General features: G+C 70.6%; 47 protein-coding genes (1 of these 47 running past the window's edge). 14 read left to right on the top strand and 33 right to left on the bottom strand.

What is annotated here, in order from left to right; translation table 11 throughout:
- A protein-coding gene (locus AAW14_RS30255) for a CobW family GTP-binding protein (protein WP_265567476.1) crosses the window boundary here: on the bottom strand, nucleotides 1–197 show its beginning. 997 nt of this gene lie to the left of the window's left edge; 197 of the gene's 1,194 nt are visible here — the first part of the coding sequence; the start codon lies at nucleotides 195–197; its stop codon lies off the left edge, out of view.
- A 370-nt stretch (nucleotides 198–567) separates the two neighbouring features.
- On the opposite strand from AAW14_RS30255, the gene AAW14_RS30250 reads away from it, so the two are divergent.
- Nucleotides 568–1,128 carry a DUF6082 family protein gene (locus AAW14_RS30250; RefSeq protein WP_265567474.1) on the top strand — a complete coding sequence of 187 codons (561 nt, stop codon included), beginning with the start codon at nucleotides 568–570 and terminating at the stop codon, nucleotides 1,126–1,128.
- A gap of 129 nt (nucleotides 1,129–1,257) precedes the next feature.
- Nucleotides 1,258–1,494 (top strand): hypothetical protein, encoded by a 237-nt coding sequence (locus tag AAW14_RS30245; protein ID WP_265567472.1) that lies wholly within the window; start codon nucleotides 1,258–1,260, stop codon nucleotides 1,492–1,494.
- A gap of 178 nt (nucleotides 1,495–1,672) precedes the next feature.
- Here AAW14_RS30245 and AAW14_RS30240 read toward each other — a convergent pair whose 3' ends face one another.
- Complete coding sequence (locus AAW14_RS30240) at nucleotides 1,673–2,839, bottom strand: citrate synthase (protein ID WP_265567471.1); 1,167 nt, start codon at nucleotides 2,837–2,839, stop codon at nucleotides 1,673–1,675.
- A gap of 96 nt (nucleotides 2,840–2,935) precedes the next feature.
- On the opposite strand from AAW14_RS30240, the gene AAW14_RS30235 reads away from it, so the two are divergent.
- From AAW14_RS30235 to AAW14_RS30220, 4 genes are all read left to right on the top strand, one after another.
- Entirely contained in the window at nucleotides 2,936–4,189 is a 1,254-nt protein-coding gene (locus AAW14_RS30235; RefSeq protein ID WP_265567470.1) for a citrate synthase, read from the top strand.
- A 128-nt stretch (nucleotides 4,190–4,317) separates the two neighbouring features.
- The gene (locus AAW14_RS30230) at nucleotides 4,318–5,268 is read left to right on the top strand and encodes a sucrase ferredoxin (RefSeq protein ID WP_265567468.1); all 951 of its coding nucleotides are present in this window, start codon (nucleotides 4,318–4,320) and stop codon (nucleotides 5,266–5,268) included.
- A gap of 111 nt (nucleotides 5,269–5,379) precedes the next feature.
- Entirely contained in the window at nucleotides 5,380–7,113 is a 1,734-nt protein-coding gene (locus tag AAW14_RS30225; protein WP_265567466.1) for an ATP-binding protein, read from the top strand.
- Complete coding sequence (locus AAW14_RS30220) at nucleotides 7,110–7,799, top strand: response regulator (protein ID WP_265567464.1); 690 nt, start codon at nucleotides 7,110–7,112, stop codon at nucleotides 7,797–7,799. Before AAW14_RS30225 ends, AAW14_RS30220 begins: the two co-directional genes overlap by 4 nt.
- Nucleotides 7,800–7,815: 16 nt before the next feature.
- Here the strand turns inward: AAW14_RS30220 and AAW14_RS30215 are convergent, their stop codons facing one another.
- The 3 genes from AAW14_RS30215 to AAW14_RS30205 form a co-directional block, all read right to left on the bottom strand.
- A complete protein-coding gene (locus AAW14_RS30215) occupies nucleotides 7,816–8,877 on the bottom strand; it encodes an ABC transporter substrate-binding protein (RefSeq protein WP_265567463.1) in 1,062 nt (353 codons plus the stop codon).
- 99 nt (nucleotides 8,878–8,976) lie between these two features.
- The gene (locus AAW14_RS30210) at nucleotides 8,977–9,840 is read right to left on the bottom strand and encodes an ABC transporter permease (RefSeq protein ID WP_265567461.1); all 864 of its coding nucleotides are present in this window, start codon (nucleotides 9,838–9,840) and stop codon (nucleotides 8,977–8,979) included.
- A complete protein-coding gene (locus tag AAW14_RS30205) occupies nucleotides 9,830–10,645 on the bottom strand; it encodes an ABC transporter ATP-binding protein (RefSeq protein WP_265567459.1) in 816 nt (271 codons plus the stop codon). Before AAW14_RS30205 ends, AAW14_RS30210 begins: the two co-directional genes overlap by 11 nt.
- A 161-nt stretch (nucleotides 10,646–10,806) precedes the next feature.
- On the opposite strand from AAW14_RS30205, the gene AAW14_RS30200 reads away from it, so the two are divergent.
- Nucleotides 10,807–11,499: a response regulator gene (locus AAW14_RS30200; protein WP_265567458.1), complete on the top strand. Its 693-nt coding sequence runs from the start codon at nucleotides 10,807–10,809 to the stop codon at nucleotides 11,497–11,499.
- Between the two features lie 86 nt (nucleotides 11,500–11,585).
- On the opposite strand, the gene AAW14_RS30195 is transcribed toward AAW14_RS30200, so the two are convergent.
- The 6 genes from AAW14_RS30195 to AAW14_RS30170 form a co-directional block, all read right to left on the bottom strand.
- Nucleotides 11,586–13,178 carry a cation acetate symporter gene (locus AAW14_RS30195; RefSeq protein WP_265567456.1) on the bottom strand — a complete coding sequence of 531 codons (1,593 nt, stop codon included), beginning with the start codon at nucleotides 13,176–13,178 and terminating at the stop codon, nucleotides 11,586–11,588.
- On the bottom strand, nucleotides 13,175–13,738 hold the full coding sequence (locus tag AAW14_RS30190; RefSeq protein WP_265567454.1) for a DUF485 domain-containing protein: 564 nt from the start codon (nucleotides 13,736–13,738) through the stop codon (nucleotides 13,175–13,177). The genes AAW14_RS30195 and AAW14_RS30190 overlap by 4 nt, the downstream gene beginning before the upstream one ends.
- Nucleotides 13,739–13,807: 69 nt before the next feature.
- Nucleotides 13,808–14,485, bottom strand: a complete 678-nt coding sequence (locus tag AAW14_RS30185; protein ID WP_265567452.1) for a response regulator transcription factor — start codon at nucleotides 14,483–14,485, stop codon at nucleotides 13,808–13,810.
- Nucleotides 14,482–15,633: a sensor histidine kinase gene (locus AAW14_RS30180; protein WP_265567450.1), complete on the bottom strand. Its 1,152-nt coding sequence runs from the start codon at nucleotides 15,631–15,633 to the stop codon at nucleotides 14,482–14,484. The genes AAW14_RS30185 and AAW14_RS30180 overlap by 4 nt, the downstream gene beginning before the upstream one ends.
- Complete coding sequence (locus AAW14_RS30175; RefSeq protein WP_265567448.1) at nucleotides 15,630–16,154, bottom strand: DUF1453 domain-containing protein; 525 nt, start codon at nucleotides 16,152–16,154, stop codon at nucleotides 15,630–15,632. Before AAW14_RS30175 ends, AAW14_RS30180 begins: the two co-directional genes overlap by 4 nt.
- Nucleotides 16,155–16,458: 304 nt before the next feature.
- Entirely contained in the window at nucleotides 16,459–18,582 is a 2,124-nt protein-coding gene (locus AAW14_RS30170) for a DNA gyrase/topoisomerase IV subunit B (RefSeq protein WP_265567446.1), read from the bottom strand.
- Nucleotides 18,583–19,024: 442 nt separating this feature from the next.
- Here AAW14_RS30170 and AAW14_RS30165 point away from each other — a divergent pair, with 442 nt between their 5' ends.
- Nucleotides 19,025–19,255 carry a hypothetical protein gene (locus AAW14_RS30165; protein ID WP_265567445.1) on the top strand — a complete coding sequence of 77 codons (231 nt, stop codon included), beginning with the start codon at nucleotides 19,025–19,027 and terminating at the stop codon, nucleotides 19,253–19,255.
- A 292-nt stretch (nucleotides 19,256–19,547) separates the two neighbouring features.
- On the opposite strand, the gene AAW14_RS30160 is transcribed toward AAW14_RS30165, so the two are convergent.
- The 7 genes from AAW14_RS30160 to AAW14_RS30130 form a co-directional block, all read right to left on the bottom strand.
- Nucleotides 19,548–20,366, bottom strand: coding sequence for a S1 family serine peptidase (locus tag AAW14_RS30160; RefSeq protein WP_265567444.1), 819 nt, complete (start codon nucleotides 20,364–20,366; stop codon nucleotides 19,548–19,550).
- 122 nt (nucleotides 20,367–20,488) lie between these two features.
- On the bottom strand, nucleotides 20,489–22,021 hold the full coding sequence (locus AAW14_RS30155; RefSeq protein WP_265567442.1) for an RNA polymerase sigma factor: 1,533 nt from the start codon (nucleotides 22,019–22,021) through the stop codon (nucleotides 20,489–20,491).
- A gap of 643 nt (nucleotides 22,022–22,664) precedes the next feature.
- Entirely contained in the window at nucleotides 22,665–23,555 is an 891-nt protein-coding gene (locus tag AAW14_RS30150; RefSeq protein ID WP_265567439.1) for a FadR/GntR family transcriptional regulator, read from the bottom strand.
- Nucleotides 23,556–23,717: 162 nt separating this feature from the next.
- The gene (locus AAW14_RS30145; protein WP_265567438.1) at nucleotides 23,718–25,457 is read right to left on the bottom strand and encodes an ATP-binding cassette domain-containing protein; all 1,740 of its coding nucleotides are present in this window, start codon (nucleotides 25,455–25,457) and stop codon (nucleotides 23,718–23,720) included.
- Nucleotides 25,458–25,581: 124 nt separating this feature from the next.
- Nucleotides 25,582–26,340, bottom strand: coding sequence for an NUDIX hydrolase (locus tag AAW14_RS30140; RefSeq protein WP_265567436.1), 759 nt, complete (start codon nucleotides 26,338–26,340; stop codon nucleotides 25,582–25,584).
- 405 nt (nucleotides 26,341–26,745) lie between these two features.
- Nucleotides 26,746–27,411 (bottom strand): glycogen debranching N-terminal domain-containing protein, encoded by a 666-nt coding sequence (locus tag AAW14_RS39880; RefSeq protein ID WP_416223397.1) that lies wholly within the window; start codon nucleotides 27,409–27,411, stop codon nucleotides 26,746–26,748.
- A 145-nt stretch (nucleotides 27,412–27,556) separates the two neighbouring features.
- Nucleotides 27,557–29,101: a DUF4192 domain-containing protein gene (locus AAW14_RS30130; protein WP_265567435.1), complete on the bottom strand. Its 1,545-nt coding sequence runs from the start codon at nucleotides 29,099–29,101 to the stop codon at nucleotides 27,557–27,559.
- A 133-nt stretch (nucleotides 29,102–29,234) separates the two neighbouring features.
- On the opposite strand from AAW14_RS30130, the gene AAW14_RS30125 reads away from it, so the two are divergent.
- Both AAW14_RS30125 and AAW14_RS30120 read left to right on the top strand, forming a co-directional pair.
- Nucleotides 29,235–31,487: a RecQ family ATP-dependent DNA helicase gene (locus AAW14_RS30125; RefSeq protein ID WP_265567433.1), complete on the top strand. Its 2,253-nt coding sequence runs from the start codon at nucleotides 29,235–29,237 to the stop codon at nucleotides 31,485–31,487.
- 235 nt (nucleotides 31,488–31,722) lie between these two features.
- Nucleotides 31,723–32,358, top strand: coding sequence for a hypothetical protein (locus tag AAW14_RS30120; protein ID WP_265567431.1), 636 nt, complete (start codon nucleotides 31,723–31,725; stop codon nucleotides 32,356–32,358).
- A 551-nt stretch (nucleotides 32,359–32,909) separates the two neighbouring features.
- On the opposite strand, the gene AAW14_RS30115 is transcribed toward AAW14_RS30120, so the two are convergent.
- The 3 genes from AAW14_RS30115 to AAW14_RS30105 form a co-directional block, all read right to left on the bottom strand.
- Nucleotides 32,910–33,521 (bottom strand): hypothetical protein, encoded by a 612-nt coding sequence (locus AAW14_RS30115; RefSeq protein WP_265567429.1) that lies wholly within the window; start codon nucleotides 33,519–33,521, stop codon nucleotides 32,910–32,912.
- Nucleotides 33,522–33,590: 69 nt separating this feature from the next.
- Nucleotides 33,591–34,292, bottom strand: coding sequence for a ribonuclease HII (locus AAW14_RS30110; RefSeq protein ID WP_265567426.1), 702 nt, complete (start codon nucleotides 34,290–34,292; stop codon nucleotides 33,591–33,593).
- A 138-nt stretch (nucleotides 34,293–34,430) separates the two neighbouring features.
- The gene (locus tag AAW14_RS30105; RefSeq protein ID WP_265567482.1) at nucleotides 34,431–35,054 is read right to left on the bottom strand and encodes a TetR/AcrR family transcriptional regulator; all 624 of its coding nucleotides are present in this window, start codon (nucleotides 35,052–35,054) and stop codon (nucleotides 34,431–34,433) included.
- A 175-nt stretch (nucleotides 35,055–35,229) separates the two neighbouring features.
- Here AAW14_RS30105 and AAW14_RS30100 point away from each other — a divergent pair, with 175 nt between their 5' ends.
- Nucleotides 35,230–36,777, top strand: coding sequence for an MFS transporter (locus AAW14_RS30100; protein WP_265567423.1), 1,548 nt, complete (start codon nucleotides 35,230–35,232; stop codon nucleotides 36,775–36,777).
- A gap of 211 nt (nucleotides 36,778–36,988) precedes the next feature.
- Here the strand turns inward: AAW14_RS30100 and AAW14_RS30095 are convergent, their stop codons facing one another.
- From AAW14_RS30095 to AAW14_RS30085, 3 genes are all read right to left on the bottom strand, one after another.
- Entirely contained in the window at nucleotides 36,989–37,894 is a 906-nt protein-coding gene (locus tag AAW14_RS30095) for an ADP-ribosylglycohydrolase family protein (protein ID WP_265567422.1), read from the bottom strand.
- A 12-nt stretch (nucleotides 37,895–37,906) separates the two neighbouring features.
- Nucleotides 37,907–38,566 carry a histidine phosphatase family protein gene (locus tag AAW14_RS30090; protein WP_265567420.1) on the bottom strand — a complete coding sequence of 220 codons (660 nt, stop codon included), beginning with the start codon at nucleotides 38,564–38,566 and terminating at the stop codon, nucleotides 37,907–37,909.
- A gap of 270 nt (nucleotides 38,567–38,836) precedes the next feature.
- Nucleotides 38,837–39,442: a YdbC family protein gene (locus AAW14_RS30085; RefSeq protein ID WP_265567418.1), complete on the bottom strand. Its 606-nt coding sequence runs from the start codon at nucleotides 39,440–39,442 to the stop codon at nucleotides 38,837–38,839.
- 152 nt (nucleotides 39,443–39,594) lie between these two features.
- Here AAW14_RS30085 and AAW14_RS30080 point away from each other — a divergent pair, with 152 nt between their 5' ends.
- On the top strand, nucleotides 39,595–40,128 hold the full coding sequence (locus tag AAW14_RS30080) for a TerD family protein (RefSeq protein WP_265567416.1): 534 nt from the start codon (nucleotides 39,595–39,597) through the stop codon (nucleotides 40,126–40,128).
- Between the two features lie 70 nt (nucleotides 40,129–40,198).
- On the opposite strand, the gene AAW14_RS30075 is transcribed toward AAW14_RS30080, so the two are convergent.
- Both AAW14_RS30075 and nrdR read right to left on the bottom strand, forming a co-directional pair.
- Nucleotides 40,199–43,090, bottom strand: a complete 2,892-nt coding sequence (locus AAW14_RS30075) for a vitamin B12-dependent ribonucleotide reductase (protein WP_265567413.1) — start codon at nucleotides 43,088–43,090, stop codon at nucleotides 40,199–40,201.
- A 148-nt stretch (nucleotides 43,091–43,238) separates the two neighbouring features.
- A complete protein-coding gene (nrdR, locus tag AAW14_RS30070; protein ID WP_265567411.1) occupies nucleotides 43,239–43,796 on the bottom strand; it encodes a transcriptional regulator NrdR in 558 nt (185 codons plus the stop codon).
- Nucleotides 43,797–44,316: 520 nt separating this feature from the next.
- On the opposite strand from nrdR, the gene lexA reads away from it, so the two are divergent.
- Nucleotides 44,317–45,096: a transcriptional repressor LexA gene (gene lexA / locus AAW14_RS30065; RefSeq protein WP_265567410.1), complete on the top strand. Its 780-nt coding sequence runs from the start codon at nucleotides 44,317–44,319 to the stop codon at nucleotides 45,094–45,096.
- 178 nt (nucleotides 45,097–45,274) lie between these two features.
- Here the strand turns inward: lexA and AAW14_RS30060 are convergent, their stop codons facing one another.
- The 4 genes from AAW14_RS30060 to AAW14_RS30045 form a co-directional block, all read right to left on the bottom strand.
- Nucleotides 45,275–47,248 (bottom strand): ATP-dependent DNA helicase, encoded by a 1,974-nt coding sequence (locus tag AAW14_RS30060; RefSeq protein WP_265567408.1) that lies wholly within the window; start codon nucleotides 47,246–47,248, stop codon nucleotides 45,275–45,277.
- A gap of 241 nt (nucleotides 47,249–47,489) precedes the next feature.
- Nucleotides 47,490–48,344, bottom strand: coding sequence for a GNAT family N-acetyltransferase (locus AAW14_RS30055; protein WP_265567406.1), 855 nt, complete (start codon nucleotides 48,342–48,344; stop codon nucleotides 47,490–47,492).
- Between the two features lie 42 nt (nucleotides 48,345–48,386).
- Nucleotides 48,387–50,426 (bottom strand): IucA/IucC family protein, encoded by a 2,040-nt coding sequence (locus AAW14_RS30050; protein ID WP_265567404.1) that lies wholly within the window; start codon nucleotides 50,424–50,426, stop codon nucleotides 48,387–48,389.
- 253 nt (nucleotides 50,427–50,679) lie between these two features.
- Complete coding sequence (locus AAW14_RS30045) at nucleotides 50,680–51,987, bottom strand: diaminobutyrate--2-oxoglutarate transaminase family protein (RefSeq protein WP_416223398.1); 1,308 nt, start codon at nucleotides 51,985–51,987, stop codon at nucleotides 50,680–50,682.
- Nucleotides 51,988–52,424: 437 nt separating this feature from the next.
- Between AAW14_RS30045 and AAW14_RS30040 the strand changes: the two genes are divergently transcribed.
- Nucleotides 52,425–53,657 (top strand): trypsin-like serine peptidase, encoded by a 1,233-nt coding sequence (locus AAW14_RS30040; protein ID WP_265567400.1) that lies wholly within the window; start codon nucleotides 52,425–52,427, stop codon nucleotides 53,655–53,657.
- A gap of 186 nt (nucleotides 53,658–53,843) precedes the next feature.
- On the opposite strand, the gene hflX is transcribed toward AAW14_RS30040, so the two are convergent.
- The 3 genes from hflX to AAW14_RS30025 form a co-directional block, all read right to left on the bottom strand.
- Nucleotides 53,844–55,334: a GTPase HflX gene (gene hflX / locus AAW14_RS30035; protein WP_265567399.1), complete on the bottom strand. Its 1,491-nt coding sequence runs from the start codon at nucleotides 55,332–55,334 to the stop codon at nucleotides 53,844–53,846.
- Between the two features lie 196 nt (nucleotides 55,335–55,530).
- Complete coding sequence (locus AAW14_RS30030) at nucleotides 55,531–57,021, bottom strand: M1 family metallopeptidase (protein WP_265567397.1); 1,491 nt, start codon at nucleotides 57,019–57,021, stop codon at nucleotides 55,531–55,533.
- A 119-nt stretch (nucleotides 57,022–57,140) separates the two neighbouring features.
- Nucleotides 57,141–57,671 (bottom strand): ACT domain-containing protein (locus AAW14_RS30025; RefSeq protein WP_322741137.1); only part of this gene is annotated, 531 nt, incomplete at its 5' end.

Genomic DNA, 57,671 nt, shown 5'->3' with positions numbered 1-57,671 from the left:
GAGACGGTGGAGTCCCCGAACGCCCCGGCCACGGCCATGGCGTCGATCTCGATGGCCCCGAAATCGTTGACGACGGCACCGATGCGGCTGCCGCCGCTGTGGTGGAGGAGATGGTTGAGCAGGGTGGTCTTGCCCGACCCCAGGAATCCCGCGAGTACGACGACGGGGATCTGCTGCGGACTCGACGACCGGCTCACCGTGCGCCCCTTCTCACACCGATGCGTACGCCGGATCACGTTCCGGCGGACGTACGAGGGCGGCTCATGTACCGGCTCTCGCCGGTACGGTGCGGCTCTCGTACGAAGATGGAATGACGACCCAGGATACGAGTGGGAGCAAACCCCGCGGAGTGAACGATTGTTAGCGGCGCTCGCGGGGCACACGTTGGGCATGGCGCCGGGAAACGCGGCCCGCACTTCCCTCCGTGCGCCTCCTCTCCGCCTCCCCGCCGATCAGAGCCGCTCGGCACCCTGGGAGACGGCAAGCGCGCCGCCCATCGCTCGCCGGTCCCCACCAGTCGACCCGCACCCGACGACCGGCGGACGGTCGCCTGATTCGGGGGTTGACATGGTCACACAGAGGTTTGGGATACGGGGGCTGGGCTCCGCCGCCGTGGCGGGGCTCGCGTTCGCGGCGGGAGCCCTGGCAGCGCTGGCCGCACAGCACCGACGGCAGACGGACCTCCTTCGCCAGGTCACGGACGCCAACGGGGCCGACAGCCTCCGGGCCTACCACCGCCTTCAGCTGTGCCTTCTGGGCAAGGCCATGGAAGACCCCGACCTCGCCGCAGTCGTGAGCACCGTCGACGCGGATTCCCCCACACGGAGGCGCCAGTACCTCTATGCCAACGCGTTGTACTCCAACGCCTTGTTCGGTTACCGGTCGGGCGTCGCGAATCTGGAGGAACTGCACGGCCACCTTCGCGTGCTGGTCCGGAACGCCATCTTCCGCGAATACTGGGAGGTCACACGGCACCATCGCGCCAGCCTCAAGGCGGAATCGGTGGAGGCCCGGGTCGGCACGATGGTGGACACGCTGATGCACGATCTGGATGAGTCAGACACCGAGGAGTGGTGGGTCGTGGGTGAACCTCCCGCCGAGGAGTACCCGCCCCACGACCAGCGCTGAGGCGGCGCTCTCTCGTCAACGTGCCGCGAACAGCCGCCACTTGGCGTAAAGTCGGAGGTCTGCGCTAGCGTGACGTTGGGCTACCCTGTCCCCGATTTCAACACATGAAACAACAGGATCGGGGTTGCCTTGAAAATCGTGCGTCGCATCGGTGCCTCTCCACGCGAGCGTGGAAGCATGACCGGTGAAACCTGCCCGGACATCTTCGAACTCAGTGACGGCAATTTCGCCGTCATCGGCACTGAGGCCACCGCGACGCTCGACAGCGAACTTCCCCCCGACGCAGCACGCGCGCACTACGAACGCATCGTCATCGTCAGCCGGGAGACCCTGGTCAGAGCGAAGGCCGACATCCCGGACAAGTAGCGGCGCGCTGCCTCGTCCAACCGCCGCTGAACCTCCCCCCGCCAGAGGTCCATCCCTCCAGGCCACCCCGTTGAGGACCACCTCCGGACGGCGAGCCGAGCCCCTGCAACCCCAGGTCGTCGCTCGCACCGAACTCACGAGGTCCGACACCAGACCGGTGCCGGACCTCACGCATGTCTCAGGCCACCGCCGGCACCGCCACCGGCGGTACCGGACCCACGTACCGGGCCGCCGGACGGATGATCTTCGGGTCCCGGGCCTGCTCGAGGATGTTGGCGCTCCACCCGACCACCCTGGCCGCGGCGAAGGTCGGGGTGAACATCTCACGCGGCAGGCCGCACAGTTCCATGACCACGCCCGCGTAGAATTCCACGTTCGTGTGGAGTTCGCGGCCGGGCTTCAGCTCGGCCAGGATGGCCTCGACCTGGCGCTCGACCTCGATCGCGAAGTCGACCAGCGGACCGCCGAAGCGCTCCGCGACACCCCGCAGCATCCGCGAGCGCGGATCCTCCGTGCGGTAGACGGGGTGCCCGAAGCCCATGATGCGGTCACCCGCGAGGACGCGTGCACGGATCCAGGAGTCGATACGGTCGGGCGTACCGATCGCGTCGAGGGTGTCCAGGGCGCGGCTGGGCGCGCCACCGTGCAGCGGGCCGGACAGAGCACCGACAGCACCCACCAGGGCCGCCGCCACATCGGCTCCGGTCGACGTGATCACCCGTGCCGTGAAGGTTGACGCATTGAATCCATGGTCAATGGTCGAGATCAAGTACTGCTCGATCGCCCGTGCGCGCATCTCGTCGGGTTCCGAACCCGTCAGCATGTACAGGTAGTTCGCGGCGTACGGCAGGTCCTCCCGCGGCTCGACGGGCTCAAGCCCCCGGCCCAGCCGGTACAGCGCCGTCAACAGTGTGGGTACGGCCGCCGCCGCCGCGAGCGTGTCCGCACGATGCCGGTCCGCGTCGATGTCGTACACCGGGCGGAAACCCTGTGAGGCGCCGAGCAGGGAGAGCGCCGTACGCAGGCCCGACAGCGGGCCGGACGGGCCGCTCGCCGCCGCCACCCCGGGCAGCGCGGCCCGTACGTCGTCGGGCAGCCGGCGCAGCCGCGCGGCACGGGCGGCGAAGGCCGACAGCTGCGCCGCGTCCGGCAGTTCGCCGTGGACCATCAGGTGCCAGACGTCCTCGAAACCGCGGGTCTGCGCGAGTTCGACGGCCGAGTACTGACGGTAGTGGTAGAAGCCCTCCAGCCCCCTGACGTCACCCAGCGCGGTGTCGGTGACGACGACGCCCGCGAGCCCCCGCGGCACATCGACGGAGGCGGGCGCGGCCCTGTTGATCGGCATGTTTCCTCCTTGGAATTGATTCGACTGTCCATGCTTGACTCAATTCCTGTCAATATTGATTGAATCAATACATTGCCGATGGGTACGGTGTCTGCCATGAAGGATCAAGAGGCGGCTCCCGGTGAGGACGCCCGGCTCACCACCAAGGAGGCGGCCGAGCTGCTCGGCGTGAAGCCCGAGACCGTCTACGCGTATGTGAGCCGCGGCCAGCTCAGCAGCCGGCGCGAGCCCGGCGGCCGTGGCAGCACCTTCGACGCCAAGGAGGTGGCGGCGCTGGCCCGGCGCAACAGACGTGAGCCCAGCGGGATGTCGTCCGGCGGCGGCGAGCTCTCGGTGCGCACCGGCATCACCCTGATCGACACGGATCGGTACTACTTCCGCGGCGTGGACGCGACCGAGCTCGCCGCGCGCCACTCCTACGAGGAGATCGCCGAGTGGCTGTGGACCGGACGGCTGCGGCCCGGCATCACCTTCAGCGCACCGGACGCCTCCGTCACCGTCGCCCGCCGCGCGGTGGACGCCCTGCCCGAGCACTGCGGCCCCACCGACCGGCTGCGGGTGGCGACGATCGCGGCCGCCACCGCGGACCCGCTCCGCTTCGACCTGTCGCCGGACGCGGTACTCGGTACCGCCCGTACCCTCATCCCCACCCTCGTCGCCGCCCTTCCACGGCTGCGGCACGACCACGGCGACGAGGGCCCGCTGGCCCGGCGCCTGTGGGGACGGCTCTCCGGCCGCACTCCCGACGAGGCGTCACTTCGTGTGCTGGACACGGCTCTCGGACTGCTCGTCGACCATGACCTGGCCGCCTCGACCCTCGCGGTCCGCGTCGCCGCCTCCGCCCGCGCGCATCCGTACGCCGCCGTCTCGGCCGGACTCGGCGTGCTGGAAGGCCCTCTGCACGGCGCGGCCAGCCGCCTCGCGCACCGGATGCTGCTCGAGGTTCTGGACCGGGGCACCGCGGCCCCGGTGGTCGCCGACGAACTGCGTGCCGGACGCCGGATCCCTGGACTGGGGCACCGGCTGTATCCCGGCGAGGACCCCCGCGCACGCGCCCTGTTCGCACTCCTGGAGGACGTACCGGCCGCGTCACCGGCCCTGGCGGCGGCCCGGGACATCGTCGCCACGACCGCGCGCCACTCGCCCCTGCACGCCAATGTCGACCTGGCCCTCGCGGTCCTCACGGCCTCCTCCGGCATGTCTTCCTCGGCGGGTGAGACCGTCTTCGCCGTTGCACGCACGGCGGGCTGGATCGCCCACGCCCTGGAGGAGTACGGGGAACGTCCACTGCGCATGCGCCCGAGCGGGCGCTATGTGGGCGCGCGTCCACCGCAGCCGCTCCCACAATGAGCCGGTGCGATTCCGCCTCCCCCAACCATGCTCCTCACGCCCCCTCCGCACGCCTGACGCGCCCCGAATGCGCCCCCGACCGCAGGGGTGGAAGTCACCATCGACCAAGTCAGGTTAGGCTCACCTGTGTGAGTACGTGCACGACCGCGTCGCAGGACCTCGACGAGCCCCTCGCCGCAACCGCGGCGTCCGCGAGGACGTGGCTGCTCCTGGAACAGCCGGGCCCCTGGGGTGCCAAGGCGCTCACATCGAGCCACCTGGACCCTGCACTCGGCCACGCCCTCGAAGCGGCGGCGGAGGGCACCGGCGTGCGGATCGCGCTGATCCGGCGTCCCGGGCGGCACGCCGACTGCGGTATGTCCGCCGTCCGGCAGGTGTATGCGGCCCACACCACACCCGGCAACGTATGGCTCCAGGCCGCCACGACCTCCGCGCCGGAGCGGCTGCTCGACCTGGACTTCGCGGCGCTCGGCATGGGTGACAGCCATACCTTCGACTCGGTTCTCCAGGGGAGGCCCCACACAGGCGACCCGTTCGCCTTCGTCTGCACCAATGGAAAGCGGGACCGCTGCTGCGCCCTCCTCGGCCGTCCCCTCGCGGCCGAACTGACCGCCTCCGGAGTCGATGCGGTCTGGGAGGTCACCCATCTGGGCGGCCACCGCTTCTCGCCCACAGTGCTCGTCCTCCCGTTCGGATACGCGTACGGGCGGGCGCAGGCCCACCACGTCAAGGAGGTCCTCCAGGGGGTACGCGAAGGGCGGGTCGTGGTCGAGGGGTGCCGCGGACGCTCCACCTGGGAGCGGCCCGCTCAGGCCGCCGAACTCGCGGTGCGCACAGTGGCCCACGAGTACGCCGCGGACGCGCTGACCGTCGTCCGTACGGACGGCGCCGCACCGCGCTGGGAGGTCACCGTCGCCCACACCGACGGCCGTCTGTGGCGCGTGATCGTGGCGCGGGGCGCCTCCCTGCCGCCACGCCCGGAGAGCTGCGGCTCGGTGCTGGGTTCCCCGGCCCGGATGGACGTCGTCTCGGTGCGGGAGCTGCTCACCGCGGCCACGGCCGACCCCGTGCGCCGCTGAAGGCACAAGCCGCACGGCACGGACACGGGTCACCGCGCCCCCGGACGTCCCACGGGAGATCCAGGCCACACCCCTATGGCAGGGCTCACCCGTCCCCGTACCGTCGAGCGCATGAGCCCACCTCCCCCTGCACGGCGACTGCGTCTCGGTCTGCCGCGGCGGATGTTCTCGCAGGTTCTGCTGATGCAGGTGGCGATCGCCGCAGGCGTCGCCGTGCTCGCCACCGGGCTGTTCCTGGCGCCGCTCGGCCATCTGCTGGACGAGCAGGCGATGCGCCAAGCCCTCGCGATCGCCCAGACCACGGCGGCCCAGCCGGGGATCGCCGAGGACTTGCAGTCGACACGGCCCTCGCCCGACGGGCCCGTGCAGGCGCAGGCGGAACGCATCCGCAAGGCCAGCAGGGCGGAGTACGTCGTGGTGATGAACATGCACAAGGTGCGCTGGTCGCACCGGGATCCCAGGCAGATCGGCAAGGTCGTCTCGACCGACCCGAGCGAGGCCCTGGCCGGCAAGGAGGTCATGGGGATCGACAGTGGCACCCTGGGCCGCTCGGCCCGCGGCAAGGTGCCGCTGCGGGACGCCCATGGCCGGATCATCGGCGCGGTCTCCGTCGGCATCGAGTACGACAGCGTGCGGGCCCGGCTGATCCACGCGATACCGGAACTCTTCGCATACGCGGGAGCGGCCCTCGCCATCGGTGCGCTGGCCGCGTATCCGGTCTCGCGCAGGGTCCAACGGCAGACCCGTGACCTGGCGTTCTCCGACATCTCCGCGCTGCTCGCCGAGCGCGAGGCGATGCTGCACGGCATCAGGGAAGGTGTCGTCGCCCTGGACCGCGGGGGCCGGGTGCGCCTCCTCAACGACGAGGCGCAGCGCCTGCTGGGCATCGGTGACGAGGCCGTCGGCCGGTCCCTGGACGCGGCGCTGGGCGAGGGCCGTACGACCGATGTGCTGGCCGGACGGGTCCTGGGCACCGATCTGCTCACCGTGCGCGGTCACCGCGTCCTCGTCGCCAACCGTATGCCCACCGACGACGGCGGCGCCGTCGCCACCCTGCGCGACCGCACCGAGCTCGAGCAGCTGGGCCGCGAACTGGACTCCACACGCGGGCTGATCGACGCCCTGCGCGCCCAGGACCACGAGCACGCCAACCGTATGCACACGCTTCTGGGCCTGCTCGAACTGGAGATGTACGACGACGCGGTGGAGTTCGTCGGCGAAGTGGTCGGCGACCACCGGGCCACCGCGGAACAGGTCGCCGAGAAGATCCACGATCCGCTGCTGGCGGCCCTGTTGGTGGGGAAGGCCGCGGTCGCAGCCGAGCGGGGCGTGGCCCTGTGGATCGCCGACGCAACGCTGCTGCCGAACCGGCTGATCGACCCGAGGGGGCTGGTCACGATCGTCGGCAACCTGGTCGACAACGCCCTGGACGCCGTCGCCGGCACCCCGCACGCGCGCGTGGACGTCGACCTGCGCGCCGAGGGGCGTACGGCGGTCATCCAAGTGCGGGACACGGGGCCGGGGATCCCCGCCGAACGGTGGGAGTTGATCTTCACGGACGGATGGTCCACCAAGCAGCCCCCGGCTCACGGCAAACGCGGAATCGGCCTCGCCATGGTGCGCCGCCTCGCCGAACGCCAGGGCGGCAGCGCTCGCGTGGGCGATGCGGACGGCGGCGGCGCGGAGTTCACCGTGGTCCTGCCGGAGGCCCTCGAAGAACCCGGTCCGGCGCCGGAGCCGCCTGCCGCGGCCGGCCGTGCCCTCGTCCCGGCGCGCGAGACACCGGCGCACCTGACACCGCTCACGGACACATCTGTTCCCATCCCCGAGGAGGAGCCACGATGACCCGGCCGATCGAAGTGCTGGTCGTGGACGACGACATCGGGGTTGCCCGGGTCAACGCCGCATACGTTGAGAAGGTCGCCGGGTTCCATGTGGCCGGCGAGGCCCACGACGCGGCCGCCGCGCTGCGCCGGATGGAGACGCCGCCCCGTCCGGACCTGGTGCTGATGGACCACTATCTGCCCGACGGCACGGGGCTCGCGGTCGTCCAGGAGATGCGCAGACGCGGTCACCAGACCGACGTGATCATGGTGACGGCGGCCCGTGACGTCCGGAACGTCCAGGCGGCGATGCGGCACGGCGCACTGCAATACCTGGTCAAGCCGTTCGCCTTCGCGAGTCTGCGCGCCAAGCTGGAGGCATACGCCGAACTGCGCCGCACACTCGACGGCGGCGGGGAGGCCGAACAGGCCGAGGTCGACCGGATCTTCGGCGCCCTGTCGGCGGGGGCGGAGCCGGGGCTGCCCAAAGGTCACTCCGCCACCACCGCGGAACTCGTACGCCGCGTCCTGATGAGTGCGCGGGGGCCGCTGTCAGCCCAGGAGGTCGCCGAACTGGCCGGGCTGAGCCGCCAGACCGCACAGCGCTATCTGAAGCTCCTGGAGCGCACGGGGCGGGCCACCCTGACCCTCAAATACGGCGACGCGGGCCGCCCCGAGCATCGCTACGTCTGGGCGGCCCGCACCTGAGGGCACGGCAGGGGGCTCAGCCCGCGGCCTTCTTCACGAACTCCGTGGTGTACGTCTTGCCGAGGTCGATGGTGGCGTTCTTGATGTTCGGGTTGAAGGCCTTGAGAACCCTCTCGACCGTCCCGGGACCGTCCGCGGGCATCACGCCGTCCCTGGTGAACATCGGCAGCGTGCTCTTGATGGCGATCGCGTAGAGCGTCTTGTTCCCCTGGGAGTAGTCGGCCGGCATCTTCTCGGCGATCTCGTTCGCGGTGTGCGAGGACATCCACTTCAGGGTCTTCACGAAGGCGTTGGCCAGCTTCTGGACGGTGCCCTTGTGGCTTTCGACCCAGTCCGTCTGCATGTAGAGGCTGGACGACGGGTACGGGCCGCCGAGCGCCTCCTGCGAGCCCTGCGGCGTCCGCATGTCGACGAGCACCTTGCCGAGGTCCTTCTGGATGACCGTGGCGACGGTCGGGTCCGTCGTCATGCCGCCGTCGATGGAGCCCTTCTCGAGGGCGGAGACGAACGTCGGACCGGCACCGACCGCAACCGGGCTGAACTCGCCGACGTTCACGCCGTTCCTCACCGCGAGGTACTTGGTGAGGAAGTCGGTCGAGGAGCCGAGACCGGTGACACCGAGCTTCCTGCCCCTGAAGTCCTTCGGCGACGCGATGTCCTGCGTACGCTTGCTGGAGACGATCTCCACCTCACCGGGCGCCTGCGAGAACTGCACCACCGACTGGACGTGCTTGCCCTTGGTCTGCAGATCGAGGGTGTGGTCGTAGAAGCCGACGGCCCCCTGAACCTGTCCGGAGACGAGCGCGGTCTCGGCCTGCACGCCGGCCGGCTCGCTCAGCAGGTCGACATCGAGGCCCTCCGCGTCGAAGTAGCCGAGCCGCTGGGTGAGCATGGCGGGCAGGTAGATGACCTTGTCGAGGCCACCCACCATGATCCTGACCTTCTCGCCCTTGCCGCCGCCCTTGCTGCCGGAATCGGAGGACGCGGTGGTGGCGGCGTCGTTGGCGCAGGCGGTGAGCGAGGAGACGGCGAGCAGGCCGGCCGCGGCGAGGGCGGCGATTCTGGCGGACTTGCGCATGGCGGTTCACGTCCTTGTGAGAGGGCTGTGCGGGAGCAAGACGGGGTCGACGGGCCGGTTGGCGAAAGGCGCGGATCACGCACCCGGCCGGGGGGGCGATCAGTGCCCGGAGTCCGACGGCTTCCAGCGGAAGATGCGGCGCTCGGCGAAGGTGAGCAGTCCCTCGGCCACCAGCGCGACGACCGCGAGGATGACCATCGCTGCATACACCCCGGCCGCGTTGAAGGTGCCCTGGGACTGGGCGACGAGCAGGCCGATGCCCTTGGTGGCGCCGATGTACTCACCGACGATGGCGCCGATGAGGGCGAAGCCGAAGCTGACATGAAGGCTGGTGAAGATCCATGAAGTGGCTGACGGGATGACGACCTGAAGCGTCACGCGCCGATTGCTCGCGCCCAGGACGCGGGCATTGGCGACCAGGTTGCGGTCGACCTCGCGGGCGCCCTGGAAGGCGTTGAAGAAGACCGGGAAGAAGACCAGGACGACGGCGGACGCCACCTTGGAGGACGGCCCCAGCCCGAACCAGATCACGAAGATCGGGGCGAGGACGATTCTGGGGATCGAGTTGAGCACCTTGGTGTAGGGGCCGAGGACATCGGCGAGGAAGCCGATCCGTCCCAGCGCGATGCCGAAGATCACACCGGCCATCACACCGATCACCCAGCCGAGCAGCGCCTCATGGAGCGTGACCCAGATCTGCTCGCCGAGCGAGCCGAGCGCGGTGCCATGGGTGATCCAGGTGGAGATCTGGTCCCAGATCTTCGACGGCATCGAGAAGTTGAACGGGTCGATGGCCTCGGCCCGCGACAGCCACTCCCAGAGCCCGAGCACGGCGACCAGCAGCAGCACACGGGCCAGCAGGACGACGGCCCTGCGTCTGCGGGCGGCACGCGCGCGTGAGTGGGCGCGGTCGGGCTTGGACGTGCCGGCCGGAGCCGGTGCGGAGATGACCTCAGGCGACATGGGCGGCACCTCTCTCGCGCGTGATCCGGACCTCTTCGCCCAGGGACTCCCAGATCTCGCGGTAGATCTCGATGAACCGCGGCTCCAGCCGCACCGACTCGACCTTTCGGGGCCGGGGCAGGTCGATGTCGAAGACCTGCTTCACGGTCGCGGGTCCGGCGGTCATCACAACGACCTTGTCGGCGAGCGCGATCGACTCCTCGAGGTCGTGGGTGACGAAGACGACCGACGCGCCCGTGCCCTCCCACAGCTCCAGCAGTTCGTCCGACATCAGCGCCCTCGTCTGTACGTCGAGCGCCGAGAAGGGCTCGTCCATCAGCAGGATCTCGGGGTCGTTGACGAAGGTGGCCGCGAGGGCGACGCGCTTGCGCTGGCCGCCGGACAGCTGGTGGGGGTAGCGGTCCTCGAAGGCCGCGAGCCCGACCCGGGCGAGCCACTCCCGAGCCTTCTCCTTGGCCTCCGCCTTGGGCACGCCGCGGAAGCGTGGCCCCGCCATCACGTTGGACAGGACCGTACGCCAGGGGAAGGTGGCATCCTGCTGGAAGACGAAACCGACCTTGTTCCCGACTCCGGCGACCGGCTCGCCGGCCACCAGGACCTCGCCCTCGGTGGGCTCCTCAAGGCCGCTGACCAGGCTCAGAGTTGTCGACTTTCCGCACCCGGTGGGCCCGACGACGGCGACGAACTCGCCATGTCCGACGGTCAGATCGAGGCCCCTGACGGCCGTGTGCAAACCTCCTGACGGCGTCCGGAACGTCTTGCTCGCGCCCCGCAACTCGATGGCGGGGCTCCTGTCTGCGCTCATGGCCCCGGACCGTAGATGCGGCGCGGGCCACGGCAGCAGCCTTCTGGGCGCAACCCGTCCTTCTGCTTGCAGGAGTCTGTTGTGCTCGTTTTGCTCGCGCTACAACAACGGAGCCGAAGCACGGGCTTGACGCTCGCCTGGCCCGAGGGGAGAGAGGCCCGATGATTGACGTCCTGGTCGTGGACGACGACTTCCGTGTCGCCGAGATCAACGCCAAGTACGTGGGCAAGGTTCCCGGCTTCCGGGTGGCCGCCCGCGCACACAGCGCGGCCCAGGCGCTGGCCGCGGTGGAACGCGACCCGATCGACCTGGTTCTGCTCGACCACTACCTGCCCGACCGGACGGGCCTCGAACTGGTCCACCGCATGCGCGAACGCGGCCACGGCACCGATGTCATCATGATCACGGCGGCGGGTGATGTGGCGACCGTCCAGGCCGCGATGCGTCTGGGCGCCCTGCACTACCTGGTCAAGCCCTTCACCTTCGCGGCGCTGCGCACGCGCCTCGACTCGTACGCCGCCCTACGCCGCACCGTCGACCGCGTGGGCGGCCGGGGCGTGACGGGCCAGGAGCAGGTCGACCGCATCTTCGGCGCCCTGCGCACCGCGCCCGCGGCCGCGTCCCCCAGGCTGCCCACCGGCCACTCGGAGCCGACGACGGATCTCATCTGCGAGGTACTCCACCGGGCCGAACACCCCCTGTCGGCCCATGAGGTGGCCGCGAGGACGGGGCTCAGCCGCTCCACTGCCCAGCGCTATCTGCGCCATCTGGAGCAGGCGGGCCGACTGCGGCTCTCTCTGAAGTACGGCGACACGGGGCGCCCCGAGCACCGGTACGCGTGGGTGGCGCCCTAGGTGTGCCGGGGCGTGGCGCGGGCGGTGGGAAACCTCCGCGGACCGGGCGCCCCGACGCGCGTACGCCGTCGGGGCGCCCGGTGGCGTCAGACTGCTCCGGCGCCCGTCAGTGACCGCACCTCGGTCTCCGCGTGCTTGGCCTCGTCGGCCGGTTCCGCCGAGGTGACCGTGCCGAGCCAGCCCGCGAGGAAGCCGAGCGGGATGGAGACGATGCCCGGGTTCTGCAACGGGAAGTACTGGAAGTCGACGCCGGGGAACAGTGATCCGGGGCTTCCCGAGACGACCGGGGACAACAGGACGAGGCCCAGTGCGGGTACGAGGCCCCCGTAGACCGCCCACACGGCGCCACGTGTCGTGAAACTGCGCCAGAAGAGCGCATACATCAGCACCGGCAGGTTCGCGGATGCGGACACCGCGAAGGCGAGCCCCACCAGGAACGCCACATTGAGGTCGCGGGCCAGCAGCCCGAGTGCGATCGCCACCACACCGATGCCGACGGCGGCGGCCCGCGCCACGGCCACCTCGCTGCGCGGCTTGGCACGAGGGCGCCGCAGTGACGCGTAGAGGTCGTGGGCGACCGCGGCCGAGGAGGCGAGGGTGATCCCGGCGACGACCGCCAGGATCGTGGCGAAGGCGACTGCTGCGACCATGGCGAACAGAACCGTCCCACCCGTGGAGTCCGCCCCGCCGCCCAGTTTCAGCGCCAGCAGCGGCACGGCCGTGTTCCCGGCCGCGTTGGACTCCCGTACGGCGTCCGGCCCGACGACGGCGGCGGCACCGAAACCGAGCACGATCGTCATCAGATAGAAGCCGCCGATGAGCCCGACGGACCAGACGACCGAGCGGCGGGCGGCGCGCGCGGTCGGCACGGTGTAGAAGCGGGACAGGATGTGCGGCAGCCCGGCGGTGCCCAGCACCAGCGCCAGCCCCAGACTGATGAAGTCGATCCGCGCCGTCCAGGTCCCGCCGTACTTCAGGCCGGGCGCGAGGAACGCCTCGCCGTGCCCGCTGCGCTCCGCCGCCGTCCTCAGCAATGCGTTGGCGTCCCCGTGGAAACGCACCAGCACCAGAACGGTCAGTGCCACCGTCCCACCGAGCAGCAGGATCGCCTTGACGATCTGGATCCAGGTGGTGGCCCGCATCCCGCCCAGCGACACATAGATCACCATCAGCGCGCCGACGACGATCACCGTCCAGGCATGCGATGCCGTACTCGTGCCGCCGAACAGCAGCGCGACGAGGCTGCCCGCTCCCACCATCTGCGCCACCAGGTACAGCACGGACACGGTCACCGAGGACGCACCCGCCGCGATTCGCACGGGCCGTTTGCTCATGCGCGCGGCGATGACGTCGGCGAGGGTGAACCGACCGCAGTTGCGGACCAGTTCGGCGACGAAGAACAGCACCACGAGCCAGGCGACGAGGAAGCCCACGACATACAGCAGCCCGTCGTACCCGAAGAGCGCAATGAGGCCGGTGACGCCCAGGAACGAGGCCGCCGACATGTAGTCGCCCGCGATGGCAAAACCATTCTCCATCGGTGAGAACAGCCGCCCGCCCGCGTAGAACTCCTCCGCCGAGCCGTGCCGGTTGCGGCTCACCATTGTCGTGATCGTCAGCGTGATCGCGACGAATACCCCGAACAGCAGCAGCGCCAGTGCCTGATGGTGTCCGCTCACCTCTCGCCACCCCTGAGTCCACGCGTCAACTCCTGGGTGTCCCACCGCAGATCGAGCGCGGCCCGGTCCCTGCGCAACCGCGCGTGCCGTGCGTACGCCCAGGTGAACACAAACGTCGTCAGGAACTGCCCGAGCCCCGCCACCATGGCCACGTTCACGGCGCCCGCCACCGGCCGTGTCATCAGCCCGGGTGCCGTCTGAGCGGTCACCACATAGCCCACGTACCAGCTGAAGAAGACCGCGAACCCCGGAATCACGAACCTCCGGTACCGGCTGCGCACCTCCCGGAACGCCGCGCTGCGCTGCACCTCCAGGTAGACGTCCGCCACACGGGCGGTCCCCGCCTCTCCCCGGGGCGCGGGCGGCACGGCTGGAGCGGGAGTACCCGTCCCGTCCAGTTCCCCCCAGCCGGAGGCGAGCGCGTCGTACCAGGGGTCGTCGTACCTCGTATGTCCGGTCGCCGCCCCGGCCGCCAGTGCCGGGTCATGGACTTCGTGCTTCTCAACCGAACTCTCGGGGCCACCCCCGCCTCCGCGAGGACGGCCATTGCTTGACTTCATGCCCAAGGATGGACAGAACGGGAAGATCCCCGACTCTTCTTCACCGGGCTCTTCACCCCATCAGGTGACTCACTGCGAGGGAGGCCGTACGAGTCCCTGTGCGTACGCGTAACGAACCGCCTGCGCACGGTCCTTGAGCCCCGTCTTGGTGAAGAGATTGTTGATGTGGGTCTTCACCGTGGCCGTGGAGACATGCAGTCTGCGGGCGATCTCCTGGTTGGTCAGCCCCTCGGCGATCAGTACGAGCACCTCCGTCTCCCGGGTGGTGAGCCCGTCCGGTGCCACCGGTGCCGCCACCCGCTCCGGCTCGGACAACCGCTCCAGCAGCCGTCGCTGGACGCTCGGGGAGAGTCCCGCGTCCCCCGACAGCACGCTCCGCACGGCCCGCACGATCTCGTCGCCGCCGGCGTCCTTGGTGAGATAGCCGCGTGCCCCCGCTCTCAGCGCCGGGAAGAGCGACTCGTCGTCCGCGTAGGTGGTGAGCACGACGACCTGGGTGCCGGGGTGCTCGGCGCGGATGCGTCTTGTCGCCTCGACACCGTCGCACCGGGGCATGCGCAGGTCCATCAGCACCACGTCCGGGGCGAGTTCGGCGACGAGCTTCACGGCCTCCTCCCCGTCCCCGGCCGCACCGACGACCTCGATCCCCGGAAGCAGCCCGAGCAGCATCACGATCCCCTCGCGCACCACCGTCTGGTCGTCCGCCACGACCACCCGGGCGATCTTTCCGCTGTCCTCCTCCGTCATACGGGCACCTTCAGTGTCACCACGAATCCCTCCTCGCCCGGCCCCGCCTCCAGTGAGCCGCCCAGCAGCTCGGCACGCTCCCGCATGCCCAGGAGACCGTACCCGGCCCCCGCCCCGGCCAGTTCGCCGGGCGATCCACCCGAGTCCCTGACGTCCAGCGTCACTTGGTGCTCGGCGTACTCCAGCCGTATCTGCACCTTGGCGCCCGGGGCGTGCTTGCGGACGTTCGTCAGGGCCTCCTGCGCTACCCTGCGAACCGCCTGCGAGGACTGGGCGGGCAGGTTCCTGCGGTCACCCGAGACGGTGAGGTGCGCGCCGTCCGCGGTGGCGACGAGCTCGCTCAGGAAGTCCTCGAGCGGGGACATCTCGCCGCGCAGTGCGGACAGCGCCTGCCGGGTCTCGGCGAGGCCCTCCCGGGCCATCCCCCGGGCAGCCACGACCCGTTCGAGGATTCTGTCCCGGTCGGCTCCTCCCTCGATCAGCAGCCGTGCCGCCTCGAGATGCACGAGCTGCGCCGACAGGCTGTGCGCCAGCACGTCGTGGATCTCCCGTGCAATCCGGGCCCGCTCCGCCAGCGCCGCCGACTCGGCCTCGGCCGCCCGGGCGGCCCGCTCCTGTGCGAGCAGCTGCAGGGCGCTTCCGCGTGCTTCCGCGTCGAGACGCAGCACGTAACCTGCGAGGGCGATCCCACCGGTGGTGACCACGCTGGTCAGCCAGCCTCCGTGGTTCACCGAGGCGAACGCCCCCAGCCCGGCGCCTGCCGCGGGCAGCGCGGCGACGAGGGGCAGCCGCTCCATGGCGGCGACGGCGCACCCGCACCACAGCACGACCGCCGCGTCGCGCAGATCCAAGGCGTACGCCCCAAGCGCCAGTCCCAGGAGCACCCCGAGAAGGGTGACCGAGGGGAGCAGCCGGTGCTGCAGTGTGGTCTGGAAGTAGGCCCACGCACCCGCTCCGCACAACAGGACCCCGACCGCCGCCGTGGCGATGCCCCACGCGTGCAGGCGGTCATCCGTGAACGTCGTCCACAGAAGCATGCCGAGGGCGACGAGGCGTGTGGTCCAGGCGAGCGCGCGCCGGGCGCTGGAGTCTCCCGCGCGGGACAGTGCCTCGCGGGAGGGCCAGCGCGTCCAGGCGTTTTCCCTCACACAGGCTCCTTCCACGCGGTCTGGGGCACGCGGTCAACGTACGCCTCGCTCTTGACGCCGCCAGGGGTGACCGGCTTCGACCGCCAGGCAAGGATCCCGCCTCGGAGCAGCAGGGTGGCGGCGAGGGCGAGAAGAAGTGCGGAGCTGTCCTGGTGAACACCGAGCGCGGCGCCTATGCCGAAGAGTCCGGCTCGCAGGGCTATGCCGACGATCCATACGGCGACGCTGGCCTTGGTGCTCCGGCTCCAGACCGTGCCGTCCGGCTCGGTCCATATCCGTGAGGTCCAGGCCCAGCCGGCACCGGTGGCCAGCCCTATGAGCATCTCGGCCGCCAACAGGAGGGCGGACTCCAGGTGATGGTGGGGGTCGAGGAGGCCGGGCCTGCGCAGCGCCAGGAAGGCCAGGACGACGGGCACGATCCACCAGCGCCGGTCCGTGGTGACAGGGCGGGCGCGGAACTGGCGCACGACGATCAGAACGACTGCGGCGGTGATCAGCAGGGCATCGGCGAGCCCGGACATCGCGGCCTCCGTGGGCGGGGAAGAGCGGATGTCGGCAGCGGGTGCTGCCGACGCCTTCGACAGTACGGAATTCCGCAGGTCAGCAGATCGGAGCTGGGGTGGATCCCGGGTGGATCCGTGACACGAGGGCTTCTCCACCCGAGGGTGGAGAAGCCACCTGGGCGGCCCCGGCGACGTACAGGCCGCGAGTGGACGGTCGCCACTCGGTGTGTCGCCCTTCGCCGGCTGCTCTGAGCGGCGGTGGTCGCCGGCCGGCGGGCCCCAGGGCCCGAACGGACCCCAGGGCCTGCGCCCCGACGGGCGGCTACGCGTCGATGCGCGACCGGTCCAACGTCGCCGCCGAGCTGGAGATGAACTCCTTGCGCGGGGCCACGTCGTTGCCCATCAGCAGGTCGAAGACCTGCTCGGCGGCCTCCAGGTCGGAGAGGTTGATCCGGCGCAGGGTGCGGTGGCGCGGGTCCATCGTCGTCTCGGCCAGCTGGTCGGCGTCCATCTCGCCAAGACCCTTGTAGCGCTGGATGGAGTCCTTGTACCTGATGCCCTTGCTCTGGAACTCCAGCAGCTTGTCCCGCAACTCGCGGTCCGAGTACGTGTAGACGTATTTGTCCTGGCCCTTCTTCGGCTGGACGATCTCGATGCGGTGCAGCGGCGGCACCGCGGCGAAGACCCGGCCCGCCTCGACCATCGGCCGCATATAGCGGTGGAACAGCGTCAGGAGCAGGGTGCGGATGTGGGAGCCGTCCACGTCGGCATCCGTCATCATGATGATCTTGCCGTAACGGGCCGCGTCGATGTCGAACGTCCGGCCGGATCCGGCTCCTATGACCTGGATGATCGCGCCGCACTCGGCGTTCTTGAGCATGTCCGTCACGGACGACTTCTGGACGTTCAGGATCTTGCCGCGGATCGGCAGCAGTGCCTGGAACTCGGAGTTCCGGGCGAGCTTCGCCGTACCGAGCGCGGAGTCGCCCTCGACGATGAACAGCTCGCTGCGGTCGACGTCGTCACTGCGGCAGTCGGCGAGCTTGGCCGGCAGCGAGGAGGACTCCAGGGCCGTCTTGCGGCGCTGCGCGTCCTTGTGCTGGCGGGCGGCGATGCGTGTGCGGGCCGCGGCGACGGCCTTCTCCAGAACCACTCGGGCCTGCTGGGCGGCGTCACGCTTCGTCGAGGTCAGGAACGCCTTGAGCTCCTTGGACACCACGTTCGCGACAATGCGGCGCGCCGCGGAGGTGCCGAGGACCTCCTTGGTCTGGCCCTCGAACTGCGGCTCGGCCAGGCGCACGGTGACGACCGTGGTCAGCCCCTCGAGAGCGTCGTCCTTGACGATGTCGTCCTCGGCCACACGCAACAGCTTCTTTGCGCGCAACACCTCGTTCATCGTTCTGGTGACGGCCTGCTCGAACCCGGCGACGTGAGTGCCGCCCTTGGGAGTGGCGATGATGTTGACGAACGACCTGAGGGTCGTGTCGTAACCGGTCCCCCAGCGCAGCGCGACATCGACGCCCAGTTCCCGGGTGACCTCGGTCGGCGTCATCTGGCCGTGGTCGTCCAGGACGGGGACCGTCTCCTTGAAGGTTCCCTGCCCGGAGAAGCGGAGGACGTCGCACACCGGCTTGTCCGTCGCGAGGTACTCGCAGAACTCGCTGATACCGCCGTCGAAGCGGAAGGACTCCTCGCCCTTGCTGCCGCCCTCGCCGAGACCGTACTCGTCACGGACGACGATGGTCAGGCCGGGCACCAGGAAGGCCGTCTGGCGGGCGCGCTGGTGCAGCGTCTCCAGGGAGAGCTTGGCGTCCTTGAGGAAGACCTGGCGGTCGGCCCAGTAGCGCACGCGCGTGCCCGTGCGGGTCTTGGGGATCTTCTTGGGCTTGCGCAGGCCGCTCTTCGGCTCGAACTTCGCGTCCGGACCCTCGCCGGCGAAGGCACCCGGCACGCCGCGCCGGAAGCTGATCGCGTGCGTGTGGCCGGCGCGGTCGACCTCGACGTCCAGGCGCGCGGAGAGCGCGTTCACCACGGACGCGCCCACGCCGTGCAGACCGCCGGACGCAGCATACGAGCCGCCGCCGAACTTGCCGCCCGCATGGAGCTTGGTCATCACGACCTCGACCCCGGAGAGGCGGGTCTTCGGCTCCACGTCGACCGGGATGCCCCGGCCGTTGTCCCGCACCTCGACGGAACCGTCGTCGTGCAGGATCACTTCGATGTGGTCGCAGTAGCCCCCCAGGGCCTCGTCCACGGAATTGTCGATGATCTCCCAGAGGCAGTGCATCAGGCCCCGACTGTCGGTCGAGCCGATGTACATACCGGGGCGCTTGCGTACGGCCTCGAGGCCTTCGAGGACGAGCAGGTGCCGCGCGGTGTAGTTGGAACCGTCCCGGTCTGCTCCGGTCAGCAGCGCTGTGGACGGCACTGACGTCTCGGCGGTCACGCGGTTCGCTCCTCGCTGAATTTCAGATGGGGCCCTTTGGGGTAAGGGGTCGGCTTCGGTCGCCGGTCCGAGGGTACCGAGGCCTGGTAGAGCCGTTGTAACGCCACCCTCGACGTGAAACTCAGCCTAGTCCAGACTCGCACGAGCGTTCGATCCCTCGTTGGGGTGAAGTACATATCACGTTCCCTTCGAGGCATGAACCATTTAGGCTCCGGGCACGTCCTCTTGCACAACCGGCAACCCGCCGGAGGAGGACCGGACAACCGACAGACGCGAACCCGTACGACACGAAAACACGTAATACGGCACATTCGCCGCCAACCGGCAGCAGACAGTCGGCTCCGGAAGAAATTTTCCAGGAGAAGCCGCGAGCGGGAACGTTTTCGGCCTGGTTGGATGTTGACCCTGGTACGACAGCTCGTCGAGCTAGAGAAGAGGCGACGTGACTACTGTTCTGACCCCCGCGAGCCCGCTGACGGCCGCTGACCGCTGCGACCGTTGCGGCGCCCAGGCGTACCTGCGCGTCGTCCTCCTGAGCGGCGGAGAACTGCTCTTCTGCGCCCACCACGGCCGCAAGTTCGAGCCGGAACTCAAGAAGATCGCCGCTGAGATACAGGACGAGACGGAACGGCTCACCACCGCTCCGGCAAACGCGTCCGAAGAGGAACGCTGACACTCGCGTCCACGACGAGCCTGTGCCGGCGCCGAGGCCGGCGAGCGGGCGGCCACCCCGATCACCGGGAGTGGCCGCCCGCTCTCGTACGACACGTCCGGTCGGCACCTCGTGACACAGGCCTCACGCACACCGTGCGCAGGACGGCCCGCACCTCCAGAACGTGGGCAGCCCGCAACGCCCAGCGCGCCACGACAGCGCACACGCCCGTGCATCGGCGGTGCATCCGGCGGCCCGCGAAGAGACCGCCCTTCAGTACCGGCCATGGGGCTCCGGCATGTGGCAGCTGCCCTCAGTGGCCGCCGTTCAGCGTTTTGAGGACATCCGAGACCCGCGTGTAGACCCCGGGGCTCCCCGGCTGCCCGCAGCCGTTCCCCCACGACACCAGGCCGACCAGACGCCCCTGAGCGACGAGCGGTCCCCCGCTGTCCCCCTGGCAGGCGTCGCGGCCGCCCTCGGGCTCGCCTGCGCACAACATGGAGGCGGCGAGGTACTTTCCGTCCACGCCGCCCGGATACGCCTGCTCACAGGTCGCATCCGGCAGGACCTGCAGGGTCGCGCCCCGCAGGCTGCGCGCGTAGTCGGCCTGCCCGGTGGCGTCACCCCAGCCGTACACCGTCGCGGCCGTGCCCGGCGCATAGGCCGGGTCCCCGGCCGCCGCCATCCCGATGACCGAACTCGCGGGAAGCGGCGAGGCGAGGGTGAGCAGGGCGAAGTCCCCGGCGTTCGTGTAACCGTTGTACCGAGGATTCACCCAGGTGGCGGTCACCGGGATCTCCTTGCCCTGGCTGGACGTGAGGTCCGTACGGTCCGTGATGACCTTCAGGTCCCGTACCTGCCCCGGCGGCGCTCCCAGCACTGCCGCACTCATACAGTGAGCCGCGGTGAGGACCCTGGAGCGGTCCACCACCACTCCCCCGCAGAACTGTCCCGCCCGCGTACCTCCGAACCGGTCACGGCTGGAGAGGGCGACCGTCCACGGACTTTGGGAGATGTCGACGGGGAAGCCTCCGATGACAACGTCATCTGCCGTCGCGGAAGACGGGGACACCAGCGGTGTCAGGGCCGCGGCGGCTCCCACGGCCAGCGCTCGGGCGAAAGGGCGACGCATGCGCACTCCTCACTGTCAGATGATCGTGGAACACCCACAGTGATCCAGTTCGCTGCAACGCGCACACGCAAAGGGGCCGACCCCCGTAGGAGCCGGCCCCCCGACGACACGAACCCCGAGGCCTAGTCGAGGTAGTCGCGCAGCACCTGGGAGCGCGACGGGTGACGCAGTTTCGACATCGTCTTGGACTCGATCTGGCGGATACGCTCACGGGTGACGCCGTACACCTTGCCGATCTCGTCGAGGGTCTTCGGCTGACCGTCGGTGAGACCGAAACGCATGGAGACGACGCCCGCTTCGCGCTCGGACAGGGTGTCGAGCACGGAGTGCAGCTGCTCCTGAAGGAGCGTGAAGCTGACCGCGTCGGCCGGGACGACGGCCTCGGAGTCCTCGATGAGGTCACCGAACTCGCTGTCGCCGTCCTCGCCCAGCGGGGTGTGCAGCGAGATCGGTTCGCGGCCGTACTTCTGGACCTCGATGACCTTCTCCGGGGTCATGTCGAGCTCCTTGGCCAGTTCCTCCGGGGTGGGCTCGCGGCCCAGGTCCTGGAGCATCTGCCGCTGCACACGCGCGAGCTTGTTGATGACCTCGACCATGTGCACCGGGATACGGATGGTGCGGGCCTGGTCGGCCATGGCGCGGGTGATCGCCTGACGGATCCACCAGGTGGCATACGTGGAGAACTTGTAGCCCTTGGTGTAGTCGAACTTCTCGACCGCGCGGATCAGACCGAGGTTGCCCTCCTGGATGAGGTCCAGGAAGAGCATGCCGCGGCCGGTGTAGCGCTTGGCCAGGGAGACCACGAGACGGAGGTTGGCCTCCAGGAGGTGGTTCTTGGCGCGGCGGCCGTCCTCGGCGATGATCTCCAGCTCGCGCTTGAGCTTGGGGGCGAGCTTGTCGGCGTTGGCGAGCTTGTCCTCGGCGAACAGACCCGCCTCGATGCGCTTGGCGAGCTCGACCTCCTGCTCGGCGTTGAGCAGGGGGACCTTGCCGATCTGCTTGAGGTAGTCCTTGACCGGGTCGGCGGTGGCACCGGCCGCGGCGACCTGCTGCGCCGGCGCGTCGTCCTCGTCCTCGTCGGAAAGTACGAAGCCGGCGCTCTCGGCGCCCTCGGGCTCCTCGGCGCCCTTGCCGGGGGTCTCCTCGAGGGCGTCCTCTTCGAGCAGCTCGACGTCGTCCTTCTTGGCGGTCGTCTTCTTGGCCGCCGTCTTCTTGGCGACCGTCTTCTTCGCGGCCGTCTTCTTGGCGGCCGTCTTCTTGGCAGCGGCCTTCTTCACGGGCGCGTCCTCAGCCGGGTCGTCGGCGACGGGCGCCGCGGGAGCGGCGGGAGCGGCGGCCTTCTTGGTGGTCACCGTCTTCGCCGCGACGGTCTTGGTGGCGGTGCGCTTGGCCGGACTCTTCGCTGCGACGCTCTTTCGGGTGCGCTTTGGCTCTGCGGCACTGACCATCAGCGTCACACCCTCTTCCTCGAGGATCTGGTTGAGGCTGCGCAGTACGTTCTTCCACTGAGTGGCCGGAATCTGGTCAGCTTCGAAGGCCCGACGCACATCGTCGCCGGCGATCTGCCCCTCAGCCTTTCCCCGCTCAATGAGAGCCATGACAGAGACGGACTCGGCGATCTCCGGCGGGAGCGTACGGGATGTGCTGGCCGACACGAACAACCTCTCGGAACGTTGGAAAACGGCTTCCGGCCCCGTCCGTGACGGACAGGGGCCGACCGCCGGCTTGGGGATGGGCCGACGGTGCGGGCGGATGCCGGGAAGATGCACAGCGCCGTGAACGGCGTCCGTATTCCCTCCTCGACTGTCACCTCTTAGGTCATCGCGCAGTCCCGAAGAGCGTTACGCCCAATCTGCGTGGCCCGAGTCACACCCCGTAACCACTCAAAAACGTCCAGATACGGGCAGAGGCGGTCGGTCGGCGCCATGATCCGAGCCGGGCCGTCGGCGGCTCTCCTTCTCGTCGCTGCGTCGGCCCCCGGCCGGTACCGGGATCGACCCCTGGCCGGTACCGGGATCGACCCCCGGCCGGTACCGGGAAATGCGCGGCCGACGCCGCAACCCGCTGGCGACGCCGCGGCATCCGGTGAACCCGGGCACCGGCCGGGACCGGGACACCCCGGGACGGGAGTGGCCTGCCCGGACCGGCGCCGCCGGTCTCCGTCGGGCTCCGCCGGGTCCCGGGAGGATCCGACGGAGCCCGACGGCGGACGACCGGCGCCGGGCGGTCGTCGACCGAGGACGCCCGGCGCCGCCGGGGAGGGCGCACGCTCCCGGTGGCATCGCCCGCGGGGTGCGGTCAGTGCTCGCGGGGCGCGGGCACCACGCGCTCCACCTCGGGGTGGACGGTGAGCAGTTGGCGCATGGCTCCCTCGGCGGCCGCGCCGTCTCCCGACGCCAGCGCGTCGACGATGCGGGCGTGCTGGGTCAGGGCGGATTCGTTCGGGCGGTCGCAACCGGTGACCGGGCCGCCGGAGACCTGGAGAGCCGCCGAGACGATGCCCGAGAGGTGCTCCAGCATGCGGTTGCCTGCGACTTGGATGAGCAGAGAGTGGAACTCCGCGTCGGCCCGCGAGAAGGTCAGGGAGTCGCCCTGGCCCATGGCGTGGCCCATGATCTCGACCATGTCGCCGAGCCGCTGCTGCACCTCCTCGCGTCCGTGCCCGGCGGCGAGGCGCGCGGCGAGCGGCTCGATGGTCCAGCGCAGCTCGCTCAGCTCACGGCGCTGGTCGTCGCGCTGAGGCCCGAAGGCCCGCCACTCGATGATGTCCGGGTCGAGGAGGTTCCAGTCGCTCACGGGGCGCACGCGCGTGCCGACGTTCGGGCGTGCGCTGACCAGGCCTTTGGCCTCCAGGACACGCAGCGACTCACGGACGACGGTACGGGACACCTCGAAGCGCTGGCCGATCTCCTCGGGCACCAGCGGGCGGTCCGCACCCAGGTCGCCGGAGACGATCATCTGGCCCAGCTGCTGGACGAGTTGGCCGTGCAGTCCGCGTCCGCGGCTGCCCGCGGCGCGCCTGCCGACGCGGCCCAGCTCCGGGTCTGCGGCCTCCCACGAGGGTGTGGCGACGCGGTCGGCGACGGGCGCCTCGGCGTAGGGGTAGCGGTCGAGTTCGCCCGGGCCGGCCAGGCCGGAGTCTGCGGAGCGGGCGGCGGTCATCATGGTGGTGTGCGCAAGGGTACTCACGGATCCTTTGTCGGCGTCGTCTCCAACTCCCTTGAGGTCTTTGGTGAAAAGCACACGAAAGGGTGATCGCTCACCCCGTCGCAATTGACGCCTTATCGGAAAGAAATGGGCGTCCTTCGAGGCAGTTGTGCACACAGGGGAACGGATGGGCAAGGAAGATTGTCATCGGACTCTCCCGCGCAGGGCTGTGAACAGATACGTGCACATCAGCGCGGTCAGGGACAAGGTGAGTGCGCTGCCCACTGGTTGAACGATCACACGTACCGCGGCGGCGAGATACCGCCCCGCGCCGAAGGGCCATTGCAGCAGCGCAAGCTCACGCATCCGCGCGGAGAACCCCGCAGCGGTCCGCACCGAGGGTCCCGCCGGCACCTTCTCGACGAGGGGTACGACGACGACGGGGACCGCGACCACCGCGGCGAGCCCGGCGGTCGTGGACCGGAAGATGCCGGCCGCCAGCACCCCGGCCCAGGCGCACCCCACGACCAGCCCGACCCAACTGGCGCCGAGGGAAAGCCAGTCGTCGGGAACCTGGGCGAGCTCCCGGCCGTACAGGAGGTAGAGCGTCTCGAGGTCGCAGCCCACGGCGAGGAAGGCCAGCACCAGTGCCGTGGCACCGACGACGATGAGCTTCGCGGCGAGCAGCCCCAGGCGACGGGGGACCGTCCCGCGGTCCGCCGTCAGCGCCGGGTGGCGGAACTCGTCGCCGAAGGCGACGGCGCCGAGCAGTCCCGCCCCGAGCGCCGCGGGCGGCAGTGGGAGCTCGGTGGGCCAAGCGGCCAGCAGGCGGCGCTGCGGGGTGTGCCCGATGCGGGCGAGGAGGACGGAGAGAGCGACGGAGGCGGCGAGCACGGCGACCGCGATGAGATAGCCCGTGCCGACCCCGGCGGCGCGGCGCAGTTCATAGCGCAACGGACGCAAGGGGCCGGGAGTGGTCCGGACGGTGACGGGCGGCGGCAGCGGGGGCAGATCACCGGGATTCAGCACCTCGGCCGAGGGGGGCGGAGCGGCCCCGGCGTTCGCGGTCGGCCCCATGTCGCCGAGTTCCTCCGCGAGTTGATGTACGAGGATGCCGTGCCGGAAAGCGGTCTCGCCGACGTCGGGGCAGGTACTGCCGTACACCGTCAGCCGGTTGCCGTCCTCGTGGACGACCTCCACCGAACGTTGCGCCGCCCTGGCCTCCTTGGCGAGCAGGGCTCCGAGACGGTCGGCGTGCGGGCTGCGGACGGCCACGCGCGGCCGCAGCCGGGTGCGGGCGAAGTCGGTGACCTCCTGGTCCGCGACGACCCGGCCGTGGTCGAGAGTGATGACGCGGTCGGCGGTGCGCGCCGCCTCCTTGGCGTCGGCGGTGGCGAACAGGACGGTGCCGCCCTGGACGGCGTGCGCGCGCAGAATGCCGTGCAGCCAACGGCCGTCACGGGCGGAGAGCCCGTCGGCGGGATCGTCCAGCACGAGCGCGTGCGGGTCGGCCAGCAGGGCGCAGGCCAGACCGAGACGGCGGTCCATACCGCGCGAGAGGGTGCCCAGGCGCTCGCCGCGCAGACTGACGAGTCCGACCGCTTCCAGGACTTCGTCGGCGCGACGGACGGGCACGCCCGCCGCGGCACACAGCATCCGCAGCTGCCCGCGGACCGTACGCGCGGGATGACCGGGGACGTCGCCGAGGAGGACACCCACTTCGCGGCGGGGGTGGGCGATGCGGTGCAGCGGATGGCCCCGGAAGTAGGTGATGCCACGGCCCGGTTGCACCTCGAGCATGAGCCTGAGCACCGTCGTCTTGCCCGCGCCGGAGGTCCCGAGGAGCGCGGTGACGCGACCTGCGCGGGCTTCGAAGGACACGTCGTCGACGGCGGCCGGAAGGTCCCTGCGGGGATTGCTGGTCAGTCCGATCGCCTGAATCACCCGAAGCAAGATAGCGCGATATGTCCAATTTTTCGGGACCTTGAAGGGCTGTCAGGCCTCGACTCCTCCCCCTCCGGTGTCGAGCTTGGAGCTCCCTGCCGACCGGCCGGTGCCGGGCCTACTGTCAGACCTCGGGACGCAGCATCGGCGGATTGAGCAACGTGGCGCCGCCGGCACGGAAGAGCTGCGCGGGCCGGCCGCCCTGCCGCGTGGTCGTGCCGCCCGTGGGGACGAGGAAACCGGGCGTGCCGGTCACCTTGCGGTGGAAGTTGCGCGGATCCAGCGCCACGCCCCACACCGCCTCGTACACCCGGCGCAGCTCTCCCACGGTGAACTCGGGCGGGCAGAAGGCGGTGGCCAGCGAGGAGTACTCGATCTTGGAACGGGCACGCTCGACGCCGTCCGCCAGGATCTGTGCGTGATCGAAGGCGAGCGGCGCGGCCTGCTCCCCGTCCCTGCCGTAGCCGCCCTGCTGCAGCAGCTCCTCAACAGGCGCCCAGCGCGCGCTGTTGGCGTCACCGCCTGCCCGTGGCGCCGGCAGGTCGGGAGCGAGCGCGAGATGGGCAACGCTGACCACCCTCATCCGCGGATCACGCTTCGGATCGCCGTACGTGGCCAGCTGCTCGAGGTGGGCGCCGTGGTCCTGCGTCGGCGCGGACGGGTCGTGGGCGCGCAGGCCCGTCTCCTCGGCCAGCTCGCGTGCAGCGGCCTGTGCCAGGTCCTCGTCCGCCCGTACGAATCCGCCCGGGAGCGCCCACCGGCCCTGAAAGGGCGGCTCACCCCTTCGCACCGCCAGCGCGCACAGGGCATGGCGGCGCACGGTCAGCACGACCAGGTCCACGGTGACGGCGAAGGGCGGAAAGGCTGACGGGTCGTAGGGCATGCCGCGATCATAGTCGTCTTCCTGACGATAAACACTCCCTTCGTGGACCGCTTCCACAGCTGATCCGCTTCTGTTCGGCAGGCATCCCGTCGGTGGCCACCGTCTGCGGTCCGGACACGTCGCCCAAGGTCACACCCCAATTGCAGCCATTCGGCCGCCTCCCCGGCACGGCGACCCGGAGTCGGCCGACACGGACGGAGAAGGGGGCACCGGCGAGTCTCAGCCCCGTCAGGACGATCTCGCCGAGCGGAGCGCTGCGATCCGGGCACGAGGTCAACGTCCCGGCCGGGGCGTCCGGGCGGATTCCGGCGAGCGCGGTCAGCAGGAGCCCCCCGGGGCGGCCGCCGGGCGGCGCGACGGCAGGCCACTGGATGCGGCAGCGGCGCACCCCCTTCGGTGCGGGGCTCACCCGCGAACGTCTCGGGCAGCCGGTATCCGAAGGTCTCCGCCGCCGACAGCATCCCGCCCAGTAGAGCCCGCTTGCCTCCTTCTCCTGGCCGTCGGCTGCCAGGCCCGGGACGGCGATGGCCGTCTCCTGGACCCACTCGGCTCCCCCACGGCGTCCGAACGGGTGTACACCGCCTCGTTGGCGCCCAGGCCGCGCAGTCCCCATCCGGGGTCCATGGCGGGACCTCCGAGCAGCCGCGCGAGCTGCTCGGTCCGCGACCTGTCCGGCAGGCCCGGAGCCAGAATCATCCAAGCCTGCACCGCATGCGGCTCCCGCCCCGCCGCCCGCACCTGACAGCGGGAGAGCACGCGCCGACCCGCTCGGTAGAACCCCTCCAGGCCTCGCCCCGTGAGCTGCCCCTCCTGCGTGGAGATCGCCGCTGCTGGCAGGGCGGCGTGGATCAGCGAGGTGGGGGCGGGCGGCAGATCGGCGGTGCGAAGCGTCGGTGAGACAGGGCTTGGGGCGGGCCGGAAGCCTGCGGCCGGTCCGGGTGCACTGTGGGAGCGGCGTCCCGCCCGGGCCCACGACCGCGGCTGGTGGACCTCCCGGGAAGCACAGGCCTGGTAAGGGGGTGGCGGGACGTCTGTGGGCGTCGCGGTCGAGGGACGGTGTGGACGGGGCATGAGGCTCCGGATGGTCGTGAGCGGTGCGGCGGCGCGGCCCGAGCACGGGTTCCGCCCCTCAGGTGAACGGAAGGGGCGCTGCCGGGGTCACGCCTGAAGGAGGGGAAGCCGACCGAAGGGTGGTGGCACGAGGAGCGGGAGATGTTCATGTGTCTTCCTCTCCCGCCCGCCCGTCAAAGCCGCGGCGAGACCTCGAGCGCCTGGTGGCGCCGTCGGACGCGCGCCGTGATCCGTCATCTGCCGCCGCGGTGTCGGCGGGGCGCCGATGGCGGGCCTCGAACGCCTCGGTGGACCGGCGCGGCGGCCGGCTGCCGCCACCCATCGGGCGCGCTTTGCGGTGCCGACGGGGCGTGGCCGTCGAATGAGGCCGCCGCGCCGGGATCGGGGCCTGCGCCGGGACCGGCGGCAGGTTCTCGGTGACGGCCGGCGCCGTGGCGACCGGCCCTTCGCCCGCGCGGCCGGCTTCCTTCCCCGCGCGGCCCGCTCGCCCGGTGCGCAAGCAGCGGCGGACGGTCTCCGGGTCCAGGCCTTCGTTGCAGGCCTGGTGCAGGAGGCGCGCGAAGAGGTAGTCGGGGTCCGCGCCCAGAGCCATGGCGAGGGCTTCGCGGGCCTCGAGTTCGTCGCCGGTCGACCAGGCGACCCATCCGGCGAGCGTCAGCGGCGCGGCGGCGTGTTCGGCATACGAGCCGACGCACCGGCGGGCCAGGGCGCGCCACAGCCGCAGCGCAGCGGCGGCCTCCGTCCCCTCCATCCACTCCGCGGCACGGTCGCGGGTGGCGCGGTCCTGCAGGCCGAGGATCAGGGCCGCGGCCTCGTCGTGTCCGAGCATCTCGTCGTCGCGACGGTCCGCCGCCGACGCTCCGGAGAGGGGAGGGGCCTCGGCGAGTCGCGCCATGACCCGCTCGGCCAATCCGAGCGTCTCCGCCGCGACCTCATCACGGGTGTCCCCGCCCAGAATCCTCGGGACCAGAGTCAGACTCGCGGCGTCCAGCGCGACCTCCTGGTCCAGCGCGGCCCCCGTCTCACGCGGAATCAGCCTCGCCCTGAACTCCTTGAGGCTGCCGCGGACCTGAAGGCCCGCGTAGGTCGCGGCTGCGGCCAGGACCGAGGTGCCGGGCAGGCCCATGGGCTGTCCCTCGGGCGGACAGCAGTCGGGGCTCGGGCAGCAGTACGACCAGAAGCGGCCGTCGGAGATGCACAGGGCCTCCACCACCGGGATGTCGAAGGCGCCGCAGGCCGTGCGCAGCGACTGGGCGAGCGGCCGCAGGCGTTCCATCACCTCGCGTCCCGTCTCCCCGCTCACCGGTTCCTGGACGAGGTAGGCGACCATGCTCTCCGGCCGGGCGCCTCTGCGCTCGCTGCCGGTCACCAGGCCGTGCGCCAGCTGTTGGGCGACGGAGCCCCAGTCGTCGGGGTGGGTGGGAATACCGAGGCGTGCGCGTCCGCCGAACCTCCCACGCCTGTCCCGGTCGTGCAGTGCGACCAGCACAATGCTGTCTTCGGGGCGATACCCGAGCAGGTACGGCAGCGCGTCGGCCAGCTCGGCCGGGGTGCGCAGCGTGACCTGGGCCTCGCTGCCCGGTCGCGCCGAGGGGCCGTGGTCCGTGTAGGCGGCGGCCTCGCCGCCGTGTGCGAATCCGCCCATGTCACCGGTGCCGGAGGAGCCGGCCGCTTCGTCGTGGTTCGTCATGCCGCGACCTTCTCGCGGATCTTGGAATTCCGCTTGGGCTGTGGATAACCATGGCCATGAGCACGCCAGGACTTGTCCACAGGTCGCGGTACTCGTTCGCACGATGTCCGACCCATCGGGTTGCATGGATGCCATGACCGACGAACACCCGCGTCCCACGACGCACGAATCCACGCCCGCCGCTGCGGACGACCTGCGCACCCCGGCTCAGGACCCCAGCGCCCCGGCCGCGGCCGAGGGCTGCCTGCGCGCCACGGCAGACGCCGTCCTCGCCCGGCTCATCGGCGCGCGAGCCGACGAGGCCCGGCTGCGCGAGGACCAGTGGCGTGCCGTCGAGGCGCTGGTGGCGGACCGGCGCAGAGCCCTGGTCGTACAGCGCACGGGCTGGGGGAAGTCCGCGGTGTACTTCGTCGCGACCGCGCTTCTGCGCGAGCGCGGCTCGGGCCCCACGGTCATCGTCTCCCCGCTCCTCGCCCTCATGCGCAACCAGGTGGAGGCCGCCGCCCGCGCCGGCATCCACGCCCGCACCATCAACTCCTCCAACACGGAGGAGTGGGACACCATCCAGGCCGAAGTGGCCGAGGGCCGGGTGGACGTCCTGCTCGTGAGCCCGGAGCGGCTGAACAACCCCGACTTCCGCGACCGGGTACTTCCCCAGCTCTCGGCCGCGACCGGTCTGCTCGTCGTCGACGAGGCCCATTGCATCTCGGACTGGGGCCATGACTTCCGCCCCGACTACCGCCGGCTGCGCACGATGCTCGCGGACCTCCCGCCCGGCGTCCCGGTCTTGGCGACGACCGCGACGGCCAACGCGCGCGTGACGGCCGACGTGGCGGAGCAACTCGGCACCGGGGCCGGCACGGACGCGCTGGTCCTGCGCGGGCCCCTGGACCGGGAGAGCCTGAGCCTCGGCGTGCTCCAGCTCCCGGACGCCGCCCACCGCATGGCCTGGCTCGCCGAGCATCTGGGCGAGTTGCCCGGATCCGGGATCATCTACACGCTCACGGTGGCGGCGGCCGAGGAGGTCACGGCGTTCCTTCGGCAGTGCGGGCACACGGTGGCCTCGTACACCGGGAAGACGGAGAACGCGGACCGTCAGCAGGCCGAGGAGGACCTGCTGGCCAACCGGGTCAAGGCGCTGATCGCCACCTCCGCTCTCGGAATGGGCTTCGACAAGCCCGACCTCGGTTTCGTGGTGCACCTCGGTTCGCCCTCGTCGCCCATCGCCTACTACCAGCAGGTGGGGCGCGCGGGCCGCGGTGTGGAGCATGCAGAGGTGCTGTTGCTGCCGGGCAGGGAGGACCAGGCGATCTGGGAGTACTTCGCGTCGATCGCGTTCCCTCCGGAGGAGCAGGTCCGGCGCACGCTCGACGTCCTGGCGAGTGCGGGCCGCCCCCTGTCGCTGCCCGCCCTGGAGCCACTGGTCGACCTGCGCCGGTCCCGCCTGGAGACAATGCTCAAGGTCCTCGACGTGGACGGCGCCGTGCGCCGGGTCCAGGGCGGCTGGATCGCCACGGGCGTCCCGTGGGCCTACGACACCGAGCGCTATGCCTGGGTGGCCAAGCAGCGGGAGACCGAGCAGCAGGCGATGCGCGACTATGTGACGACGACGGTCTGCCGGATGGAGTTTCTGCGGCGGCAGCTGGACGACGAGTCGGCCGCGCCGTGCGGGCGCTGCGACAACTGCGCCGACCCGCGGTTCACCGACTCCGTCTCCCCCGCCGCGCTGGACGCGGCACGCGGTGAGCTCGGCCGCGCGGGCGTCGAGGTGGAGCCGCGGAAGATGTGGCCGACCGGTCTGCCGGCGGTCGGGGTCGACCTGAAGGGACGCATCCCTGCCGGGGAGCAGGCGGCGCAGGGACGGGCCCTGGGACGCCTCTCGGACATCGGCTGGGGCAACCGGCTGCGGCCGATACTGGCGCCCCAGGCACCGGACGGACCCGTGCCGGACGATGTCGCGCGGGCCGTGGTCGGTGTGCTGGCCGACTGGGCGAAAGGGCCAGGCGGTTGGGCCGGCGGAGGACCCGACGCACAGCCCCGTCCGGTGGGTGTCGTCACCATGGCCTCCCGGACGCGTCCGCAGCTGATCCACAGCCTGGGGGCGCGCATTGCGGAGATCGGGCGGCTGCCGCTGCTGGGTTCCGTGGAGTACGCGGGCGATGTCCCCCGGCTGCCCCGTAGCAACAGTGCGCAGCGGCTCAAGGCGCTCGACGGGGCACTGATCGTGCCGCCCGCGCTGGCCGCGGTTCTCAAGGAGTCAGGTGGTCCGGTGCTGCTCGTGGACGACGCGACTGAGACAGGATGGACATTGGCCGTCGCCGCGCGCTTGCTTCGACGGGCAGGGGCGGAGGAGGTGTTGCCGCTGGTCCTGGCCGTGCAGGCGTGACACGCCCGTTCCCTGGGAACACACCAGACAGGCTTGCGGCAGGGGATATTGGCCACGCATCACCAGAAACCGGTTGGGGGCTCCAATTGCTCGTTGCCGCATTCCAGTTCGACGGGAAGAATTGAGGTCCGCTCCCCGCACGGCTTGTCCGTGATCCGACAGGGCTCTGCTGCGGCGTGCGTTCCCCCAAGTCCGACCCCGCCCGCAGTGTGGGCGCGTAGCCGAAGGGAGGATCGTGACCTTCGGATTCGCTCCGTCCTCGGCGGCGTCCATGACGGCCTCTGCCGAACTGTCCGCCGCTTCCGCCAACCCCCTGGCCCGGATGCTCGAGCCCGCGGAATGGGCAGCCGCGGGGATTCCGCTGCTGCGCAACCCCCGCGAAGTCGTCAGCGGGCTGCATGCCCGGCATCGGCCACGCCCCTCCACAGCGGTGGTCGCCGTGCTGGACCCGGACGAACGGCTGCGAGCGAGCGCGTCGTTCACCCGGCGGCCCGTCCCGGCGGACGGCTGGGTCTTCCGCAACGCGCTGCTCGCCCAGCTGCGCCGGGTCATCCCCCACGACCTGCGGCGCCGGACGCCCGTGCGGACGGCGGTGCTGCTCTACTGCCGTGAGGGCGACGCGCGTTGGACGGAGGAGGACGGGGCATGGATGTGGGGCCTGCGGGACGCTTGCACGCTGCACGGGCTGCGCTGCGGTGCGTACATCACGCTGACGTGTGACGGCTGGCAGGTCCTCGGCGAGGGCCGCGGTGGCCGCAGCCCCAACGCTGAGTCACCGCCGGAGGCGTTCGACCTGACAGGAGGACCCCCGCCACTGCCGCGCACCGGGGGCGCCGCCTCGGAGATACTGCGCCGGGCCGCCGCGCGCTGAACAATGCGCCGCCGTCGAGAGCCTCGGCCGCCGTCAGGCCACGTACGACCGCGCGGGACCCAGGGTCCGACCACGCCGGAAGATGCCATCACGGCCACACCGGGAGACCCAGCGGCACAGCCACACCAGGAGACCCAGCGGCGCGACTTCGCCGCGAGACCCACCGGCACTACCGCGACGACCGCGCCAGGATCCCCCATCGCCCGGAGGCGAAGGCAGGACAACCCTCAGGACCGTCCCGCAGGCACCCCGAGGGGCCCGGGGCAAGCACACCGAGGGTCACATCACCGCCCGACCCTGGCACGAACATGCCATATGAACTCGGACTCCGAGCCCGGAGAACCCGGCACACCCACCCTCGCGTACACCGACCCTGGCGCGCTCCGACACGGTTCAGCACCCCTGGCAGCGCATGCCGCAGTGACCGCCGTACTGGTGCCGCGGAGCGGCACCCTCACCGACCGCCGCAGCCGAAGCCCGAAGCGGCGGGCCGGCTCCAGGCCTCCGGCGCGGGCACGGTACGCGAGCGCACCGGACCGGGTCCGGGTCGCTCAGACGCCCGCGCCCAGCACCGAATTGATCTGCTTCGGGTCGCCGCAGACGATCAGCAGGGCACCGGCCCGGCCGAGCGCCAGCGGAAGCGCGGTGGCGACGGTGGCACCGGCGCCGCCGTTGACCGCGACCACGACCACCGGACGGGCGGCGGCACGGGACGCGACGGAGGCATCGGCGTAGAACACGTCGTCACCTGCGTCGTGCTGCGCCCAGTACGCGGCCTCGCCGAAGGAGAGTTCGTGCGCGGCCCACGGGTGCGGCTCGCCGGTGGTGATCACCAGCACCTCACCGGGGGCGCGGCCGGACTCCAGCAGCAGGTCGACGGCTTCCTCGGCGGCGTCCAGCGCACCCTCGACCGAGGCGGGGATGAGCTGGATCTGCGGAGTTGCGATGGGGGCGGAAGGCCCGGGCTTGGCCGCGGCCGGCTCGCGCGAGCTGCGCTGGGCCGACGCCGGCCGGACGGGCCCCGGACGACCGGGACGCGCGGGCGCCGCGGGGCGGGGGCCGGGTACAGGACGAGGGGTCGGCGCGGTGCGGCCTGCGGCCGGAGTAGCGCGGGGACCCTGGGCACTCTCGTGAATCTGAGGCTCCTCGGGAATGAGAGGCATGAGCTGATATTTATCAAACGCCGGTGCGACACGCGTCGGCGGGTGGCACATGAGTGCGATCGGAACCGCTCAGAAGTCGAAGCCGAGCTGTCCCTCGATCTCCGGCACGGTTCCTTCCACCCAGCTGCGGACCTTCTTGAGGTGCCGCCACTTGGGCAGCGCATCAAGATACGCCCACGACAGGCGGTGGTACGGGGTGGGGCCCCGCTCCTCCAGCGCAGCCTTGTGCACGGGCGATGGATACCCGGCGTTGGCCGCAAAACCGAAGTCTGCATGGTCGATACCCAGTTCGGCCATCATTTTGTCGCGGTGAACCTTGGCGATCACCGAGGCAGCCGCGACGGCCACGCACGAGCGGTCGCCCTTGATCACCGTACGGACCCTCCAGGGCGCGCCCAGATAGTCGTGCTTCCCGTCGAGGATGATCGCGTCGGGACGGACGGGAAGCGCCTCCAGGGCGCGTGCCGCCGCGAGCCTGAGCGCGGCCGTCATCCCGAGGTCGTCGATCTCGTCGGGGGAGGCATGACCGAGGGCGTACGCCGTCACCCACTTCACCAGCACCTCGGCGAGTTCGGTACGCCGCTTGACGGTCAGCAGCTTGGAGTCGGTGAGGCCCTCGGGCGGTCGGCGCAGGCCCGTGACCGCCGCGCAGACGGTGACCGGGCCGGCCCACGCACCGCGCCCCACCTCGTCGACACCGGCGATGACCTTCGCTCCGGTCGTTGCGCGAAGGGAGCGCTCGACGGTGTGAGTAGGTGGTTCGTACGGCATGGCGTCCTTAGCCTACGCCGCCGGGATCCCCGTGCGACACCCTGGCTCCCGGGGCAGGGGCGCACACGTCGACGGCCCGTCGACGAGCACGGTCACGGGCCCGCCACTCCCCCCTCGCGGACATCCGGAGAGGGCGGATCAGACCCGGTGCGATCGCAGCAGCGGAATCATCAGCTGGTCGATCATTTCCTCGATGTCCCGCTCGCTCCATTCACTTCCGCACATCTTTGAGCGGTACATCATCATCGCGGGCATGGCGTCGAATACATATGCGTTGGCAGCATCGGACCGCACCTCTCCCCGCCCAATTCCGCGGCTGATGACCTCACGCAACAGCCTGATGGTCGGCTCCACGACACCCTCGTAGATCACGCTGTGGAAGCGTTCAGCCTGCAAGGTGTCGCATTCGTGAATCACCGATCGAAGCGCGAACCCGGGGCGTGAGTACATCGCCTCGCGCGCCTGACGGCACAGCGCCAGAAGGTCCTCGCGCACACTCCCGAGGTCGGGGGCCTCGTCGAAGCGCGGCAGTCCGGACTGGAGCGCGTCCGCAACGAGATCCTCCTTGGACGACCAGCGGCGGTACACCGCGGCCTTGCCGGTCTGGGCGCCGGCGGCGACACCCTCCATCGTGAGGCCATTCCAGCCGACCGTACTGAGCTGCTCCAGCGCGGCTTCGAGGATCGCGCGCTCGAGCACAGCACCGCGTCGGCGAAGGGAGGCCGGCTGAGCGGGTGCGGCCGTCCAGGACGAAGTACCCATCTGTGTTTCTCCGTTGAGCATGGGGAAGCGGGGATTCCGGGATGAGGGCGAGCAGTTGGGCGGCGCGACAAGGCAGTGAATTCAGTGAACGCTTGCGTTCACTGACGGGGACTCACTACCGTTTGGCGCGACAGTGAACGCAGGCGTTCACTCATGCACTCGTGGGGGACCCATCGTGACAATCTCTCCATTGATCGAGGAACAGAAGCCGGGAGCGGCCCGCCGGGAGGCGCATCCCGGCATCGCACTCACCGTCATCGCGGCCTGCCAACTCATGGTGGTACTCGACGCGACGATTGTGAACATCGCCCTCCCGCACATTCAAGCCGCGCTCAAGTTCAGCACGACCGACCTGACGTGGGTGGTCAGCGCGTACACCCTCACCTTCGGCGGCCTGCTGCTTCTCGGCGGCCGGGCCGGTGACATCCTCGGCCGGCGCCGCGTCTTCATGACGGGCATCCTGCTGTTCACCTTCGCCTCGCTGCTCGGCGGGTTCGCCCAGGAGCCCTGGCAGTTGCTCGCCGCACGCGCCCTGCAGGGCATGGGTGGCGCGATCGCGTCGCCCACCTCGCTGGCGCTCATCACCACCACGTTCCCCGAAGGCCCGGAACGGAACCGGGCGTTCGCCGTGTTCGCCGCGGTCTCGGCCGGCGGCGGCGCGATAGGCCTGCTGGCCGGCGGCATGCTCACTGAGTGGCTCGACTGGCGCTGGGTCCTGTTCGTCAACGTGCCGATCGGCGTGGCGATCGCCGCGCTCGCCCCGAGGTACATCAACGAGTCCGAACGCCACCCCGGCCGCTTCGACATCGCGGGCGCGCTCACCTCGACCACCGGCATGGCCTCCCTGGTCTACGGCTTCATCCGGGCCTCGGAGAACGGCTGGCGGGACAGCGTGACGATCGGGTCCTTCGGTGCCGCGCTGGTGCTGCTGCTGGCGTTCGCCGTCATCGAGTCGCGGGCCCGGGAGCCGATCACCCCCCTGAGGATGTTCGCCGACCGCAACCGCTCGGGCACATACGTGATCATGCTGAGCCTGGCCGCGGCGATGTTCGGCATGTTCTTCTACATCGTGCTCTTCGTGCAGAACGTGCTGGGGTACACACCGATCTCGTCCGGTGTGGCCTTCCTCCCGGTGACGGTGGCGATCGTGATCGGCGCCGGCCTGTCGCAGCGGTTCCTGCCGGTGCTGGGGCCCAAGCCGTTCATGCTGGTCGGCGCGACGCTCGTGGCGAGCGGACTGGGCTGGCTGACCCTCATCAGCCCCGGCAGTTCGTACGTCGCGGGAGTGCTCGGCCCGATGCTGCTGTTCGGCTTCGGCATGGGTCTGAACTTCGTGACGCTGACGCTCACCGCCGTCTCGGGCGTCGCCCAGCACGAGGCGGGCGCGGCCTCGGGTCTGCTCAACGCCACGCAGCAGGTGGGCGGTTCGCTGGGCCTGTCCATCCTGACCACGGTCTTCGGCACGGCGAGCCGGGACGAGGCGCAGAAGCAGCTGCCGGAGTTCCTGGCGAACGGTACGGGCGAGCAGAGGGCGCAATTCGCCAGGACGCATCTGCTGCCGGCTCCCTGGGGGCACGAGGTGCTCGCGCACGGGATCTCGACGGCGTTCGTCCCGGCCGCCGCGATGGCAGCGCTTGCCCTGGTCACGGCCGCGGTGGTCATCCGGGTGCGCAAGAGCGATCTGGAGGCCCTGGCCGGCGCGGCGGGACCGGCCGGAGGCTGAGGGGCAGCGCTTCCGCCCCAGGGCCACGGGCCGAGGGCAGGAGCGTGCGGCGCCCGGGCCAGCGCCCGGCGACGACGGCCGGGGCGCCGATCCGGCCGTCCGCGGCATGACGCACGCATCCGCTGATCAGCTCTTGCCGAGCGCCCCGGCGAAAGGACGACTGGGAGTACCACTCCGGCGCGCCCCGCCCGTCGGCCTTCGCTCCGACCCGCTACGCCGACAACGGCGCCCAGTCCGGCAGCGGCTCGGTCCGGGCCAGCCACTCCTTGGGCGGTGCGCCCGTCTTGGCTGCGGCGACCACACCTCCGACGATGGCGCAGGTCGTATCCACATCCCCGCCCACCTGCGCAGTCGTCCAGAAGGCCTGCCCGTAGTCGCCGAGGGCGCGCGCGGCCGACCACAGCGCGAACGGCACCGTGTCGTGCGCCGTCGTACGCCGTCCGCAGCCGAGAACGGCCGCGACGGTCGTCGCGTCGCCGTAGTCGAGCATGTCCCGGGCGCGCCGCAGCCCCGCTCCGACGGCACTCTTCGGCACGAGCGCGACGACCCCGTCGAGCAGGGCCTCCGGCCTCGGCGGGCCCGCGGGATCGGCGACGAGAGCGGCCGCGGCGGCCACGGCCATCGCACCGACCACGGCCTCACGATGCTGGTGGGTGGGGTAGGCGGAGATCTCCGCCTGGTGGGTGGCCTGCTCGGGGTCGTCGGCGTACCAGGCGCCCAGGGGCGCGATCCGCATCGCGGCGCCGTTGCCCCAGGAACCCTGCCCGTTGAACAGCGCTGCGGCCAGCTCACGCCAGTCGCCGCCCTCCCGTACGAGCCTGAGGAGACGGTTCACTGCGGGGCCGTAGCCACGGTCGAAGTCGTGGTGCTCGGCGAAGGAGAGGGCCAGCGCGTCCTGGTCGATGCGGTGGTGTGCGGCCAGGACGGACACGACGGAGCAGGCCATCTCCGTGTCGTCCGTCCACTGCCAGGGGGCCGACGGCAGCTCGCGGCGCTTGAGCAGCGGATAGTTCGCGGGGACGAAGAACTGTGAGCCCAGGGCGTCCCCCACCGCCAGTCCGCGCAGGCTGGACAGGGCTCGTTCCAGGCGCCCATGAGGAGAGGAGTCAGCGGTCATCGCCCTGCCACTCTATCCGGTCACCCAGTAGGGCAGTGGGTCACGCCAGCGATCGAACGGACGATCGAGCGTGTACTTGCCGTCCTCTCCGAGCAGGAGCGAGCGCGTCTCGCCGTTCCCTGGGTTCGAGAGGCATTCGAACTCCGCGACCGTCCAGTGGAACCAGCGCATGCAGAACAGCCGCATGGCCAGGCCATGGGTCACCAGGAGCACGTTAGGCGGGTGGTCGGGCGCCTCGAAGCTGCGGAACAGGCTCTCCAGGAAGCCGCCCACCCGGTCGTACACATCGGCACCGGACTCGCCCTGGGCGAAGCGGTAGAAGAAGTGCCCGTACGCGTCCCGGTACGTCTTCTGGAGTCGCACGTCCTCGCGGTCCTGCCAGTTGCCCCAGTCCTGCTCGCGCAGCCGGGGCTCCTCGCGGACCCGGACCAGGTCGGGGTCCAGATGGAAGGCGCGGAGCGTCTCGTGGGTGCGGCGGTAGGGGGAGACGTACACGCTGACGCGCTCCCTGCCGAAGACCTCGCGAAGCCGCTTGCCCGTCTCCTCCGCCTGCCGCCATCCCCTCTCGGTGAGCGGCAGCGCGTGGTCGGGCTCGCGCGCGTACACGGAGTCATCGGCATTGCCCACCGACTCGCCGTGTCGGACAAGGACGATGCGCCGTGGTCGTGCCATGCCAAAACCCTAGATCGAGTGACGCCTGAACGGGCACTCGAGGCCCCTCATACGGCACAGGTCACACCGAGGGGACGCCCATCCGTTCCGTCCGGTTCTCGAATTCGCCAGGATTCTCGACGTCCGCGCCTCCGGCCGGGTTGGCCGCGAACCGGCCCGGCGTCCATCCGGATTTCAAACCCGCACCGCAGCGACCGCAGCCGCGGTGCGCGAGGCGACGTCACACCGTCCAGGTCGGAGCGACGTCACACCGTTCAGGTCGGAGCGACGTCACACCGTCCAGGTCGGCTCCAGCTCCACGATGTCACCCGTGAGCGCCGCGATGTCCGCCTCCGTCTGCGCCCGCAGCGCAAGGCGCTCCACGCGCTCCTCCCGGTACTTGCCGTGTTCCGCGGCCGACTTCCACATCGACAGGATCAGGAACTCATGCCCCGGCGCCTCACCGAACAGTCCGCGGATCATGCCGGGCGAGCCGGCCATGGCCGGGTTCCAGACCTTCTCCTGCATCAGCGCGAAGTGCTCGGCCCGCTCCTCGTGGATCCTGCAGTGCGCGACGCGCACCAGGTCGGCGTCCGTGAAACGGGGCTCGAAGCCGGTCTTCACGTCGAAGCGGTAGTCGAACAGCCTGACCTGCTGGTCCTTGAACGTGCCCGACTGCGACGCGGCCAGCCGGTCATGGGAGCGCGCCATGAACGAGTCGTAGAAGGCACGACTCTCCCAGAACGCGAAGATGTGCGCCGCACCGGGCCTCCCCCGGCTCCAGCCCCCGCCCTGTCCCCGGAAGCCCGGCTCCCCCAGAAGCCCCGCCCACTTTCGCTGCCCCCGTTCGAAACCGCGGCGGTCCACCACGGTGCAGCGAATCCACTTGACCAGCACCGCGCCATCGTAAGGCCACCATGCGTGGCGTCGGTCACGCTCGGGCGGAGTGCACCCGAGCGAGCGCCCCCGCGCAGGAGGCACAATGGACAACTGACCGTCAGTGCACGGAAGTTCACCGAACGGGTCAGGACAACGGGGAGGGAAGCGTGATGAGCGGGCTCAACAAGGGATTCCACAAGGTCGAGCTGGCGGTGAAGTGGGACCCGAGTCCCTCCGGACAGCCGCCCACGGACCTCGACATCGTTGCCGCGACCTATCTGGCGGCGGATCCGTACGGGGATCCCGCCTATGTCGTGTACTTCGACAACCGGTCCCCGGACGGCACGATCTACCTCAATCGCGACAGCCTGGACGGCAAGGGCTTCGGCTGGGACGAGATCATGACGCTGGAGCTGGACCGTCTCGACAGCCGGTACGCGCGCGTGGTGGCTGGAGTCGTCATCCAACAGCGCACCGGCCGCAGGACGTTCGTCGGCGTCCTGAATCCGGCGCTGCGCCTGCGTGAGGGCTACACCGTCCTCGCCGAGGACGAGTTCGGAGACGTCCTGGGCTCGACGGCGGCGACGGTGGCCGAGTTCGTACGCGACGCCTCCGGCGAGTGGACGTTCCGGCCCGGCATTCGCGGCTACGACACCGACCCGGAGGGCTTCGTCCGCGTCATGGGCCGCCGCCACGACTTCTGACCCCCGTCGGGCCCCCTCGACGCCGAAGGGCGGCGGGGCCGTCGGCTCCGCCGCCCTTCAGGGGGTCGGGTCAGCTGCAGCCGCTCGTCGAGCCGCAGCCCTCGCAGATGTAGCAGGAGCCCGCCCGCTGCATCTTGGTGCCACAGGAGAAGCACAGCGGGGCGTCGGCCTGGATGCCGAGCTGCATCTCCACCAGCTCGGCGCTGGTGTGCGCCTGCTTCGGGGCCGGCTGGGCCGTCGCGGCCTCGGCCTTCGGCGTGGCGACCGCCTTGAGCTCCTGGGCGCGAGGCGCCGACTGGGCCAGACCCTCGACGTCGACCTCTTCCTCGGTGGGCTCGTACGAGCCTGTCTCCAGGTGGCGCTGACGCTCCTCGGCCGAGTGGATGCCGAGCGCGGAGCGCGTCTCGAAGGGCAGGAAGTCCAGCGCCAGGCGGCGGAAGATGTAGTCGACGATCGACTGTGCCATCCGCACGTCCGGGTCGTCCGTCATACCGGCCGGCTCGAAGCGCATGTTCGTGAACTTCGAGACGTACGTCTCCAGCGGCACGCCGTACTGCAGGCCCACCGACACGGCGATGGAGAAGGCGTCCATCATGCCCGCGAGGGTCGAGCCCTGCTTGGACATCTTCAGGAAGACCTCGCCGAGACCGTCGTCCGGGTAGGAGTTGGCGGTCATGTATCCCTCGGCGCCGCCGACGGTGAAGGACGTGGTGATGCCGGGACGGCCCTTCGGAAGGCGCTTGCGGACCGGGCGGTACTCGACGACCTTCTCGACCCTGGGCTCGGCCGCGGTGACGGGCTGCTCCGGCTGCTTCTCCTCGGCCTCCTTCTTCTTCGCCGAGAGCGGCTGACCGACCTTGCAGTTGTCGCGGTAGATCGCGAGCGCCTTGATGCCCAGCTTCCAGGCCTCGAAGTAGATCTCCTCGACCTCCTCGACGGTCGCCGACTCCGGCATGTTGACCGTCTTGGAGATGGCACCGGAGATCCACGGCTGGATCGCGGCCATCATCCGGACGTGGCCCATCGGGGAGATGGCGCGCTCGCCCATGGCGCAGTCGAAGACCTCGTAGTGCTCGTGCCTGAGGCTCGGAGCGTCGATCACATTGCCGTGCTCGGCGATGTGGGCGACGATCGCCTCGATCTGCTCCTCCTGGTAGCCGAGGCGGCGCAGCGCCTGCGGCACGGTGCCGTTGACGATCTGCATCGAGCCGCCGCCGACCAGCTTCTTGAACTTGACCAGCGCCAGGTCCGGCTCGACACCGGTGGTGTCGCAGGACATCGCGAGGCCGATGGTGCCGGTCGGCGCGAGGACGGAAGCCTGGGAGTTGCGGAAGCCGTTCTTCTCGCCGAGACGGATGACGTCCTGCCAGGCTTCGGTGGCGGCGGCCCACACCGGGGTGTCCAGGTCGTCCATGCGGACGGCCTTGGCGTTGGCGTCGGCGTGCTGCTTCATGACGCGCAGGTGCGGCTGCTCGTTTCGGGCGTAGCCGTCGTACGGGCCGACGACCGAGGCGAGCTCGGCGGAGCGCTTGTACGCCGTGCCGGTCATCAGGGAGGTGATGGCGCCGGCCAGGGCGCGGCCGCCGTCGGAGTCGTACGCGTGGCCGGTCGCCATGAGGAGGGCGCCGAGGTTGGCGTAGCCGATGCCGAGCTGGCGGTAGGCGCGGGTGTTCTCGCCGATCTTCTGCGTCGGGAAGTCCGCGAAGCAGATCGAGATGTCCATCGCGGTGATGACCAGCTCGACGACCTTGGAGAAGCGCTCGACATCGAAGGACTGGTTGCCCTTGCCGTCGTCCTTCAGGAACTTCATCAGGTTCAGCGACGCGAGGTTGCAGGACGTGTTGTCCAGGTGCATGTACTCGCTGCACGGGTTGGAGCCGTTGATGCGGCCGGACTCCGGGCACGTGTGCCAGTGGTTGATCGTGTCGTCGTACTGGATGCCGGGGTCGGCGCAGGCCCAGGCGGCCTCGGCCATCTTGCGGAAGAGCCCCTTGGCGTCGACCTCCTCGATGACCTCGCCGGTCATGCGGGCACGCAGGCCGAAGTTCCCGCCGTTCTCGACGGCCTTCATGAAGGTGTCGTTGACGCGGACCGAGTTGTTGGCGTTCTGATACTGGACGGAGGTGATGTCCTCGCCGCCGAGATCCATGTCGAAGCCCGCGTCCCGCAGGGCGCGGATCTTCTCCTCCTCCTTGACCTTGGTCTCGATGAAGTCCTCGACGTCCGGGTGGTCGACATCCAGGATGACCATCTTGGCGGCACGGCGGGTGGCGCCGCCCGACTTGATCGTTCCTGCGGAGGCGTCGGCGCCACGCATGAAGGAGACGGGACCTGAGGCATTGCCGCCGGAGGAGAGCAGCTCCTTGGAGGAGCGGATACGGGAGAGGTTCAGGCCGGCGCCGGAGCCGCCCTTGAAGATCATGCCCTCTTCCTTGTACCAGTCGAGGATCGACTCCATGGAGTCGTCGACGGACAGGATGAAGCAGGCGGAGACCTGCTGGGGCTGCGGGGTGCCGACGTTGAACCAGACCGGGCTGTTGAAGCTGAAGATCTGGTGCAGGAGGGCGTACGCCAGTTCGTGCTCGAAGATCTCCGCGTCGGCGGGCGAGGCGAAGTACTTGTAGTCCTCACCGGCCTTCCGGTAGGTCTTCACGATGCGGTCGATCAGCTGCTTGAGGCTGACCTCGCGCTGGGGGGTGCCCACGGCACCACGGAAGTACTTGCTGGTGACGATGTTGACCGCGTTCACCGACCAGAACTCGGGGAACTCCACGCCGCGCTGCTCGAAGTTGACCGAGCCGTCGCGCCAGTTGGTCATGACGACGTCACGGCGCGCCCACTCGACCTCGTCGTACGGATGCACGCCGGGGGTGGTGTGGATGCGCTCGATGCGCAGGCCCTTGCTCGCCTTGGCGCCCTTCGCGCGGGAACCTCGTGCCGGACCGCTCGCCGTCTCTGTCATGCCGCCTCCCTGTACGGGCAAAAACGCCCTGAAGTGCCCATTTCTTCCCATGGCACGGTGTTGTCTGCTTGTCACGCGCGTCGTACGCGAGCGCGCGTGACGGGTCTGTGTGCGCCGCCGACGGGGCCGGTTCCGCCCGGCCCTCCCGTCAGTCGGCGGCGATGGCGGGCACGGGGACGTCGGCCGTCCCTCCGGACCCGCGATCGGTTCCCTGGCGCTCCGCGACGGTGTGGTCCTCGTCGTCCACGGCGGGGCGCTCCCGCTGCTGCTTCCTGAGTTCCGCGATGGCGGCCTCGAAGTCCTCCAGGGAGTCGAACGCCCGGTACACGGACGCGAACCGCAGAAAGGCGACGAGGTCGAGCTCCTGCAAGGGGCCGAGTATGGCCAGGCCCACGTCATGGGTGGTCAGCTCGGCGCTTCCGGTGGCCCGCACCGCCTCCTCGACCCGCTGGCCGAGCTGGGCGAGTGCGTCCTCGGTGACAGGCCGTCCCTGACATGCCTTGCGCACGCCGTTGATGACCTTGGTGCGGCTGAAGGGCTCGGTGACTCCGGACCGCTTGACCACCATCAGCGAGCAGGTCTCCACGGTCGTGAAACGACGGGAGCAGTCGGGGCACTGGCGGCGCCTGCGGATGGACGTGCCGTCGTCCGTCGTACGGCTGTCGACGACGCGACTGTCAGGGTGCCTGCAGAAGGGGCAGTGCATGGCTCCAACCCTCCTTTCAGCACGACTCATAGACCTCACGGGCCTCAGGGGCCCCGCGAAGCAGCCCCAAGCATAGGCGATCTCCTGAGCCGGAAGGACCGGGGGGACCACAACTTCTGGGCCGCTACTGCAATCCAACCACTACATGTAGCGATTCGACTCGTACTTTCAGAGACGACACGCAGGTGGCGAGCAGATTGGCACATGCCGCAGGGCCGTACCGAATCGGGTCATGCGCGGATACGGTGGACGCGGCAATGAAGAAGGAGGGTCGACACCCGGCCCGCGGGGCCCCGGATGGCAGACTGGGCGCCGGTTGCAGCGGCCCACAAGGCCATCGCCCCGGCGGTGAACAGTACAGCAATGAGCACTTTCGCCCGGGCGGAGCAACGTCGGCCATACACCCGGAAACCTGATCGCGTCAGGTAATTCGAAGTTTTTCACTCGAACGTGTGTTTGGCGCAACCTTTCGAAAGCAACTACCGTTGTGCTGCACGGGAGACCATCGAGAGGGGCCGACGTGACCACCACCGCAGACAGTGCCACCATCACTGCCCAGGACCGCTCCCAGGGCCGACTCGAGCCGGTGCATGCCATGAACGAAGCCACGAACCAGGAGGGACCCAAGAGGTCCCTGCCCGGCCGACCTCCAGGCATTCGGGCGGACAGCTCCGGGCTGACCGACCGGCAGCGCCGGGTGATCGAGGTCATCCGGGACTCCGTGCAGCGGCGCGGCTACCCGCCGTCGATGCGGGAGATCGGCCAGGCCGTGGGCCTCTCCAGCACCTCCTCGGTGGCACACCAGCTGATGGCGCTGGAGCGCAAGGGATTCCTGCGCCGGGATCCGCACCGCCCGCGCGCCTACGAGGTGCGCGGCTCCGACCAGTCGTCCACCGTGCAGCCCACCGACACCGCGGGCAAGCCGGCCGCGTCGTACGTCCCTCTCGTCGGCCGCATCGCCGCCGGTGGCCCCATCCTGGCGGAGGAGTCGGTCGAGGACGTCTTCCCGCTCCCCCGGCAGCTCGTCGGCGACGGTGAGCTCTTCGTGCTGAAGGTTGTCGGCGACTCCATGATCGAGGCCGCGATCTGCGACGGCGACTGGGTCACGGTCCGCCGCCAGCCCGTCGCCGAGAACGGCGACATCGTCGCTGCGATGCTCGACGGCGAGGCCACGGTCAAGCGCTTCAAGCGCGAGGACGGCCATGTCTGGCTGCTGCCGCACAACTCCGCGTACCAGCCGATCCCCGGCGACGAGGCCACGATCCTCGGCAAGGTGGTGGCGGTGCTGCGGCGGGTGTGACGCCACCGCGGCGGGCGGGCCTTGTGTGGCACTCGCCTCTGATCCGGGCCCCGGGACCCCTGCGCCGGTTCCGGGGCCCCATGCTGTCCGGGGTCGTACCGATCCCCGCCATTACGCTGTCCCGCGGCCGGGCCGCGGGACAGCGTAATGGCATGCACATAACGGGTCCGCGTCCGGGTCAGGCGTCCTGTGCCTTCGCCGCCGCGTCGATCGCGGCCAGCGACCTGCGTACCTGGTTACGGTCCGTCGTGTACCAGAAGTCCGGCAGTGACGCCTTCAGATAGCTGCCGTAGCGAGCCGTGGCGAGCCTCTGGTCCAGTACGGCGACCACACCCCGGTCCTCCGACGCCCGTACGAGGCGGCCGGCGCCCTGAGCCATCAGCAGCGCGGCGTGCGTCGCGGCCACCGCCATGAAGCCGTTGCCTCCGGCGTCCTCCACGGCCTTCTGCCGGGCACTCATCAGCGGGTCGTCGGGACGCGGGAAGGGAATCTTGTCCATGACGACCAGCTGACAGCTGGGGCCCGGGACGTCGACACCCTGCCAGAGGGAGAGCGTGCCGAAGAGGCAAGTCTTCGGGTCCGCGGCGAAGTTCTTGATCAGCTCACCGAGCGTCTCCTCGCCCTGGAGGAGGATCGGGAGCTCGGGGATGCGCGTGCGCAGCTCCTCGGCGGCGAGCTGGGCGGCCCGCATCGACGAGAACAGGCCCAGCGTGCGGCCGCCTGCGGACTGGATCAGCTCCGTCAGCTCGTCCAGCATGTCCGCGCGGTCACCGTCCCGCGCCGGGCGCGAGAGATGTTTGGCGACGTACAGGATCCCCTGCTTCGGATAGTCGAACGGCGAGCCGACGTCGACGCCCTTCCACTTCGGGAGATCGTCGCCCTCCGTGCCCTCGGGGGCGAGCCCCAGGGACGCACCGACGCCGTTGAAGTCGCCGCCGAGCTTCAACGTGGCGGAAGTGAGGACCACCGAGCGGTCCGCGAAGAGCTTCTCCCTCAGGAGCCCCGACACGGACATCGGGGCGACGCGCAGGGACGCACCGAAACGGTCGTGGCGCTCGTACCAGACGACGTCCCACTCGGAGCCGTTGGTGATCCGCTCCGCCACGTCGTGCACGGACTCCACGGAGGCCAGCGCCTGCTTGCGGACGGCGTCCTCGTCCTGGACCGACTTGTCCCGGGTGGTGCCGAGCGCGGAGATCACCGTCCGGGCGGCGTCACGCAGGGCCATGAGGGCGTAGCCCAGGTCCTCCGGGATCTCCTCCAGACGGCCGGGCAGGGCCAGCTCCATCAGCCGCTCGAAGCCCTCGGCGGCCGTCTGGAGCTGGTCGGCGGCCTTCTCGTTGACCAGCTTCGCGGCCCTGCGCACGGCACGGTTGACCTGGCCGGGGGTGAGCTCGCCGGTGGCGACACCGGTCACCCGGGACACCAGCTCATGGGCCTCGTCGACGATCAGCACCTCGTGCTGCGGGAGGACCGGGGCGCCCTCGATGGCGTCGATCGCCAGCAGCGCGTGGTTCGTGACGATGACCTCGGCAAGCTTGGCACGCTCGCGGGCCGTCTCGGCGAAGCACTCGGCGCCGTACGCGCACTTCGACGCGCCGAGGCACTCCCGGGACGACACCGACACCTGCGCCCAGGCACGGTCGGAGACGCCCGGGGTGAGGTCGTCACGGTCGCCGCTCTCCGTGTCCTGGGACCAGTCGCGCAGCCGCAGCAGGTCCTGGCCCAGCTTGCTGGTGGGCGCGGCCGCCTCGAACTGGTCGAAGAGTCCGTCCTCCTCGTCCTGCGGCACGCCCTCGTGCAGACGGTGCAGGCACAGGTAGTTCGACCTGCCCTTGAGCATGGCGAACTCGGGGCGGCGGCGCAGCTGCGGATGCAGTGCCTCGACCGTGCGCGGCAGGTCGCGCTCGACGAGCTGGCGTTGCAGCGCCAGGGTGGCGGTCGCCACGACCACGGGCTCCCCGTGCGCGAGCGCGGGCACCAGATAGCCCAGCGACTTTCCGGTGCCGGTGCCGGCCTGGACCAGCAGATGGGAGCCGTCGTCGATCGCCTCCGCGACGGCTTGGGCCATGGTCACCTGGCCGGGGCGCTCCGTGCCGCCGACAGCTGTGACGGCTGCGTGCAGGAGTTCGGGGAGTGAGGGCTTCGTCATAGCGCGACCACCCTACGACCCGTCACTGACAACGGGGGGACGAAGGGCGCGGCGCATGGAGCTCTCACGGGTGGTGCGGGGGTTCGCCATGGTTCCGTGCGCCGCGGTGGACGGGAATGCGGGCGGCCCGGGCACGCGGGCGGGACGCGCAAGCGAGACGGGAGACGGGCGGACGGCCTGTCAAGCGAGCGGATTCGGCAGAAGACCTGCTCGGCTCGGAACCGACACGGGGCAAGGCTCGTTACACAGAGTGATGACTCCGGAGCAGACGGCGCAGGGCCCGGTCTCGGACCATCAGGGCGGCCCGCTTGTGTGGCAGGTCGACCTCGGCTGAGAACCGGAAGCCGGCGCTCAGGAAAGCGGCGATGGAGGGGGTGTTGCGAAGGTCGGGTTCGGCGACGACGCGTGCGCAGGAAGGACGCCGGTCGAGGACCAGGTTGGCCACGGCGTGCAGCAGTGTGGTGCCCAGGCCGCGCCCGCGGTCGGCGACAGAGCCGATGAGGAGGTGGATTCCGGTGTCGTGGGGACGGGCGGGGTAGTGACGGGCCAGGGGGTCGAGGTCCGCGCGGTAGATCTCCCAGTAGCTCATGGGGGTTCCGTCGAGCACGCCGAGGCAGGGAACACTGCGTCCGTCACCGTCGAGCTGGGCGCGCAGGTGCCGCTCGGTCACCGAATCGTCTCCCGCCAGGCCCCAGAAGGCCGCCACGGCGGGGTCGTTCATCCAGCGGGTGAGGCGCGGCAGGTCGCGGCCGAGGCGGACGGGGAGGAGGTGCAGGGCGCCCGCGGGAGTGGTGATCGTGCCCCAGTCGGAGACGTGGTCGAGGAGGTCGTCGTCCCGGGGGACGGCAGGACGTGCGGCAGCGGTCGCCCCGGGTCCGGGACCGGCGACCTCGGTGGGGTCCGCCGCACCCTGGCCGCCCTCCTCGTCCACACACTGCACCAGGAACTCGTCGGGCAGCCGGAGATCGAGGGTGTCCTCGCAGTCGGGGCCGGAGCCGCGGCTGGGTGCGGCACAGGACCCGGGGCCCGTGTCGGGGGCGGGGCCCGCGGGGGCGAAGGCGGCGCCGGCGTCGGTGCTCGCATCGGTGGGAGGCACGGCGACGCTCCTCTCTGGGAAGATCGGGACGGGGCATGTTCCTCAGGCGTGAAGGGGGTGAAGGGAGTCGAGGGGGTTGGCGATGGTCACGTAGACCGACTGGCCGTCCACCGGGCCGACAAGCTCGTCGAGGCCGTGCAGCCGGGTCAGCAGATTGGCCTTGCAGCGCAGGACGGGTGAGTCGAGCAGCTGGGCGGGCAGGGGGGTGCGCATCCGGTCCGGGCCTGTGGCGACGCCGCTGAGGAAGTGGCGGAAGGCGGCGAGCAACAACTGTTCGTCGGCGAGGCGTTGGGAGCCGAACGCGCCGATGAGGCCGAACACGTTGTTGATGCCCAGGTAGTACGCGAAGCGCTCGTCGGCCACCTCGTCGGGGACGAACGTGTCGCTGTACTCGCCGATTCCGGGCAGCCGTGCGTCGAGTTCGGCGCGGCGGGACTCGCGGAAGTAGTAGCCCTGGTTGTCACGGTAGCGGCCGCCCGTGGGCCAGCCGGCGGCATCCAGCACAACCACGGTGTTCTGCTGGTGTGCCTCCAGGGCGACCCCGGCCTCGCTGTCCAGCCAGAGCACGGGGCGCACCACCTGTTCGAGGTAGCGCAGGAACCATTCGGTGGTCACGGCTGCGCACGTGCGCCCGGTTCGGACGGCGAGGCGGGTGACGATGTCGGCGAGCCGGGAGCGCAGCGCCGGGACCTGCTGCCCGGCGGCCATGGGCCGGGGTCCGAGGGAGACGAGGCCGGCGACGCAGGAGGCGTCGACGGCGGGGGTGAACGGGTTGTGGCGGATCATCACGTCCAGCCCGGCCAGGGGGGCGCCGTCCTGGTTGTCGACGGCGAGCCAGGCCGGGTCGCGGACGACGTCGAAGCGGGGATGCGCGGACCGCCACTGCTTGCCGAGGCCGCCGCACAGCAGGCGGTGCACTTCGACGCCCCGGTGGAGCTCCTTGCGGAGGTTCTCCCGGCGGGAGTTGGTGATGCGCAGACCGAGCGACAGTTTGAGCATCGCCGGGGCGCCCGAGCGGTGGACGGTGCGGACGGAGGAGGTGGGGTGCCAGGGCTCGCCGTGCGGTCCGAGGACCCGAAGGAGTCCGGCGTCGAGCAGCGCCGCGGCCTCGGGGCGGTGCGGGATCTCGCGTGCCTGCCAGGGGTGCATCGGCAGCGCGGTGAAGCCGTCGGGCAGGGGGAGGCCGGAGCCGGCGAGCCGCTCGGTCAGCCTGCCGGCGGGCAGGGGCGTGCCGCGTTCCGTCCACGCCGAGTCGGCCGCGAGTACCGAGGGGGCGACCGCCAGCCAGTGCAGGGGGAAGGAGCCGCGCAGCTCGGGCGAGTAGAGCCGGGCCTCGGCGTCGGAGAGGCCCTCGCGGCTCTTGGCCGTGGGGTGCATCGGGTGCCCGAGCAGCAGCGCCTGCTCGGCGGAGAGGAAGAGGTCACTCCCGCCCGCGGGGTGCTCGCGGCGCTCGGCGATGAAGGTCGCGGTACGGCGCACGGAGTCGGCGACACTCCCCACCAGCTCGACGACGTGGCCCGGTACGGAGTTGGGCGGGGAGCCCGATGAAAGGACCGGTGCGGGGGCGGGCAGCGGGCCCGGCGGCATGAGGGAGCCGGTGTCGGGCACCGAGTCCGAACCCGGCGCGGACCCCGTTGCCGAGTGGGCTACCAGGGGCTCTCGGGACAGCAGGGCCGCCACCGTCACCGCGTCCGCCTGCCGGGCCGACTGCGGGGCGTCGGCCAGACAGGGCCAGCCGAAACGGTGCCAGCCCGTCGGGGACCAGTAGTGGACCGGAACGAGGAGGGTCGTGCCGCTGGCGGGGAGTGGGATGCGCAGAGTGCCGTCGACGGGAGCTGCCAGACCGTGCTCACGGACCCAGCACCGCAGCAGGTTCTCCACGGTCGCGGCCTGGGCCGCCGTGCACGGGTCAGGGTGGTCCAGCAGGTCGGCGGCGGGGTGGCACTGCTCTTCGACCTCCGGTGACGCCGCCTTCTGCCGGGGTACCGCGTCGGCTCCCTGCGTGCGAGCAGCGGCCTGAACGGGGCCGAACTCTCGCTCGGGGGTGTGGGGGGCGCCATCGGGGGTGGGGGTGGCGTTCAAGGGCGTTCCTCTTGGGTCGTTCCGGCTCGCGCGGGCGACGGGCCGTGCGGTACAGGTGTGCGGGGGCCTTGGGCCTTCCTGGTGGGATGCGGATGACTTCCTGGTGGGATGCGGGGACAGTCCGGGGCGGGTGAGGGAACCGCGATGCCGACCGACGAACGTGGTGCGCGGCCGACGTCTGCGGGGCCGGTCCGACGACCGATGCGGTCCGGCGAAGGCGGAGTGCGATCAGGAGCTCAGGAACGGGGCGCGCTCAGCGTTCGACGGGGCCCCGGGCCACCGCCGCCACCGCGTCCGCGAGCCGGTCCAGGACCGCGCTCGCCTGCTCGTCGCTGATCGTCAGCGGCGGCAGCAACCGGACCACGCTCGCCTGCCGCCCGCCGAGCTCCACGATCAGGCCACGCCGCAGGCACTCCCGCTGGACGGCGGCGGCCAGCGCGGGCGCCGCTTGACGGGGTCCGACGCCGCCGACCGGAGCGGCCTCGGGGTCCGCCAGCTCGATGCCGATCATCAGCCCCCGTCCGCGCACGTCCCCGATGCACGGGAACTCTGCGGCAAGGCGGCGGAGTTGGGCCAGCATTCGGCCGCCGAGCACGGCGGCGCGGTCGGCCAGACCGTTCTCACGGACGTATGCGAGGGTCGCCGTGCCGGCGGCCATGGCGAGCTGGTTGCCGCGGAACGTGCCCGCGTGGGCGCCGGGCTGCCAGACGTCGAGGTCGTCGCGGTAGACCACGACGGCGAGCGGCAGGCTCCCGCCGATCGCCTTGGAGAGAACCATCACGTCCGGGACCACACCGCTGTGCTCGACCGCCCAGAAACGTCCGGTGCGCCCCACGCCCGTCTGCACCTCGTCCGCGATCAGCGGGATCGACCGGTCCTGCGTGATCTGCCGCATGCGGCGCATCCACGCGTCCGGCGCCGGGTTCACCCCGCCCTCGCCCTGCACCGGTTCGAGGATCATCCCGGCGGGCAGCGGCACGCCCGACTTGGCGTCGTCGAGCACGGACTCGGTCCAGCGGGCGGCGAGTTCGGCGCCGCGCTCGCCGCCGACGCCGAACGGGCAGCGGTAGTCGTGCGGATACGGCAGCCTCGTCACCCGGACCTCCGTCGCACCCCCGGACGCCTCCAGCGCTCCCGCGGTCATCCCGTGGTAGGCGCCGGTGAAGGCCAGGATCCCGCTCCGGCCGGTCGCCACACGCACCAGCTTGAGCGCGGCCTCGACCGCGTCCGTCCCGGCCGGACCGCAGAACTGGACGCGCGCGTGATCGGCGAAGCCGGGCGGCAGGGTGCGGAAGAGCTCTGTGGTGAAGGCGTCCTTGACGGGTGTGGCCAGGTCCAGGACGGTCAGCGGGGCACCCGAGTCGAGGACCTTCCGGATCGCCTCCAGGACCACCGGGTGGTTGTGGCCCAGGGCAAGCGTGCCCGCGCCGGAGAGGCAGTCGAGGTAGCGGCTCCCGTCGGCGCCCTCGATGGTGAGCCCGCGTGCCCTCACGGGCACGATCGGCAGGGCTCGCGCATAGGTGCGCGCGGCGGACTCGCGTGCCGACTGCCGCCGGAGAATGCCCTCGTGCGCTGCGCGCGCCGCCTCGCTTCCGGTAGCCCTCTCACGCGCCGGGCGCCCCCTCTTTGCTGCAGAGCGCCCCTCCGGCTCGCCCTCCACCGGCACCACCGCGGTCTCCGTCACGGTCACGACGTCAGTTCCTCCCAACTGTCCAGAGGGGCAGGGGTGAAGCCTTGAGTACGAACGCAGGTCCCCCCGTACGTATCAACGACGTGAACGGCGTGTGGAAGCGGGTCGGCGGAAGATCCTTCCGGGGAGAGGAGGCACCGGTGATCACCGCCGTGACGGAACCGTTGCCGTTCCGCGGGAAGTCCCCCACAGCGACCGCATAGTGTGTGGTGCCGTTCGGCGGAAGCAATGATCGTTCACGACCCACCGCCGTGCACGGCGGTACACCGTCCTCGTCACACAAGTTCGCCCCAGGGGGAGTTCACACCATGCGACCCATACGCCCGCCCTTCGCCGCCCGTCGAGAAGGGAGCGCGCGCCGTGGAACCTCCTCCGTGCTGGCGGCGGTCGGCCTCGCCACCGCGCTGGCACTGACCGCCACCGCGTGCGACTCGAGCGGCAAGACCACGGCGAGCGGCGATGCGAGCGCGTCGGCGTCCGCGTCCTCCACGGGCGACGGCAAGATCAAGATCCCGGACAACATCCGGCAGAAGCTCAAGGAGCACGGGATCGACATCGACAAGTGGAAGAACGGCGCCTGGAAGAACTGGAACAGGGACCAGTGGCTGCGCGAGGCCGACGAGTTCATCAACCCGGTCATCAAGGATCTTTGGAACCCGGACCGGATGCGCAAGGCCAACGACCCCGACAAGGGAGTCAGCGACAACGACCTCTCGGGCGACCAGGGGGTCACTGACCCGACCCCGGCACCGGTGAGGGCGCAGGCGGTGCGGGCGGCGTACCACGACAATGCGCCCACGGCCGGCAAGGTGTTCTTCGACTCCCCCGAGGGCACGATGGTCTGCTCGGCGACCGTGGTCGAGGACCCGGCCCACCCCGGCAAGTCCAACCTCGTGTGGACCGCGGGCCACTGCGTGCACGCCGGCAAGGAGGGCGGCTGGTACCGCAACATCGCGTTCGTACCGGCGTACAACAACTCCGGCAGGACCGCAGCCCAGTTGCAGAACGCGACCCGGCAGGAGGTCGCCCCGTACGGTGTCTGGTGGGGCGACTGGGCACGGACCTCGCAGCAGTGGATCGAGGAGGGCGGCCGGACGGGCGGCCATGGCGCCTCGTACGACTTCGCCGTCATCCATGTGACGCCGGAGAAGGGCAATGGCGGCAAGTCCCTGGAGGAGACGGTCGGTTCGGCGCTTCCGGTGAACTTCAACGCGCCCGCCGTGCCGAAGGTCGACAGCATCACGGCGACCGGCTACCCGGCCGCGGCCCCGTTCGACGGCCAGAAGCTGTACCAGTGCCAGGACAGGCCGGGCCGGCTCTCGATCTTGCGGACCGACCCGACGATGTACCGCATCGGCTGCACCATGACGGGCGGTTCGTCCGGCGGCGGCTGGGTGGAGACGGGCCCGGACGGCAAGCCCGCGCTGGTCTCCAACACCTCGATCGGCCCGGTGTCGTCGGGCTGGCTGGCCGGACCCCGGCTGGGCGCGGTGGCCAGGTCCGTCTACGAGTCGGTCAGCAGGAAATTCGCCAACCAGTGACACACGGCGTCCGGCGGGCGTCGGATGCAGGGCGCCTGAGGACGTGGGGCACATCAGCGAGCGTTTACCGAGCCGGGCGGCTGTATCAGAACATGAGCCGTGAGTACGGCGGTCGGTGACCCGTGAACACGCGAAGGCCCGCTCCCTGGCAGGGAGCGGGCCTTTCCGCTGTGGGGCGGATGCGGGTCAGAGCGCGGGGGCGGGAACGTAGGGCGCCAGCTCTGCGGCCAGTTCCTCGTGCACCCGTGCCTTGAGCAGGGTGCCCTCCGGGGTGTGCTCCTCGGAGATCACCTCGCCCTCGGAGTGGGTGCGGGCCACCAGACGGCCGTGTGTGTAGGGCACGAGCGCCTCGATCTCGACCGACGGCCTGGGCAGGTCGTTGTCGATGAGGGCGAGCAGCTCCCGGATGCCCTTGCCGGTGCGGGCCGAGACCGCGATCGAGCGCTTCTCGATCCGCAGCATGCGCTGGAGCACCAGCGGGTCGGCCGCGTCCGCCTTGTTGATCACGACGATCTCGGGCACGTCGGTGGCGCCGACGTCCCTGATCACTTCGCGCACGGCGGCCAGCTGCTCTTCCGGGTTCGGGTGCGAGCCGTCCACCACGTGCAGGATCAGGTCGGAGTCGCCGACCTCCTCCATGGTGGAGCGGAACGCCTCGACCAGGTGGTGCGGCAGGTGCCGTACGAAGCCGACGGTGTCCGCCAGCGTGTAGAGCCGGCCGCTCGGGGTCTCCGCCCGGCGCACGGTCGGATCCAGGGTCGCGAACAGCGCGTTCTCGACCAGGACGCCTGCGCCCGTGAGGCGGTTGAGCAGGGAGGACTTGCCGGCGTTGGTGTAGCCCGCGATGGCGACCGACGGCACCTTGTGGCGCCTGCGCTCCTGGCGCTTGATCTCACGGCCGGTCTTCATCTCCGCGATCTCCCGGCGCATCTTCGCCATCTTCTCGCGGATCCGGCGCCGGTCCGTCTCGATCTTGGTCTCACCGGGACCACGGGTCGCCAGGCCGCCGCTGCCGCCGCCCATCTGCCGGGACAGCGACTGACCCCAGCCGCGCAGTCGCGGCAGCATGTACTGCATCTGCGCGAGCGCGACCTGCGCCTTGCCCTCGCGGGACTTGGCGTGCTGCGCGAAGATGTCCAGGATCAGGGCCGTACGGTCGATGACCTTGACCTTGACGACGTCCTCGAGATGGATGAGCTGGCCGGGGCTGAGCTCACCGTCGCAGATGACGGTGTCGGCGCCCGTTTCGAGAACGATGTCCCGCAGCTCCTCCGCCTTGCCGGAACCGATGTAGGTGGCCGCGTCGGGCTTGTCGCGGCGCTGGATCACGCCGTCCAGCACGAGCGCGCCCGCGGTCTCCGCGAGGGCCGCCAGCTCGGCGAGGGAGTTCTCCGCGTCCTGCACGGTTCCCGAGGTCCATACCCCGACGAGCACGACGCGCTCCAGGCGCAGCTGCCGGTACTCGACCTCGGTGACGTCCTCGAGCTCGGTGGACAGACCTGCGACGCGGCGAAGGGCCGCCCGCTCGGAGCGGTCGAACTGGTCGCCGTCCCGCTCTCCGTCGATCTCATGGCTCCAGGCGACGTCCTCTTCCATCAGGGCATCGGCCCGAAGACCCTCGGGGTAGGCATGCGCAAGACGCTTGGTGTCCTGGGAAGGGGAAGAAGAGGAGGTCATTGGATCCTTACGTCTCTGGGGATTCGGTCGCGGCGAGGGAGTGCGGGCCGTCCCCGGTCACACCGCTCGCTCGAGGTCTCAACGCTTGGGTACCCCGGAACATTCCCGGTCACCCGCCCTGGGGCCACGCCGCCGACCTGACGATGGTTGCACGGCACGGCCCGTCTCGTCACCCGACTTACCGTGCCATGGCGGGTCAACGCGCCGTGGCGGGTGTCTGCGCGGGCCGGCTCCTCCAGTCCGGGTGCCCCGGCATCGCCGGGGTCTTCTCGCCGTACAGCCAGGCCTGGAAGAACGTGCTCAGATCACGTCCCGCGATGGCGGACGTCAGGCGCTCGAAGTCGGCGGTGGTCGCCGTGCCGTCCCGGTGCACGGCGACCCAGGCCCGCTCCAGGCGCTCGAAGGCGGAATTCCCGATCTCCTGGCGCAGCGCGTACAGCACCAGCGCGGCGCCGTCGTAGACGTTCGGCCGGAAGATGCTGATCTTCTGACCGGGCTTGGGGCCCCTGGGCGCGGCGGGCGGGCCGCCGGCGGCGCGCCAGCGGTCGGAGAGGGCGTACGCCGTCTTCATGCGCGCCTGCAGGGGCCGGTGCGCTGTCTCCTCCGCGTACAGGGTCTCGTACCAGGTGGCATGGCCCTCGTTCAGCCAGAGGTCGGACCAGGTGCGCGGGCTGACGCTGTCGCCGAACCACTGGTGGGACAGCTCGTGCACCGCGATCGACTCGACGTACCACTTGGGCAGCGCGGGCTCGGTGAACAGCTCCTTCTCGAAGAGGGAGAGAGTCTGTGTCTCGAGTTCGAAGCCGGTCTGTGCCCGAGCGATCAGCACCCCGTAGGTCTCGAAGGGGTACGGCCCGACCTTCTTCTCCATCCACGCGATCTGGTCCGCGGTCTTCGCGAGCCACGGCTCGAGGGCCGCCTGGTCCGCGGCGGGGACGACGTCACGGATGGGCAGGCCGTGCGGTCCCCGGCGGTGCAGTACGGCGCTGCGGCCGATGGAGACCTGGGCCAGTTCGGTGGCCATGGGGTGCCGGGTGCGGTAGGTCCAGGTGGTCTCCCGGGCCGTCCGCTCGATGCCCGCAGGCACGCCGTTCGCCACGGCCGTGTACCCGTCCGGCGCGGTCACGTGGAAGGTGAACATCGCCTTGTCGGAAGGGTGGTCGTTGCACGGGAAGACCAGATGGGCGGCGTTGGCCTGGTTGGCCATCACGAGCCCGTCGTCGGTCCGCACCCAGCCGCCGTCCCGGCCCTTCGCGGAGACGGGGTCGCTGGTGTGCCGCACGGTGATCCGCAGCGTGCTGCCCTTGGGGAGCGGGGTGTCCGGTGTGATCACCAGGTCCTCCCCCGCGCTGGTGAAGGCCGCGGGGGCGCCGTTGACGTCGACGGACTGCACCGTGCCGTGCGCGAAGTCGAGGTTGACGCGCTCCAGGGGCTCGGTGACGTGTGCGCGGATGGTGGTGACGGCGGTGAGCGGCTTGCTGTTGCTGCCTGGATAGGCGAAGGAGAGGTCGTACGACCGGACGTCGTATCCCGGGTTGCCGAGGGTCGGGAAGAGCGGGTCGCCGATGCCGAGGGGCTCGGCCGGTGAGGGGGCGCTCGCGGCGATCAGGCACACGGAGACGGCCGCGAGCAGACCGGCTCTGGTGCGGCGGGCACGGGGGATCACGGAACGGAGGCTGTGCGGCATGGACCACGGCTACCAGCGCGCACGGTGCGCACGGTGACGACGCGCGCCAGGGCCCACCCGAACGGATTCAGCCGTGGCCACGGCCCGCCGGGCCGCCGGAGGGGGCGCGTTCCGCGACGCTAGTGGGCGACGGCTGCGGGGTGCTGCGCCCGGCTCACGTCGTACACGCCGGGGACGTTCCGCATGGCCCGCATCAGGGCCGGCAGGTGCGCCGCGTCCGGGAGCTGGAGCGTGTACGTGTGGCGTACGCGCTGCTGGCTGGGCGGTTCGACGGTGGCGGAGACGATCGCCACCCCTTCGAGGGCGATGGCTTCGGTCAGGTCCGCGAGGAGGTGCGGGCGCCCGAAGGACTCGGCGACGAGCGTGACCCGGCACTCGGTGCTGTCACCCCAGCGCACGCCGACCTCCGCGCGCCCGGCGCTCTTCATGCGCACCACTCCGGCGCACTCGACGCGGTGCACGGTCACCACGCCGCCACGCACGGCGAAGCCGGTGATCTCGTCGGGCGGCACGGGCGTACAACAGCCCGCGAGGCGCACGGAGGCGCCGGGCAGATCGGCGACGGCGATGGCGGCACGGGCGCCGGGCGCGTCGGTGGTGGGGCGGGCGGGCAGCGCGGGCGGGCGGGCGTCGGCCCCGAGCGCCGGGGG

It is taken from the genome of Streptomyces hygroscopicus, from assembly GCF_026168105.1.
GTDB classification, from domain to species: domain Bacteria; phylum Actinomycetota; class Actinomycetes; order Streptomycetales; family Streptomycetaceae; genus Streptomyces; species Streptomyces hygroscopicus_D.
Note: the sequence above shows the minus strand (reverse complement) of the source record. Positions and strands in the feature narration are given on the sequence as shown.

Excerpts from the sequence above, each read along its gene's own strand:
- AAW14_RS30250 (WP_265567474.1), top strand. The coding sequence starts at position 568 with ATGGTCACACAGAGGTTTGGGATACGGGGGCTGGGCTCCGCCGCCGTG.
- AAW14_RS30240 (WP_265567471.1), bottom strand. The coding sequence starts at position 2,839 with ATGCCGATCAACAGGGCCGCGCCCGCCTCCGTCGATGTGCCGCGGGGG.
- AAW14_RS30235 (WP_265567470.1), top strand. The coding sequence starts at position 2,936 with ATGAAGGATCAAGAGGCGGCTCCCGGTGAGGACGCCCGGCTCACCACC.
- AAW14_RS30225 (WP_265567466.1), top strand. The coding sequence starts at position 5,380 with ATGAGCCCACCTCCCCCTGCACGGCGACTGCGTCTCGGTCTGCCGCGG.
- AAW14_RS30220 (WP_265567464.1), top strand. The coding sequence starts at position 7,110 with ATGACCCGGCCGATCGAAGTGCTGGTCGTGGACGACGACATCGGGGTT.
- AAW14_RS30215 (WP_265567463.1), bottom strand. The coding sequence starts at position 8,877 with ATGCGCAAGTCCGCCAGAATCGCCGCCCTCGCCGCGGCCGGCCTGCTC.
- AAW14_RS30210 (WP_265567461.1), bottom strand. The coding sequence starts at position 9,840 with ATGTCGCCTGAGGTCATCTCCGCACCGGCTCCGGCCGGCACGTCCAAG.
- AAW14_RS30205 (WP_265567459.1), bottom strand. The coding sequence starts at position 10,645 with ATGAGCGCAGACAGGAGCCCCGCCATCGAGTTGCGGGGCGCGAGCAAG.
- AAW14_RS30200 (WP_265567458.1), top strand. The coding sequence starts at position 10,807 with ATGATTGACGTCCTGGTCGTGGACGACGACTTCCGTGTCGCCGAGATC.
- AAW14_RS30190 (WP_265567454.1), bottom strand. The coding sequence starts at position 13,738 with ATGAAGTCAAGCAATGGCCGTCCTCGCGGAGGCGGGGGTGGCCCCGAG.
- AAW14_RS30185 (WP_265567452.1), bottom strand. The coding sequence starts at position 14,485 with ATGACGGAGGAGGACAGCGGAAAGATCGCCCGGGTGGTCGTGGCGGAC.
- AAW14_RS30175 (WP_265567448.1), bottom strand. The coding sequence starts at position 16,154 with ATGTCCGGGCTCGCCGATGCCCTGCTGATCACCGCCGCAGTCGTTCTG.
- AAW14_RS30160 (WP_265567444.1), bottom strand. The coding sequence starts at position 20,366 with ATGCGTCGCCCTTTCGCCCGAGCGCTGGCCGTGGGAGCCGCCGCGGCC.
- AAW14_RS30140 (WP_265567436.1), bottom strand. The coding sequence starts at position 26,340 with ATGCCCTACGACCCGTCAGCCTTTCCGCCCTTCGCCGTCACCGTGGAC.
- AAW14_RS39880 (WP_416223397.1), bottom strand. The coding sequence starts at position 27,411 with ATGCCCCGTCCACACCGTCCCTCGACCGCGACGCCCACAGACGTCCCG.
- AAW14_RS30130 (WP_265567435.1), bottom strand. The coding sequence starts at position 29,101 with ATGACGAACCACGACGAAGCGGCCGGCTCCTCCGGCACCGGTGACATG.
- AAW14_RS30125 (WP_265567433.1), top strand. The coding sequence starts at position 29,235 with ATGACCGACGAACACCCGCGTCCCACGACGCACGAATCCACGCCCGCC.
- AAW14_RS30115 (WP_265567429.1), bottom strand. The coding sequence starts at position 33,521 with ATGCCTCTCATTCCCGAGGAGCCTCAGATTCACGAGAGTGCCCAGGGT.
- AAW14_RS30110 (WP_265567426.1), bottom strand. The coding sequence starts at position 34,292 with ATGCCGTACGAACCACCTACTCACACCGTCGAGCGCTCCCTTCGCGCA.
- AAW14_RS30105 (WP_265567482.1), bottom strand. The coding sequence starts at position 35,054 with ATGGGTACTTCGTCCTGGACGGCCGCACCCGCTCAGCCGGCCTCCCTT.
- AAW14_RS30095 (WP_265567422.1), bottom strand. The coding sequence starts at position 37,894 with ATGACCGCTGACTCCTCTCCTCATGGGCGCCTGGAACGAGCCCTGTCC.
- AAW14_RS30090 (WP_265567420.1), bottom strand. The coding sequence starts at position 38,566 with ATGGCACGACCACGGCGCATCGTCCTTGTCCGACACGGCGAGTCGGTG.
- AAW14_RS30080 (WP_265567416.1), top strand. The coding sequence starts at position 39,595 with ATGAGCGGGCTCAACAAGGGATTCCACAAGGTCGAGCTGGCGGTGAAG.
- AAW14_RS30075 (WP_265567413.1), bottom strand. The coding sequence starts at position 43,090 with ATGACAGAGACGGCGAGCGGTCCGGCACGAGGTTCCCGCGCGAAGGGC.
- nrdR (WP_265567411.1), bottom strand. The coding sequence starts at position 43,796 with ATGCACTGCCCCTTCTGCAGGCACCCTGACAGTCGCGTCGTCGACAGC.
- AAW14_RS30060 (WP_265567408.1), bottom strand. The coding sequence starts at position 47,248 with ATGACGAAGCCCTCACTCCCCGAACTCCTGCACGCAGCCGTCACAGCT.
- AAW14_RS30040 (WP_265567400.1), top strand. The coding sequence starts at position 52,425 with ATGCGACCCATACGCCCGCCCTTCGCCGCCCGTCGAGAAGGGAGCGCG.
- hflX (WP_265567399.1), bottom strand. The coding sequence starts at position 55,334 with ATGACCTCCTCTTCTTCCCCTTCCCAGGACACCAAGCGTCTTGCGCAT.
- AAW14_RS30030 (WP_265567397.1), bottom strand. The coding sequence starts at position 57,021 with ATGCCGCACAGCCTCCGTTCCGTGATCCCCCGTGCCCGCCGCACCAGA.